The 57,671-nt window shown below is 61.2% G+C and carries 53 protein-coding genes (1 of these 53 running past the window's edge); 21 read left to right on the forward strand and 32 right to left on the reverse strand.

Features of this window, described 5'->3' with window-relative positions; all coding sequences use genetic code 11:
* The 3 genes from VGI36_00255 to VGI36_00265 all read right to left on the reverse strand — a co-directional run.
* Positions 1-560 (reverse strand): ATP-dependent Clp protease proteolytic subunit (locus VGI36_00255; GenBank protein HEY2483543.1); only part of this gene is annotated, 560 nt, incomplete at its 3' end.
* Between the two features lie 131 nt (positions 561-691).
* The gene (tig, locus tag VGI36_00260) at positions 692-1,984 is read right to left on the reverse strand and encodes a trigger factor (GenBank protein HEY2483544.1); all 1,293 of its coding nucleotides are present in this window, start codon (positions 1,982-1,984) and stop codon (positions 692-694) included.
* A 394-nt stretch (positions 1,985-2,378) separates the two neighbouring features.
* Complete coding sequence (locus tag VGI36_00265; protein HEY2483545.1) at positions 2,379-3,224, reverse strand: hypothetical protein; 846 nt, start codon at positions 3,222-3,224, stop codon at positions 2,379-2,381.
* Positions 3,225-3,310: 86 nt separating this feature from the next.
* Between VGI36_00265 and VGI36_00270 the strand changes: the two genes are divergently transcribed.
* From VGI36_00270 to VGI36_00285, 4 genes are all read left to right on the forward strand, one after another.
* Entirely contained in the window at positions 3,311-4,297 is a 987-nt protein-coding gene (locus VGI36_00270; protein HEY2483546.1) for a ketopantoate reductase family protein, read from the forward strand.
* Positions 4,294-4,764, forward strand: coding sequence for a M67 family metallopeptidase (locus VGI36_00275; protein ID HEY2483547.1), 471 nt, complete (start codon positions 4,294-4,296; stop codon positions 4,762-4,764). The genes VGI36_00270 and VGI36_00275 overlap by 4 nt, the downstream gene beginning before the upstream one ends.
* Positions 4,765-4,776: 12 nt before the next feature.
* Positions 4,777-6,051 carry an MFS transporter gene (locus VGI36_00280; protein ID HEY2483548.1) on the forward strand — a complete coding sequence of 425 codons (1,275 nt, stop codon included), beginning with the start codon at positions 4,777-4,779 and terminating at the stop codon, positions 6,049-6,051.
* Positions 6,052-6,297: 246 nt separating this feature from the next.
* Positions 6,298-7,440, forward strand: coding sequence for an OpgC domain-containing protein (locus tag VGI36_00285; GenBank protein HEY2483549.1), 1,143 nt, complete (start codon positions 6,298-6,300; stop codon positions 7,438-7,440).
* A gap of 466 nt (positions 7,441-7,906) precedes the next feature.
* Here the strand turns inward: VGI36_00285 and VGI36_00290 are convergent, their stop codons facing one another.
* Both VGI36_00290 and VGI36_00295 read right to left on the reverse strand, forming a co-directional pair.
* The gene (locus VGI36_00290) at positions 7,907-9,232 is read right to left on the reverse strand and encodes an MFS transporter (GenBank protein ID HEY2483550.1); all 1,326 of its coding nucleotides are present in this window, start codon (positions 9,230-9,232) and stop codon (positions 7,907-7,909) included.
* A gap of 22 nt (positions 9,233-9,254) precedes the next feature.
* Entirely contained in the window at positions 9,255-9,701 is a 447-nt protein-coding gene (locus tag VGI36_00295; GenBank protein ID HEY2483551.1) for a nitroreductase/quinone reductase family protein, read from the reverse strand.
* 136 nt (positions 9,702-9,837) lie between these two features.
* On the opposite strand from VGI36_00295, the gene VGI36_00300 reads away from it, so the two are divergent.
* The 7 genes from VGI36_00300 to VGI36_00330 all read left to right on the forward strand — a co-directional run bounded on the left by VGI36_00300 (position 9,838) and on the right by VGI36_00330 (position 15,460).
* Entirely contained in the window at positions 9,838-10,497 is a 660-nt protein-coding gene (locus VGI36_00300; GenBank protein ID HEY2483552.1) for a TetR/AcrR family transcriptional regulator, read from the forward strand.
* 5 nt (positions 10,498-10,502) lie between these two features.
* Positions 10,503-11,120, forward strand: a complete 618-nt coding sequence (locus tag VGI36_00305) for a hypothetical protein (GenBank protein ID HEY2483553.1) — start codon at positions 10,503-10,505, stop codon at positions 11,118-11,120.
* Positions 11,120-11,488 carry a hypothetical protein gene (locus VGI36_00310; protein ID HEY2483554.1) on the forward strand — a complete coding sequence of 123 codons (369 nt, stop codon included), beginning with the start codon at positions 11,120-11,122 and terminating at the stop codon, positions 11,486-11,488. The genes VGI36_00305 and VGI36_00310 overlap by 1 nt, the downstream gene beginning before the upstream one ends.
* Positions 11,481-11,867 (forward strand): hypothetical protein, encoded by a 387-nt coding sequence (locus VGI36_00315; protein ID HEY2483555.1) that lies wholly within the window; start codon positions 11,481-11,483, stop codon positions 11,865-11,867. Before VGI36_00310 ends, VGI36_00315 begins: the two co-directional genes overlap by 8 nt.
* Before the next feature lie 13 nt (positions 11,868-11,880).
* Positions 11,881-12,681: a DUF455 family protein gene (locus tag VGI36_00320; GenBank protein HEY2483556.1), complete on the forward strand. Its 801-nt coding sequence runs from the start codon at positions 11,881-11,883 to the stop codon at positions 12,679-12,681.
* 20 nt (positions 12,682-12,701) lie between these two features.
* Complete coding sequence (locus VGI36_00325) at positions 12,702-13,472, forward strand: DUF455 family protein (GenBank protein HEY2483557.1); 771 nt, start codon at positions 12,702-12,704, stop codon at positions 13,470-13,472.
* 203 nt (positions 13,473-13,675) lie between these two features.
* Positions 13,676-15,460, forward strand: a complete 1,785-nt coding sequence (locus tag VGI36_00330; protein ID HEY2483558.1) for a phosphoenolpyruvate carboxykinase (GTP) — start codon at positions 13,676-13,678, stop codon at positions 15,458-15,460.
* Positions 15,461-15,657: 197 nt separating this feature from the next.
* Here the strand turns inward: VGI36_00330 and VGI36_00335 are convergent, their stop codons facing one another.
* The 15 genes from VGI36_00335 to mraZ form a co-directional block, all read right to left on the reverse strand.
* Complete coding sequence (locus VGI36_00335; protein HEY2483559.1) at positions 15,658-17,886, reverse strand: glycogen debranching N-terminal domain-containing protein; 2,229 nt, start codon at positions 17,884-17,886, stop codon at positions 15,658-15,660.
* Positions 17,887-18,145: 259 nt separating this feature from the next.
* Positions 18,146-19,429 carry a cell division protein FtsZ gene (ftsZ, locus tag VGI36_00340; GenBank protein HEY2483560.1) on the reverse strand — a complete coding sequence of 428 codons (1,284 nt, stop codon included), beginning with the start codon at positions 19,427-19,429 and terminating at the stop codon, positions 18,146-18,148.
* Between the two features lie 71 nt (positions 19,430-19,500).
* The gene (ftsA, locus tag VGI36_00345) at positions 19,501-20,715 is read right to left on the reverse strand and encodes a cell division protein FtsA (protein ID HEY2483561.1); all 1,215 of its coding nucleotides are present in this window, start codon (positions 20,713-20,715) and stop codon (positions 19,501-19,503) included.
* A 5-nt stretch (positions 20,716-20,720) separates the two neighbouring features.
* Entirely contained in the window at positions 20,721-21,473 is a 753-nt protein-coding gene (locus tag VGI36_00350; GenBank protein ID HEY2483562.1) for a cell division protein FtsQ/DivIB, read from the reverse strand.
* Positions 21,474-21,544: 71 nt separating this feature from the next.
* Positions 21,545-22,447, reverse strand: coding sequence for a UDP-N-acetylmuramate dehydrogenase (murB, locus tag VGI36_00355; protein ID HEY2483563.1), 903 nt, complete (start codon positions 22,445-22,447; stop codon positions 21,545-21,547).
* Positions 22,434-23,858 (reverse strand): UDP-N-acetylmuramate--L-alanine ligase, encoded by a 1,425-nt coding sequence (murC, locus tag VGI36_00360; protein HEY2483564.1) that lies wholly within the window; start codon positions 23,856-23,858, stop codon positions 22,434-22,436. The genes murB and murC overlap by 14 nt, the downstream gene beginning before the upstream one ends.
* Before the next feature lie 4 nt (positions 23,859-23,862).
* Entirely contained in the window at positions 23,863-24,936 is a 1,074-nt protein-coding gene (murG, locus tag VGI36_00365; GenBank protein HEY2483565.1) for an undecaprenyldiphospho-muramoylpentapeptide beta-N-acetylglucosaminyltransferase, read from the reverse strand.
* Positions 24,937-24,938: 2 nt separating this feature from the next.
* Positions 24,939-26,087 (reverse strand): putative lipid II flippase FtsW, encoded by a 1,149-nt coding sequence (gene ftsW, locus VGI36_00370; protein HEY2483566.1) that lies wholly within the window; start codon positions 26,085-26,087, stop codon positions 24,939-24,941.
* Positions 26,041-27,363: a UDP-N-acetylmuramoyl-L-alanine--D-glutamate ligase gene (gene murD, locus VGI36_00375; GenBank protein ID HEY2483567.1), complete on the reverse strand. Its 1,323-nt coding sequence runs from the start codon at positions 27,361-27,363 to the stop codon at positions 26,041-26,043. The genes ftsW and murD overlap by 47 nt, the downstream gene beginning before the upstream one ends.
* A 1-nt stretch (position 27,364) precedes the next feature.
* The gene (gene mraY / locus VGI36_00380; GenBank protein ID HEY2483568.1) at positions 27,365-28,444 is read right to left on the reverse strand and encodes a phospho-N-acetylmuramoyl-pentapeptide-transferase; all 1,080 of its coding nucleotides are present in this window, start codon (positions 28,442-28,444) and stop codon (positions 27,365-27,367) included.
* 28 nt (positions 28,445-28,472) lie between these two features.
* On the reverse strand, positions 28,473-29,993 hold the full coding sequence (locus VGI36_00385) for a UDP-N-acetylmuramoyl-L-alanyl-D-glutamate--2,6-diaminopimelate ligase (GenBank protein ID HEY2483569.1): 1,521 nt from the start codon (positions 29,991-29,993) through the stop codon (positions 28,473-28,475).
* On the reverse strand, positions 29,990-32,038 hold the full coding sequence (locus VGI36_00390; protein ID HEY2483570.1) for a penicillin-binding protein: 2,049 nt from the start codon (positions 32,036-32,038) through the stop codon (positions 29,990-29,992). Before VGI36_00390 ends, VGI36_00385 begins: the two co-directional genes overlap by 4 nt.
* The gene (locus VGI36_00395) at positions 32,035-32,322 is read right to left on the reverse strand and encodes a hypothetical protein (protein HEY2483571.1); all 288 of its coding nucleotides are present in this window, start codon (positions 32,320-32,322) and stop codon (positions 32,035-32,037) included. The genes VGI36_00390 and VGI36_00395 overlap by 4 nt, the downstream gene beginning before the upstream one ends.
* Positions 32,319-33,227, reverse strand: coding sequence for a 16S rRNA (cytosine(1402)-N(4))-methyltransferase RsmH (gene rsmH / locus VGI36_00400; GenBank protein HEY2483572.1), 909 nt, complete (start codon positions 33,225-33,227; stop codon positions 32,319-32,321). The genes VGI36_00395 and rsmH overlap by 4 nt, the downstream gene beginning before the upstream one ends.
* Positions 33,228-33,244: 17 nt before the next feature.
* Complete coding sequence (gene mraZ / locus VGI36_00405) at positions 33,245-33,694, reverse strand: division/cell wall cluster transcriptional repressor MraZ (GenBank protein HEY2483573.1); 450 nt, start codon at positions 33,692-33,694, stop codon at positions 33,245-33,247.
* A gap of 374 nt (positions 33,695-34,068) precedes the next feature.
* On the opposite strand from mraZ, the gene VGI36_00410 reads away from it, so the two are divergent.
* Both VGI36_00410 and VGI36_00415 read left to right on the forward strand, forming a co-directional pair.
* Positions 34,069-34,875 (forward strand): family 16 glycoside hydrolase, encoded by an 807-nt coding sequence (locus VGI36_00410; protein HEY2483574.1) that lies wholly within the window; start codon positions 34,069-34,071, stop codon positions 34,873-34,875.
* Positions 34,876-34,943: 68 nt separating this feature from the next.
* Complete coding sequence (locus tag VGI36_00415) at positions 34,944-35,192, forward strand: hypothetical protein (GenBank protein ID HEY2483575.1); 249 nt, start codon at positions 34,944-34,946, stop codon at positions 35,190-35,192.
* Positions 35,193-35,415: 223 nt separating this feature from the next.
* Here VGI36_00415 and VGI36_00420 read toward each other — a convergent pair whose 3' ends face one another.
* Positions 35,416-36,186 carry an enoyl-CoA hydratase/isomerase family protein gene (locus VGI36_00420; protein ID HEY2483576.1) on the reverse strand — a complete coding sequence of 257 codons (771 nt, stop codon included), beginning with the start codon at positions 36,184-36,186 and terminating at the stop codon, positions 35,416-35,418.
* Positions 36,187-36,314: 128 nt separating this feature from the next.
* The gene (gene leuS / locus VGI36_00425) at positions 36,315-38,753 is read right to left on the reverse strand and encodes a leucine--tRNA ligase (GenBank protein HEY2483577.1); all 2,439 of its coding nucleotides are present in this window, start codon (positions 38,751-38,753) and stop codon (positions 36,315-36,317) included.
* Between the two features lie 177 nt (positions 38,754-38,930).
* Here leuS and VGI36_00430 point away from each other — a divergent pair, with 177 nt between their 5' ends.
* The 4 genes from VGI36_00430 (at position 38,931) to VGI36_00445 (ending at position 42,733) form a co-directional block, all read left to right on the forward strand.
* A complete protein-coding gene (locus VGI36_00430) occupies positions 38,931-39,794 on the forward strand; it encodes a DegV family protein (GenBank protein ID HEY2483578.1) in 864 nt (287 codons plus the stop codon).
* A 19-nt stretch (positions 39,795-39,813) separates the two neighbouring features.
* Positions 39,814-40,941: an LLM class flavin-dependent oxidoreductase gene (locus tag VGI36_00435; protein HEY2483579.1), complete on the forward strand. Its 1,128-nt coding sequence runs from the start codon at positions 39,814-39,816 to the stop codon at positions 40,939-40,941.
* Between the two features lie 50 nt (positions 40,942-40,991).
* Complete coding sequence (locus VGI36_00440; protein ID HEY2483580.1) at positions 40,992-41,702, forward strand: acetoacetate decarboxylase family protein; 711 nt, start codon at positions 40,992-40,994, stop codon at positions 41,700-41,702.
* A gap of 95 nt (positions 41,703-41,797) precedes the next feature.
* Positions 41,798-42,733, forward strand: coding sequence for a Rieske 2Fe-2S domain-containing protein (locus tag VGI36_00445; protein HEY2483581.1), 936 nt, complete (start codon positions 41,798-41,800; stop codon positions 42,731-42,733).
* A gap of 18 nt (positions 42,734-42,751) precedes the next feature.
* Here the strand turns inward: VGI36_00445 and VGI36_00450 are convergent, their stop codons facing one another.
* The 5 genes from VGI36_00450 to VGI36_00470 form a co-directional block, all read right to left on the reverse strand.
* Positions 42,752-43,897, reverse strand: a complete 1,146-nt coding sequence (locus VGI36_00450) for an aromatic ring-hydroxylating dioxygenase subunit alpha (protein HEY2483582.1) — start codon at positions 43,895-43,897, stop codon at positions 42,752-42,754.
* 7 nt (positions 43,898-43,904) lie between these two features.
* Positions 43,905-44,567 carry a class I SAM-dependent methyltransferase gene (locus tag VGI36_00455; GenBank protein HEY2483583.1) on the reverse strand — a complete coding sequence of 221 codons (663 nt, stop codon included), beginning with the start codon at positions 44,565-44,567 and terminating at the stop codon, positions 43,905-43,907.
* A 127-nt stretch (positions 44,568-44,694) separates the two neighbouring features.
* A complete protein-coding gene (locus tag VGI36_00460) occupies positions 44,695-45,975 on the reverse strand; it encodes a hypothetical protein (protein HEY2483584.1) in 1,281 nt (426 codons plus the stop codon).
* A 202-nt stretch (positions 45,976-46,177) separates the two neighbouring features.
* Complete coding sequence (locus VGI36_00465) at positions 46,178-47,206, reverse strand: fatty acid desaturase (GenBank protein HEY2483585.1); 1,029 nt, start codon at positions 47,204-47,206, stop codon at positions 46,178-46,180.
* Positions 47,207-47,280: 74 nt separating this feature from the next.
* Positions 47,281-47,991, reverse strand: coding sequence for a hypothetical protein (locus VGI36_00470; protein HEY2483586.1), 711 nt, complete (start codon positions 47,989-47,991; stop codon positions 47,281-47,283).
* Positions 47,992-48,576: 585 nt separating this feature from the next.
* Between VGI36_00470 and VGI36_00475 the strand changes: the two genes are divergently transcribed.
* From VGI36_00475 to VGI36_00485, 3 genes are all read left to right on the forward strand, one after another.
* Complete coding sequence (locus VGI36_00475; protein HEY2483587.1) at positions 48,577-49,080, forward strand: hypothetical protein; 504 nt, start codon at positions 48,577-48,579, stop codon at positions 49,078-49,080.
* A 24-nt stretch (positions 49,081-49,104) separates the two neighbouring features.
* Positions 49,105-49,539 carry a helix-turn-helix transcriptional regulator gene (locus VGI36_00480; GenBank protein ID HEY2483588.1) on the forward strand — a complete coding sequence of 145 codons (435 nt, stop codon included), beginning with the start codon at positions 49,105-49,107 and terminating at the stop codon, positions 49,537-49,539.
* A 62-nt stretch (positions 49,540-49,601) separates the two neighbouring features.
* Entirely contained in the window at positions 49,602-50,222 is a 621-nt protein-coding gene (locus tag VGI36_00485) for an alpha/beta fold hydrolase (protein HEY2483589.1), read from the forward strand.
* Between the two features lie 12 nt (positions 50,223-50,234).
* Here the strand turns inward: VGI36_00485 and VGI36_00490 are convergent, their stop codons facing one another.
* The 5 genes from VGI36_00490 to VGI36_00510 form a co-directional block, all read right to left on the reverse strand.
* Positions 50,235-51,353, reverse strand: coding sequence for an aminopeptidase (locus tag VGI36_00490; GenBank protein HEY2483590.1), 1,119 nt, complete (start codon positions 51,351-51,353; stop codon positions 50,235-50,237).
* Positions 51,337-53,172: an ABC transporter ATP-binding protein gene (locus VGI36_00495; GenBank protein ID HEY2483591.1), complete on the reverse strand. Its 1,836-nt coding sequence runs from the start codon at positions 53,170-53,172 to the stop codon at positions 51,337-51,339. The genes VGI36_00490 and VGI36_00495 overlap by 17 nt, the downstream gene beginning before the upstream one ends.
* Before the next feature lie 2 nt (positions 53,173-53,174).
* Positions 53,175-54,971, reverse strand: coding sequence for an ABC transporter ATP-binding protein (locus VGI36_00500; GenBank protein HEY2483592.1), 1,797 nt, complete (start codon positions 54,969-54,971; stop codon positions 53,175-53,177).
* Between the two features lie 88 nt (positions 54,972-55,059).
* Positions 55,060-55,821: a glycosyltransferase family 2 protein gene (locus tag VGI36_00505; GenBank protein ID HEY2483593.1), complete on the reverse strand. Its 762-nt coding sequence runs from the start codon at positions 55,819-55,821 to the stop codon at positions 55,060-55,062.
* A gap of 163 nt (positions 55,822-55,984) precedes the next feature.
* Complete coding sequence (locus VGI36_00510) at positions 55,985-57,034, reverse strand: Mrp/NBP35 family ATP-binding protein (GenBank protein ID HEY2483594.1); 1,050 nt, start codon at positions 57,032-57,034, stop codon at positions 55,985-55,987.
* 318 nt (positions 57,035-57,352) lie between these two features.
* Between VGI36_00510 and VGI36_00515 the strand changes: the two genes are divergently transcribed.
* Positions 57,353-57,671, forward strand: part of the annotated coding region (locus tag VGI36_00515) for a hypothetical protein (protein HEY2483595.1) (this coding region is incomplete at its 3' end). 13 nt of the annotated region lie beyond the right edge of the window; 319 of its 332 annotated nt are in view.

Consider the following 57,671-nt stretch of genomic DNA (forward strand, 5'->3'; position numbering starts at 1 on the left):
ACAAAGCCGTAGGCCAACGCCTCCTCGGCGGTGAACCAGCGGTCCCGGTCGGCGTCCCGGGTAATGGTCTCCAGGCTTTGCCCGGTTTGCCGTGCGGTCAGCTCGGCCATTCGCGCCTTGGTCGCCTTGAACGCCTCTGCCTGAATGGCGATATCCGAGGCGACACCGCCGACTCCGGCCGAAGGCTGGTGCATCACGATCCGGGTGTTCGGCAGCAGATAACGTTTTCCCGGAGTTCCCGAAGAGAGCAGGAACTGGCCCATCGACGCGACGAAGCCCATTCCCCACGTGGCCACGTCCGGTTTGATCAGGCGCATGGTGTCGTAGATCGCCATTCCGGCGGTCACCGAACCGCCCGGCGAGTTGATGTAGAAGCTGATCTCTTTTTCGGGGTCCTCGGACTCCAGGAACAGGAATTGCGCCGTGATCAGGTTGGCTACCAAGTCGTTTACCTCGGTACCGAGGAAAACGATGCGGTCCTTCAGAAGGCGCGAATAGATGTCATACGCCCGTTCGCCACGGCCCGTTTGCTCGACTACGATCGGAACCAGGTTACTCATAACCCCGCGGCGCGTCGCAGCCACGGCGAGTTCTCGGGAGGATTGGCCGCTGACGCCATTAAATTGTATCGGCTCCGCAACAATCGGGCAACGACGGGACGCAATCAAACAGCGTCTCGCGACTTGACAAACTAGGAACTTGCGCTCTCATTTTCACGCTGCGCACGCTCGAGCAAAAGATCGAGCGTCTTTTCGCGCCGCATCGTTCCGCGCAGCATCTGGCGGTTTTCCTCGTGGCGATAAAACTCCGCCGCCCGATCGCGCGCCCGGCCCGCTTCGGTCACGAGCTTTGCGACGCGGTCACCTAGATCTTCGTCACTGACCTGGATCTTTTCCTGCTCCGCGAGCGCATCGAGGATGAGCGCGGTGCGTGCGCGCTTCTCAGCGCGCCGCTTCAGGTCCTCGCCCGCGTTCTTTACCTGCTCGGCAACCTGCTCCTGCGCCAGGCCTCCGGCGCGCAGCGTTGAGCGGAGCTCTTCTTCCATGGCCTGCGTCTCACGCTCCACGAGCGATTCCGGCACCTCGATCGCGTTGCGTTCGATGACCAGCTCGAGCAGTCCCTGGCGTACCCGCGCATCGGCCTGTGCCCGTGCATGACGCTCTAGGTCATCACGAACCTTCTTGCTCAGTTCGGCCAAGTCCGCAGTGCCGTTGTCCTTGGCGAATTCGTCATCGAGTACCGGCAGAACACGCTGGTAGATCTCCTTGATCTGCGCGCGCCACTCCACCGTCTTTCCCGCCAACTCCTTTTGCGAATAGTCGGCCTCGTAGGAACGGGTCGCGCGTACCGGCTGGCCGATTTCGGCGCCGATCAGAATTTCGTCGAGTCCGTGCGCCAAGGCGCGTTTGGAGACTTCGAGCAGACGATCCTCGGACTTGCCGGTGGAAAGCGGTTGGTCGTCGACGAACCCCTCGACGGTCGCGAGTACGTAGTCGCCATCGGTGACCTGTTTGCGGTCTTCAATCTTCTTCAGCGTGCCTTGCCGCTCACGCAGTGCGCCGAGCGCTTGCTCGATCTCCTCGTCTTTGACCTCGATTTTGGACTCGGGAACTTTAAGCCCTGCATAGTCCTTGACCGTAATTTCAGGACGCAGATCGAAAGTCGCGCTGAATCTGAGCGACTTGTTGAGATCGGTTTCCTCGGTCACGATCTCCGGAGAGACGATCGGCTTGAGGCTATTCTCTTCGAGCGCCTTTTCGGTGTATTCGCGCACCAGTTTCTGGATCACCTCGCCGCGTACCTGATCACCGAAAAATCGCTCCAACAAATTGCGCGGAGCATGCCCGGGGCGGAAACCCTTTAGCACGACGCCGCGCCGCAACTCGTTGTAGGCCTGGTCGAGCTCGCGCTTTATCTCATCCCGTTCGATTTCGATGGTGACTTTGCGCCGAAGCGCGCTGGGGGTCTCGATATTTACTTGCATGGCACTAGAACTAGAGAGCTAACCACACGCACGCTCAGCGATTCAACCGACCAAGGGCAGAGAAGGGATTCGCAAGGCAAGCCAACGACACCAAGTGGGCGAAGTTCCTTCAGCTTGGGTGCGCCGCGATTTTGGATCACGTGCGCGATTGCCCCGGCCCAGCTCCATGAGCACGAGATGATGAGTCTACCGGTGGGACTTAAGACGCGCGCCCTTCAACCCATCCGCTTCGACGCCTCATGTTTTCACGCGGGCACCGCGCGACAGCCCGGCCTTCAGGTGTATAGAGCCCGCGCAAACAGGTGTCGATAGCGCTGCAGCCTCATCGTTTTTGTTGACCGGAAAGGACCGAGGCTTCTCCTTGCCCGACCTTCAAATGTTCCCGCCTCAGATCTCACGCTTCGGTGAAGGTGAGCTCGCCGACTATCTCGCTGACCGAGCGCTTGGCATGCTCGCCCAGCAGCGCATCCAGTTCGCGATCAATCCGGCCGAGCGCGCCCGCCCCTTCTTTTATCAAGGCCGAGCCGACCTGCAGTCCCTTGGCGCCGCTGAGGTGAGCGACGTAAGCATCGCGACCGCTATTGATTCCCCCCACCGCCACGATATCGAGAAGATCCTCGCTCTCGAGGTACATCGCATGCGCGTGAGAAAGCGCGCGGACCTTACCCTTGACCGCGCCGGTGGCGAGGTCGATTTCGAGTTCTTTGGGCAGATCGTTCTGGCAAACCGCTATCGCGACCTGCATGGATTTGAGGAGTTCGGCCAGGGCTCGCGGCGCAAACGGGGACCGGGGGGGAAGCTTCACGGCCAGCACGCAGTTCACCGCGCCACGCACCCCGCCGATTAGCGCCTTGAGCCGTTCGAAGGATGCGAACGGCGCAACCGAGTTGCCCACAAACTCGTCGGCGAGATTAAGCTCGAGGATCGCGACGCCGGCCCGGTCGAGGGTGCGAGCCACCGCAATGAATTCGTCCTCGCTCGTGCCAACGATGCTGCCGATAATCGGCTTGCCACGCGCGACCAGTTCTCCAGCGATCGCCGCAAAGTATTCCACTCCACGATTCTTGAGATTCTCCGGGTCCTCGAGGCCCGCGAGGTTGCACGATTTGAACACTAGCGCGCCCGCATGCACGGCGGACAGTTCGTAGATTTCGCCGCGCTCGGCGGAGCGCGGCCCCGAGGCATTCATTATGGTGCTGTGCAGGTCGATACCGCCCAATCGAATCGACGTCCGTTCCATGCGCCGTTTCTACTCGCTCGCGCTCGCCACGGGCAAGCGCGCTGCCGGCGTTGTTTGCGCTTCTCGCGGCAGATAACTTCTCCACCGTGGATGAGGCGAAAATTCTTATCGCGGGCGCCGGCGCGATCGGCTCGGTGTTGGGCGCGATGCTCCATTCGGCCGGTCACCGCGTGACCTTGCTTGGGCGGCGCAAGCACATGGAGGCGATCGCGGGCGATGGACTCCGAATCACGGGGTTGTTGGGTACACACACGATTCGGGGCTTGAACCTCGCCGACCGACCTTCGCAGCTTGAGGGGCGATTCGAGCTGATTCTGTGCACGGTCAAACCCTACGACACCGCCGCGATTTCATATGATATTGCCGAACGTCTGTCGGAGCACGGGGTGATCGTCTCGATGCAAAACGGCCTCGGGAACATCGAGGCGCTTGCCAGTCGTTTTGGCTTAGGGCGCGTTCTGGGCGGACGTGTGATCTTCGGCTCCGAGCTGCAGCGCCCGGGAGCGGTGCATGTGACGGTGTTCGCGGACCCAGTCGCGATCGGCCCCGCGCCTGCGCTCCACGGGGAGCTATCGCGCGTTTTGGCGGTACGCGCCGCCGAGGTAGCTCGGCTCATTAACAGTGCGGGAGTGGCCGCGGTCGGGTGCGCGGACATCATGCCGCTCATTTGGAGCAAGCTGCTCTATAACGTGGCGTTGAATGCCCTCGGCGCTCTCTACGAACAGTCATACGGAGAGCTGGCCGGGGATCCGGACCTGCGCGCGATCATGGATGAGGCAATCGGCGAGGCGTTTGCAGTGGCGCGCACGCTTGAGGTGGCACTGCCTTTCGCAAGTGAGAGCGAGTACCTCGACACGTTTTATGGAAGACTCATTCCGGCCACCGAGACCCATCGTCCAACCATGCTCTACGATCTCAAGAATCGGGGGCGTACCGACATCGATTGGCTTAACGGTAAGATCGTGGAACTCGCTGTGCAGACCGGACTGACGGCCCCGGTCAACCAAATGCTGGTCCGCCAGGTTCACGCCGCGGAGCGCGCCGCACGCCTCCGGGGAGCCGAAGGCCGATGAGCTGCGTGACCATCCGGCGAGCGAGTCTTGACGCGATTGTCGCACAGGCGGAACGCGAATTCCCGAACGAATGTTGCGGGTTCATCATCGGAAACGACTCGTCCGAGGAGGTGCGTCCGATCGCGAACATCCAGAACCGCAAGCACGCGGACGACCCGAAGGCCTTTCCTCGCGATGCGCGTACCGCGTTCCTGATGGAACCGAAGGAGCACCTGGCCGTGCTCAACGAAATCGACCGCCGCAAACTCGGGCTCAAAATCGTTTATCATTCGCATCCCGATCATGATGCGTATTTCTCTCCGACCGATCGTGCCCAGGCCTGCTCCTTCGATCCCTCGCAGCCGGACTACCCGGACACCGCGTATGTCGTACTGTCGATCCGCGCGGCCCGGTTTAGCCGCGCCGCCGCCTTCGTGTGGGATCCCACCGCTGGGGAATTCGTCGAACACTCCCTCGAAGTTGAGTAAGCGGCGAACCGGATGAAGGCCGGTGCCGCGAAAGACCCTGTGGGCGCTTCCCACTTCGACGCAAAGCTGGTTGAAGGGTCCGAGCAACGCGACTTCCGCCAATATCTCGCTAGCACCTTCTTGGCGACCATCGCGATGATGATTCAGTCGGTGGCGGTCGCCTGGCAGGTCTACGACCTGGTTCGCGAGCCTCTCGCGCTCGGCTATGTCGGCCTGTTTCAGTTTCTGCCGCTTGCGCTTTTCGCCCTTCCCGCGGGAGCGCTCGCCGACCACGTGGATCGCCGTGCGATGTTAGCAGCGACCTATGTCCTTCAAACTCTAAGCTCACTCCTGTTCCTCGCGATGGCACTGGCACCGCCCGACAACATATGGCCCTTCTATGCAGTGCTGGCTTTGTTCGGCACCGCAAGAGCCTTCGCCGCGCCGGCCTCACAGTCGCTTCTGCCGAGGCTGGTAACCGAAGAGCGATTCCCGCGTGCAGTGGCGCTGACGTCGTCCACTCGCCAGACTGCGGTGATAGTAGGCCCGGCGCTGGGCGGCGCGATTTATCTGCTCGGTCCTGCGATCGCATATGGCACCTGCGTGGCCTGCTTCGTCGCAGTTGCCATACTTGTAGCGACGCTGCGCGTCCGAGGCGCTTCGATGCCGCGGGCCGCGGCATCCACAAGGCTCGGCCACTTGACGGCGGGCATCTCGTACATCTGGCGCAAGCCCGTTATCCTCGGAGCAATCTCGCTGGATCTGTTTGCCGTACTGCTTGGGGGTGCAACCGCCCTCTTGCCGATTTACGCCCGGGACATCCTGCACGTAGGTCCGATCGGGCTGGTATTGCTGCGCAGCGCTCCTGCTTTGGGCGCCGCAACGCTGGGCCTGATGCTTGCGCGCAGACCGCTTGGAGCGAAGGTCGGAATAACCATGTTCGCGTGCGTGGCTGGCTTTGGATGCGCGACGATAGTTTTCGGCCTTTCGCACAACTTTGTCCGCTCCCTGACGGCGCTGGTCTTTCTGGGGGCCTTCGACATGGTCAGCGTTTATGTTCGATTGTCGCTGGTGCAGCTCGCTACGCCGGATGCGATGCGCGGCAGGGTTTCCGCCGTGAACTATCTTTTTATCGGGGCTTCAAACGAGTTGGGCGAATTCGAATCGGGCGTGACTGCAGCGTGGTTCGGCACCGTGCCCTCGGTGGTTATCGGCGGGCTGGGCACCCTTGCGGTTGTCCTTCTTTGGATGCTGATGTTCCCGGACTTGCGCAAAGTAAACCGTCTTTCGGACGTGATTCCCGAGTGATGCGGTCAAAGTTACCTCCACCTTTTGGAATGATCGGTTTCGTCGGGCTAACCCTTTTGAAACCATTGTTGATGTCTGCGCGTCTATTTTGGAGGAAGTTGCATTAATTGCGCATCGGCACGGACATTGCTGCCGCTCGCTGTCAATCGAAATAGAGAGCGCGACGCTCAACTTTTGGGCAATCCTGAACTTGGATTTGTGCACTTGAAAAAATAACAGGCTTTTTATCATCCTTTGACGGCCGGCATGAACCAAACCCGCGAACGCGATTTCCGCCTCGACTTCTGTCGCGGCATCGCGCTGATCGTGATCTTTATCGATCATGTGCCAGGAAACCCACTGTCGTCATGGACTCTGAGAAACTTTTCTTTTTGCGATGCAGCCGAGGTCTTTGTTCTGATTTCGGGGATGGCAAGCTACCTGGCCTATGGCTCCCGCTTAAGCAAACTGGGGTTCACAGCGTGCGCTAAGGCCGTGGGGCGCAATTGCGCCAGAATCTATCTCGCTCACTTGCTCCTCATCGTAGGAATCGCCGGGTTGATGGTCTGGATAGGTGGGCGTTATTCGGGTGCCGATTACGTAGACTCTCTCAAACTGCAGTGGATCGCAGAGGACCCGCGTGGGGCGATCTTCGCTGCCGTTACGCTTTCCTACCTGCCGCGGCTTATGGACATCTTGCCGATGTACGTTCTACTACTGGCAGCCGCTCCCTTTTTGATCGTGATCATCAAGCGCGACTATCGAATCGCGCTGCTGATTTCAGCCGCCGTTTACCTGTTGGCGTGGAACTTCGGATGGAACCTGAGCGCGGACCGCTCGGGACGCGAATGGTATTTCAATCCCTTCACCTGGCAACTCCTCTATACGATCGGCCTGGTGGTTTCTCATTTGAGCAGAACCGAACCGGAAAAACTGCCATGGGGACAGCGGTGGTTGCGAGTCGCGATTGGATTCCTAGCGATCACCGTGCTCATTGCCTGGCCGCTCAATCAGTTCGGCCTCACGCAGATGGCGCCATTCTCCTACATCTGGCCGAGCGACAAGACTTATCTCTCCCCCCTCCGAATCATCAACGTTCTGGCCCTGCTCTACGTGTTTGCGTTTTACGTCCCGCCTAAAGCGGCGTGGCTCAAGAAGCGAGTGGCCGAACTGTGCATCTCGTGCGGACGCCATTCTCTGACGATCTACGGGCTGGGGTTGCTGCTTAGTTGCGTCGGATATGTCGTGATCCAGGAGAGTAGCGTGCGAGCCATCGCCAACCTCGAGGTCAATGTGGTGGGTATCTCCCTTCTGATTTTAACCGCCGTGATCCTCGAGCGTCGTGACGACGCGCGCCGAGCGGCGGCGCCGGCCCTGCGAATTCGTAGCGAAGGTAGTGCGGCTGCGTAACCATCCAATCGAGTCACGGGGCTGCGCCTCCAAGCGCGCGGCCATCGAGGTCGCCGGCTTCGGTGTCGCCGACATCCCACCCGCGCCAAGCACTGAGCTTCAAGCATGAAGTGACGAAAAAATTCGGACGGATTCCGAGTGAATGGACGCCTGCGGACCGGTACGCGACCGCGCGCCCCCTGGACCGCTGAGGTGCTCTGCAAATCGTCACGCGCGGGATTCTATGCGTATGACGCGATGGTCTTTGAAGCTCGGAATGCGCAAATTTCCCCGGTGGCGCTATCGATCTATGCGGTCGTCTCTGGGCGAGAGAACATCGAAACAAGGACCAGCGGGCGCACTACTGTAGCGCATCGCCAAACCCGACTGTCGACTCTCCAAAGCTGCTCGCGCTCGCTGGAGGCCTTTTCGGAGGCGAATCATCACTGAAATGGGCGGCGTACCCGCCCATCGGCTGTCCGGGGATTCAGCGATCGGCGTGGAATGCTGCCTCTTTGGCGGCGGCGTCGAGCGAGAGGCCGCGGGTTTCGTCGATTATCATGCCGAAGAGGATAGCGCCCGGGATTCCCAGCAGGCTGAGCCAGCCCGTCATCACCGAAATGCCGCCAGCTGCTGCCGCGAACGTCGCGATAGTCGCTTCGGCGCTCAGCGCGCCGAACGCGGTGGTGAGGGCGACCCAACCCATCATCGTGCCTCGCAATGCGGTCGGAAGAAGTTCAGTAACCGCGGCGAGCGACGCAACCGTGGTCGCATTGGTAGTTGCATTCATGAAAAGGAATGCGACACCGAGCCAAAGCGCCGGATGGGCGAAATTATTCGGTGGTCCCCAGTAGTAGGCAAGTGCGATTGCTGAGGTCGCGGTGCCGCAAGTCACGATCGTCGGAACGCGTCCAAATCGCTCTGCTGCCCACGCGCCGATAGGAAAACCGAGCATGCCGACACCGCCGCCGATGATTGTAAACGCGCTGGCGAAGTCGGCCGAAAGTCCGATGACCGAAACCGCGTGGAAATATGAATACGAATTAACCCCCTCTACAGAAAGGTACGCGAGCAAGGAACAGACAATTATGGTAATTGCACGCTTTCGATAGAGCGGCACAAAGATGTCGTAGAAGTGCGTGGGTCTCGACTCCACTTCGCGTGCTTCGCGCCGCCAGCGCATGCTTTCCGGAATAGAGCCCACTACCGCCGGTAAGATCACAATACCCGCAACTGGAATTGCGAGTAGCCAGCGCCACGACATACCGAGCCTGGGATATACGGGTGCGAGAAAGACGCAGAGTCCTCCACCAACGGCGGTGGCCAGTCCGGCCCAGCTCTGCCCATCGGCCCGCCGCGGGACCGGGAGTAGCTCTGCCAACATGACGACCGAGCAGGTTAGGGCTGCTCCAAGAAACGCTTCAACGACGATGACAAAAGCAACGAAAACGACCACTTCGTGAGCTGTCGCTGCACCAAGGGCCGCAATCGGCATCGCGATAGCCGACCACATTAGGACGCGTCTGCGACCGACGCGATCGACCATCCGAGCGAGCGCCAAGGCACCAAAAGAGGAGAGCGCAAACCCGGCAAAGACCTTGGCCATGGCTGGATCGCTCAGATGAAAGTCCTTGCTGAACCAGGGTGCGGCAATGGTGGGGATGGCCGCGGCGTAACCTTGAAAACCGAGAACGACCAGCAGCATGGCCACCACGCGCCACGGAATCACCCCACCGTACGCCGCCGTAATCGTATCTTCGGCGACATCGACATCGCCGGTCAGGGAGCCTAAAACCTGGGACTCATTCTCCATCAGGCGGAAATCTGTCTAATCGTCATTCCTGAAGTTCAAACACTGGGGCGCGTGACGCCATCTCGCGAAATGATTCGACCGGCGCGCCTTTCGGGACCGGATAGAAACGCTGAACTTGGGCCGCGTAACGATCTAGAAATTCCTTGAGAATCGGAGCTCGCGCACTGACTTCGACCTCCCGGACTCTGAACTCCATTCGTCGGTTCGCCTTTTTTAGTAAGATCGATCCAGCCGCGCGAGCGTTACGCACCCATCCCGTTTCTCCACGAACTGCCACAAGGTACCTGTGTCGCTCCATTTCGAGAAGGTTGACCGGCGTGGTGTAAACCCGCCCGGTCCTTCTGCCCCGAGTCTCGAGCAGGTAGTTGTAGCGCGCGCCGATTCCAACCCGGAGCAAAAGGCCAAACAACCGGTTGAAGATCCGGTCGGCGGTACTTTCCTTAAGAAAATATGGCTTCTCTGTGGCCACTTTACCCTCCGCCCGCCAAGTATGGGCGAACAAAAAATACTGAGACAAAGACTCGGCATCAATCGACGCTCAAATCTTGACAAATGAACGTTCATTCAATATACCTCTACCAAATTGACCGCGTCTCTTGCCGCAGATGCCAAGCGCAGCACTCAGAACTTCGCCTCACGACGAGGCCCTCGCCATTCAGCGCCGCCGGCAGATTTTTCTGGCCGCATGCCGAGTCCTGGAACACAAATCGTTTCATGAAGCCTCGGTCAAAGAACTTGCGCTCGAAGCGGGGCTCGCTGCGGGATCGATCTACGTTTACCTGGAGAGCAAGGACGAGATCCTGGTCCTGATCGCGGAATCGATGGTTGCCGAGCTAGTAGATCAACTGCCGGCCATTAATGAACGTGCGGGCGCCGACCCACGCCTTGAGCTTGCGGCTGTAATGCACGAGATCCTCAATATCATAGATCGATACCGAGAGGCGTTCGCCGTACTGCATCACGAAGCCCGCTACCTCGCGCAACGGACGCAATACAAGGCAGCAATGAATAAGATCGGCGATCGCTACCTGTCGGCGGTCGCCGAAGTCATCGAACGAGGGCGCAAGGCCGGCGTTATCCAGGTGGATGACGTGCCCTCCGCCGTACATGCCATTCACATGCTGTGTGCAGGATGGGCGATGGGCGGTCATGGGCTGCGCCATTCGGACAAAGAATCTTACTGGCGCGAGATATCGCGGTTGGTCGAAGGCCGCTTTCTCGCGCGGCGGGTCGAATCTAAGACCAACGGCTGCGAGGAGTTATAGAGACGATGGCGTTCTACGATCGACGTACGCTCGATGGCGTGTACAGCGTCCGCCAGAGCGTTAGTCACATCATGAACTACCGATTCGCCGAAGAGCGAATGATGCGCATGATGGCGGGATGGATCGCGCTAACCCCGGAAATTCCGGTTAAGCTTGAAATGGCCAAACAGGTCTATGAAGACGCCTTGCACGCGGATGCACTGGGCAAGCGACTGCCGGAGTTGCGCGCGCAAGCGCAAGTCTCCAAGCCTGCAAACGAAAACTTCGCCTCGTTTATCCAGGAGATCGAAGACAAGGAAGAGTGGGAAGATACCATCGAGCGGCTGGCGGGAATCTACCGGGTGCTGAAGCCTCACCTGATCATGCACTACAGCGCGCACGTAACGGCCGCCAATCCGGTCTATGAACCGCCCACCATTCGGATTCTCGCCAAGATGCTCGAGGAAGAAAAAGCGCATGTCGAAAAGGGGTTGGTGCTGCTCGGGGATCTGCTCGATTCACCCGAAAAGAGCCGACGTGCGGCTCAGTGGCAGGGGCATCTCGAAGAACTGCTGGCCACGTCGGGCGGGGTGACCGGTTTCCCCACCGAGCAGGAGGTGCCGCGCAAAGTCGGCCGTAGCTGATGAAGGTTCCGGAACTCGACGAGCGAATCGCTGAGCACGCGCGCGTTCTGATTGCGAGCGACGACCGCGCGGCCGAAGCCATGGTGACAGCGGCTGGGCTTGCGACCTGGCGCGCGGTCGCGGCGGCAATAGGTGCGCGCCGGCCGCTGGATCGTTACGAGCTGCTGGCGTGCGCGAAGATTGGAATGCAGTTCATGGCGAAGACCAGGTTTTCAGCTACGGGCGGCGCACTCACCTTGCTGATACGGTGGAAGCAGGCGGACGGCAAATGGATGATCGCGGAAGTCGAAGATATCAGCGCCAAACGTTCGCCGTGGAGCGATCTTCAGCACTACAGCCGGGAACCGGGAGGCGCGACTAATGCCTGACCTGGGAAACCGCGCCAACGTGATGGGCCCTCAGCCCATTGGACCAATAAAGCAGCCCCCGCCCGAGATGTTGGCGGCGATCGACCGGTTTCTGGCTGTCTTGATGGCCGGAAACCCCGCCGAAGCGCTGGCAATGACGGAGGAGCGGGCGCGTGACCGGGTCGCTCAGATCGCGGGTGCCATCAAGCCAGGGGTCTATAAACAAATGCACATCCTTGGCAAGGCGCGCGTCGTGGAACACTATTTCGTCAAAGCACGTCTGTCCGGACCAAAAGGCGAGTCACTGACTTTGCAATTCCGAATCGGCCCGGAAGGCGGCAGGTGGACCGTCAGAGAAGCTGGGGACCTTACCAACATTAGGTCGGCCTGGACCAAATAGAGAAGGACACGCGATGGATAAGATGATTCCGGTCGACCGGCTGGCGCGCCCTGAAGATCACATTCTGGTCCCGCTGGACAAGATTCGCGAGGCGCGCTTGGACCAGGGGCTGACTCCGTTCAACGCCATGCCGTTTGAAGAAGACTTCCTCAAGGCGCGGCTGCATGGAATCTGCGCCGGAGAATTCCAGGCGATGGAAGCGGCGGGTCGCACCTTGTTCGACTTTCCGGACGCGCCGTGGGAATTTCAGCTTGATATGGCGCGCCAGGTCTGGGACGAATCGCGCCATAGCGAGATCTATATGAAGCTGCTCGAGTATGTCGGATCCTATCTTGGCGAATTCCCCGAAAGCGAGGTGCTGTGGTCATGCACGCAGATCGACGACCCGGCGTGTCGCGTGGCGGGCATCAACCGCGGCCTCGAAGGACTGGCTTGCGATGTATTTGAGCAGCTGATTCGAATGGCGCAGAAGATGGGCGATCCGATAATCGAGCGTGCGGTCGACTACGTGTTGGCTGACGAGATCACCCATGTGCGGATGGGCTCAAAATGGATGCGCAAGCTCACCGAGGGGGATGCGGAGCGGCTGCGGAAAGCGCAGGCCTTCCAGGACAACATCGACAACCTGTTTAATTTCGGTGGCGGCCGCACCACGCAGGAAGGCGCCGCACAGATCAAGCAGCGCCTGGGCGACAGGGAAGTGGAAATCGACGCTACCCTCACCATTGCGCGCGAGGCGCGTCTGCTGGCGGGATTCACCGACGAGGAAATCGAGCGGCTCATCAAGGGGATGGGCAAGAGCGCGGCCTACTAACCACGGCCGGGAGAGCGGCGATGGAACGATGCATACCAGTTGATCGATTGGCGCGACCCGAGAATTTCGTGCTGATGCGTGGCAAACAGGTCCGTGAAATCCGCGAGGAACAGGGAATGGAACGCAACAATGCCCTGCCCTTCGATGAAGAAACGCTGCGCGCGCGGCTGCATGGAATCTACACGGGCGAACTGCAGGCTATGGAGGCGGCCGGGCGGACCCTGTTCGATTTTCCCGACGCCCCGTGGGAGTTCCAGCTCGATATGGCGCGCCAAGTGTGGGACGAATCGCGTCACAGCGAAATTTTCCAGCGGCTGGTCGAATACATGGGAGCCAAGCCGGGCGACTACGTTGAAACCGAAATTCTCTGGCGCTGCACTCAGGCGGAAGACCCGGCCGCCCGGGTCGCCGGAATCAACCGGGGGTTGGAAGGACTCGCATGCGACGTGTTCGATCAACTCATCCGGATTGCGCAGCGCAATGGCGATGAAGTGATCGAACGCTCTATCGACTACGTGCTGGCCGACGAGATTACCCACGTCCGGATGGGCTCCAAGTGGATGCGCAAGCTCACCGAGGGCGACCCCGAGCGGTTGGCGCGCGCACAGGCCTTTCAGGAGACGGTGGATGAGGTCTTCAACTTCCGCGGTGGTCGTCGGCTGGCCGATGATCTGCAGAAGGACGACGGAATGACCCTAACCATCGCGCGCGAGGCGCGGTTGCTCGCCGGATTTACCGAAGAGGAAATTCAGCGCCTGATCGAATCGACTCGCAAAAGCGCCGCCTATTGAGCGCCACCTCTGCGAGCGCGCCGGGTCGCCGACCCGTCCGCTTTTGCCTTAAAAATTAAGGCGGTTGAAGCCGAGCTAATGTATCTGGCTTTGACCGTCGTGATTAGCTAATCTAAATACATACGGCGTCTGACTGGCCGCGTTGAATTTAGCGAGCAATATCGCAGCGGTCGCGACGGACCGAACTGGACGGAGTTGAGCCTGTGACCCTGAACGAAGAGCGACACGAGAAGAAAAACCGAGCACTCAGCGAGTGGGTTGCGGAAATCGCCCGTCTGACCACGCCCGATCAAATCGTCTGGTGCGACGGTTCGGAGGCGGAAAGAGATCGTCTCACCGCGCTGGCCGTCAAGTCTGGAACCTTGATCCCGCTCAGCGTCCAGAAGAAGCCCGGCTCGTTCTTACACCGCTCTGATCCCAATGACGTCGCACGTACTGAGCACCTGACCTTCGTCTGCACCCCCAACCAACGGGACGCAGGGCCGACCAACAACTGGTCGCCGCCCGACGAGACCTACGCGAAGCTGCGCGGATGGCTCAAGGGTTCCATGCGCGCGCGCACCATGTACGTGGTTCCCTACGTGATGGGACCACTGGGCTCCCCATTCTCCAAGGTCGGAGTGGAGATTACCGACAGCGTTTACGTGGTTCTCAACATGAGGATCATGACGCGAATGGGCGCGCCGGCGTTGGCGATGCTGGGCGAGCGCGAAGACTTCTGCCGCGGTGTTCATTGCACCCTGGACCTGAATCCGGACCGCCGGCTTATCTGTCACTTTCCACAAGACAACGCGATCTGGTCGGTTGGCTCGGGCTATGGCGGTAACGCGCTGCTGAGCAAGAAATGCTTCGCGCTGAGGATCGCGAGCTGGCAAGGTCGCCGAGAAGGGTGGCTGGCGGAGCACATGCTCATCCTGGGCATTCAGAGCCCCGCGGGCGACACCAGGTATGTCGCGGCAGCCTTCCCCAGCGCGTGCGGCAAAACCAATCTTGCGATGCTCACGCCACCCGCGGAATTCGCCGGGTGGAAGGTATTCACGGTCGGCGATGACATCGCGTGGCTGCGGGTCGGAGAGGATGGCCGCTTGTGGGCCGTGAATCCGGAAAATGGGTATTTCGGGGTGGCTCCGGGGACCAACTCCCATTCCAATCCCAACGCGATGAAGATGGTCGGTCACGATTCCATCTTTACCAATGTTGCAATGACCGCGGACGGCGACGTGTGGTGGGAAGGCATGGAAACTGCCCCACCGGAAAAGCTGATTGACTGGCGAGGCCGCCCCTGGAATCCGAACGCCGGCGAAAAGGCCGCGCACCCCAACAGTCGCTTCACCACTCCGATGGCCAACAATCCCGCGCTCTCACCCCACGCCAACGATCCTCAAGGGGTTCCGATCTCCGCGATCGTATTTGGCGGACGGCGCGCGACGACCATGCCCCTGGTGCTCGAGTCCGAAAACTGGACTCATGGTGTGTACCTGGGTGCGACCATGGGTTCCGAGACAACCGCGGCGGCGGCCGGCGCGGTGGGAGTGGTTCGGCGCGACCCGATGGCGATGCTGCCGTTCTGCGGCTACAACATGGGCGACTATTTCGGGCACTGGCTCAAAATGGAGGGTGCCATCAAGAATCCGCCGCGCATCTTCATGGTTAACTGGTTTCGCAAGAGCCGCGATGGAAAATTCCTGTGGCCGGGCTTTGGCGAGAACCTCCGCGTGCTCAAGTGGATGCTCGATCGGATTGACGGACGCGCGACCGCTACCGATACGCCGGTGGGAAGAATACCGCGGGTTGAAGATCTCAACCTTCACGGTCTTGACGCGGCCGGGGACCGGATGCGCGAAGACCTAGCGGTCAAGAACGACGAATGGTCCGCCGAGGTCGCATCGACCGCCGAGTTTTTCGACAAACTCGGCCCGGCCATGCCGCCGGCGCTGCGCGATCAACATCGCGGTCTGGCCAATTCCCTAAACGGCACTCGTCCGTAGGCGAACGCAACCTTGCAACTTCGCTGACTCGGGCCGTCTGGGTTGCTCGCGAATCGGTTCAGTCATTCGCGGTGATGGCCCTCTCCGATGGCACCTGAAGTCGTTCGGGACGACTGAGAACCTTGGGAGGTTTTATCAGCCCGCAGCCTCGGTGGGACGGTTTCGTTACTCGGCCACGGGGATAGAAGGCAGGCGCCCTACTTGATCTCGACGGCGACTGGCCCGCGGGTTTCCAAAATTTCCACTTTCGGTGCTTTCGGGGTGCGGCGCAGCAGGAGAGAAACAGCGCCCTCGCCGACGCGCAGATTTTCGATCTTAAGCCACTCCAGCCACTCGGGCATCGCCGGCGTATCGATCACCAAGCGGTGGTCGAACCCCTCCACTGCAATTCCTAGCATCGCCTGAACTATCATGAAGATGCTCGCCGCCGACCAGGCCTGCGGATGACAGGCAACCGGGTAAGGGATCGGACCCGACCGCTCGTCGCGGGGAAATCCGCAGAACAGTTCTGGGAGACTGCCGGTCTTCAAATGGGCCGCCGCGTGCGTCAGCCCTTCGAGAATTCTCAGGACACCGCCGTGGTGCGAAATCCGCCGCAAGCCGGCCGCGGCGATGGCATTGTCGTGCGGCCACACGGAACCGTTGTGATAGCTCATAGGGTTGTAGCGTCGCTCGTTGCAGGCGAGGGTGCGCATACCCCATCCGCTGAACATCTCGGGACTGAGCAGCCGATCGGCCAGCGCCTCCGCCTGTTCACCATTGAGTAAGCCCGCAGCCAGGCAGTGAGCCGCGTTGGAAGCCATCACCCGGCAAGGCAGCTTGTCGCGATCAAGTGCCAGCGCAACCGTCCGCTCATCCTCAAGCCAGAAGTCGCGCGCAAAGCGTTGCTTCAGGTCAGCCGCACGAGCAGTCAGACCGGCAGCGAGCTGCACGCGTCCCAGGCGCCGCGCCACCTCGGCGATCAGGCAATAGGCGGCATAGACGTAGGCCTGCACCTCACACGGCGCGATCGGGGGGCGCGCCAGAGTTCCATCGGCGTGGGAGATCGAATCGAACGAGTCCTTCCACCCCTGGTTTGCAAGCCCCTTGGGCGTTTCGCGCAGGTATTCGACGTAGCCATCGCCGTCGCGATCGCCCCATCGTTGTATCCATGCGAGCGCGCGCTCGACATTGCTCCACAACTCCGCAGGCAACTTGAGATCGCCGGTGACGGCCACATACGCTCCGAGCAAGCACAGAAAGAGCGGGGTTGAGTCGGTGCTGCCATAATAGCGAGCGAACGGCACCTCACCGGTCGCAGCAAGTTCACCGCCCCGAATTTCGTGGACGATCTTTCCGGGTTCCTCGTCGCGAGCGTGGTTTAGTTCGGAGCCCTGCCAGCGCGCGAGCGTCTTGAGTGTTCCAACCGCCACCGCGGGATTAAACACCAACACCGAAAGTGCAGTGAGGATGCTGTCGCGCCCGAACAGAGTCGCAAACCAGGGGATGCCCGCCATTATGAAGGTGCCGTCGGCGGTGTCCTGCATGATGGAGGTGAGGTCGGCCGTGGATCGGCTGAGAAGATTGTTCAGCGGCTCGCTGCTCGCGGTGATGCTGCTCCAGCCAGGGTGGTAGCTGGCAATCTCCAAGCGCCGCTTCGCCAGCACCCGTGCAAATTTAACCGGCCTCTCGGCCCGCGCTGCGGATTCCTCGCACCCACCGGTGACCTGAATTTCCATCGCGCGTTGCTCGTCTGGCTTCAGCGTGACCCGGAACGACGCGCGGCCGTGCTGCAGCTCGGCCGGTTCGGGATCGAACGCGACGCAGGTAAACCGCTTCTTGCCGTCGAGTCCCTGATACTTGAATCGGACCCGATCGCGCGCGACTTCGGGCTGGTAGAAGTATCCGCGCCGCGAGCGCCTGACGCCACGGACCTCGAAGAGATCAGCGAAGTCCGCGTCAAACAGGAAATCGAGCGGAATCTCGACCGCAAGGCGCGCAAAGTTTCTGACCACCACCTGGTGGCACAGCTCAGATCCGGAGATCACCCAATTTCTTTCGATTTGGATCGAATTGATCGGAAGCGAGGAATCGTCTCCGTCGATGCGGAGATCGGGATTGCTCAGGTTGACGTGCAGCTGTGCGTTCTCGCGCGTGATGTGAGAGTCGAGATAGTACGGCGTCTCGCCCGCCACCTTCAACTCAAAGCGGCTCAGATGTCGGGTATCGCGATGGAAAAAACCCAGCGGCTCGTGCGGAGTCTCGAGCACATCGCCGCCGGCTTCGAAGACCGCAAAGCTGTCACCATTCACCAGTGAGCGCGTGGTGCGCCGCGAGATCATCGACGAGGCGTGGACATAAAGGTCGGAGCCGACCTTAATGATGGTTTTCGATTCCGGCTTCACGGGGCGACCTTTCAGGGTCAGGGTGTCAACGTTGGGTTCCATCGTCGCGCACCGCCACCCCGTTCCTCGGTTCCACTGCCGATCATCACGTCCGCGCACAACGGGAACTACTATCGGATCGTATTGATCTTATGGGTTCGCCCTGACGCGCCGCCACCGGTACTGGGTCAAAAATTATTCGCGATAGTTCTCGTCCTCGTTACTTTTGGAAAGCTGCGGGGTGATTCACTGCGATGCGGCCCGCACGGCAATCCACCGCACCGCTCTTTTCTGTTTATTTCGCTTCTCGCGCGCAAACTGGTCAATTGGGGTGCTTGCGCAAGAAGGTCGGGATGTCGAGCTTGTCGTCGCCGTCCAGCAGCGTATTGGGCTCGAGTTTCTCCGCTCCGTAGTCAGCGTCCTCGGCGCGTCGTCGAAACGCCGGAATATCCAGCACGCTCTCGTCATCTATGCGGCCCATCTTGCGCACCGGTTTGCCGCCCGGAAACGTACGCAGCTGCGCGGACGGCGCGACGGGCCGCGGCGTTGGTGGTTCCGAATCCAGCGGATCGACCGGACGAGTAACCGCGGCCTGGATCGGTGTGGTCAGCGGCGCACCCGCCGAGGAATATTTGCCGTGGAGCGCCTCGAAGTCGCCGAATCCAGTCGCGATGACCGTCACCCGAATTTCGTCCTTCAGTTTGTCATCGATAACCGCGCCGAAGATGATATTGGCGTCTTCGTGCGCTTCTTCCTGGATCAGGCTGGCCGCTTCGTTCACTTCGTAGAGCGCCATGTCGGTGCCGCCCGTCACGTTGATAAGCAGACCGCGCGCGCCCTTGATCGAAACATCTTCGAGCAACGGGCTTGAAATAGCGCGCTGGGCGGCCTCGACCGCGCGATTCTCGCCGGCCACGGTCGCGGCGCCCATCATGGCCATTCCCATTTCCGCCATGATGGTACGCACGTCGGCGAAATCGAGGTTGATGAGGCCGGGGACCGTGACCAGTTCGGAAATGCCGCGTACCGCCTGCAGCAGAACGTCATCCGCCTTCTGAAAAGCTTCTTTCAGGGGAGTGTTGCGGCTGGCGACCGAAAGCAGGCGCTGATTCGGAATCGTGATGAGGGTATCGACCGCGTTCTTCAACTCCCGCAATCCCTCTTCGGCCTGGGCCATACGCTTGCGGCCCTCGAACTGGAAGGGCTTGGTAACCACACCGACGGTCAGCGCGCCGATTTCGCGCGCGATCCGCGCGATGACGGGGGCGGAACCGGTTCCGGTGCCGCCGCCCATACCCGCGGTGACAAACACCATTTCCGCATCGACCAGCAATTCGCGGATGCGGTCCTCGTCTTCGAGCACCGCTTTGCGTCCCACTTCGGGATTGCCGCCGGCTCCGCGACCGCGCGTCAGCGTCTGCCCAATCGGCAGGCGCACGGGGGCGTGATTGTTCTCCAGCGCCTGCGCATCGGTATTGACCGCGACAAAGTCCACGTTGCGGACGCCGAGCGCAATCATGTGGTTCACGGCATTGCCGCCGCAACCACCCGCACCGATCACTTTGATGCGCGCACCCGGCTCGGGATTGTTTACCAACTCAATCATCTCACTTCCTCCTCCACCACCCACCGGCAAAATTCGCTGATCGGCGTTGTGCTTATGCCGGCGGCGCCGTTTCAAAAGAAATCTCTCACCCAGTCGCCAAAGCGGGAACGCAACCGGCCGAATTTGCCGTGTCGCACTCCATTGTGATTCGCACCGCGGTCGCCTTGATGAAGAATCAGGCCGGCCGCGGTTGTGTACATCGGCTTCATCAGTTCCTCGGGCATACCCTTCAGATTGACCGGCAACCCTCGGCGCACCGGCACCCCGAAAATTCTCTCTGCCAGCTCCTGCGTTCCTTCCAGCAGCGAAGTGCCGCCGACCAGCACCACGCCCGAGGCGAGGTTGTCGGCCACTCCGGAACGCATGATTTCGCGCAGCGCCATCGCGAAAATCTCTTCCATCCGGGGTTCGATGATGTCGGCGAGCAGTTTGCGCGCGATTGCCTTCGGGTCGCGTCCACCTACTCCCGCCACCTGCACCATCTGGTCGCGCCGCACCACCTGGCCGGTCGCGGCACCCCAGGCCACCTTGAGCTTTTCGGCTTCGGTGGCCGGAGTACGGATTCCCGCCGCGATGTCGTTGGTCAGATGATTGCCTCCGAGCGGCAGCACGGCGGTATGCATCACCGCGCCCGAGTGGAAGACGATGATGTCGGTGGTGCCACCGCCGACATCGATGAGCGCCACGCCCAGTTCTCGTTCCTCCGGAAACAGGGCCGCGTTCGCAGAAGCGAGCGGCTCGAACAACAATTCCGTCGGCGTCACCCCCGCGCGCTCGCAGCATTTGCTCAGATTCTGCCCGTAGCTCTGCGCGGCGGTCACAATATGGATACGCGCCTCGAGCCTGACGCCCGCCATCCCGACCGGTTGGCGCACGCCCTCCTGGTCATCGACGGCAAATTGCTGCGGGAGGATGTGGAGTACCTGGCGATCGAGGGGAATTGCGACCGCGCGCGCCGCATCGATCACCCGCTCGACATCGCGCGGGCCGACCTCGCCGCCCCGAACCGCGACGATCCCATGACTGTTCAGCCCGCGGATGTGCGGTCCCGCTACACCCGCAACTACCGAACCAACCCGGGCGCCGGAGGTCTTTTCAGCCTCGTCCAGCGCAGCGCGAATTGCTTCCACGGTCGCTTCGATATTGACGACCACACCCTTGCGAAGTCCGGTGCACGGCGCAACGCCGTGACCCAAAAGAGCGATCTCGCCTTCGGGGCTCGCGTCGGCGACCAAGGCGCACACCTTGCTGGTCCCAACATCCAATCCAGTGAGCAGGTTCCTCATGGTGTTCACGGACTCCTGGGCTTGGTCGTCGAAGCAGCCGCTGCTGCCGCGGACGGGTGACCAGACCGCTTGCTCACCGCCGCGTGGGAGCCGGAGATCGCAGCGGCCTCGGTCATACGCACGACCGCCTCCCCGGGCGTGGTCATGTCGATCGCGGCGATCATTTGCTGACGGTCATGCCAGCGGCCGAGAATTTCTGCGGCACGCCCCATCTCCAGTGGCACCGCATCGAGGTCGAAAATCACGCTGGTACGCGCATGATCCAGGTACAGCGATGCGGTTCCGTCATCATCGACGCTCATTTCCGAGACCAGATGCGAGAGCTGCGCCTCGGCTCGGACCATCACCGCGGCAAACTCGACCAGCTCGCCGCCACGGGCGTTTTCCATACCCGGGCCACTCAGAATCGGCAGGTCGTCAGTGCTGGTGGGCGAAACTGGACCGCGCAGTTCGCCATCCGCGAACAGCCAGTAGAAGCCGTCGCGGCGCTCCACGATGGCTATCGGGTCGCCGGTCGGGCGAGTGTACACGCGTCGGCGCCAGAGTGCGGAGAACCTTACGCCCAAACCGAGCTCGGCCCGACCAGCCTGTCGATCAAGCCATCCCTCGATTGACTCTGACGAAACCGCCGGACGAGGGAGCCTGCCGGTCAGGGAGTAAAAGAAGCCAGAGACCCGGACTGCGAGCGCGCGCCCCACGACGCTGAAGCCGGTGATCACGCCGAGCACGAAAAACGCGCACAGAACCAGCCCGAGCATCCGGGGGTTCCACCCTGCCGCCGCCTTATTTCCACTCCGCCTCGCCACCCCGCATCAACCCCGCTTCCGGCTTACCAGTCACCCACCAGCTTGACCTCGGGCTCAAGCCAGACGCCGCTTTGCTCCTTGACCCGGCTACGTGCAATCTCGATCAGCGTGCGGACTTCCTCGGCGCGCGCACCACCCAGGTTTACGATGAAGTTGGCGTGTTGATCCGAAAACGCCGCTCCGCCGACGCGAGTGCCCTTCAACCCGGCGCCTTCGAGGAGCCGCCCCGCAAAACCACCGGGCGGATTCTTGAAAATCGACCCGGCGTTGGGCACGCCACGGGGCTGGCGCGCCATGCGCTGCGCGTGGACCTCGGCCACGCGCGCCCGCAACTGCGCGCGATCGCCGCTGGTGAGATCGAATTCGACCCGGGTGATTATGAATCCCAGCGCCAGCGACGTGCGCCGATACGCAAAGCCGACCTGGTCCTTGGTCAACGACTCGGCCAGGCCGTCCCGGCTTACGCCATGAACCAAGGTCACGACCTTGGCGATTTCGCCGCCGAATGCGCCCGCGTTCATCACCAGTCCGCCCCCGACACTGCCGGGAATTCCTTCGCCGAACTCCAAGCCGGCCATTCCCTGCTCCACTACCGTTTCTACCAGCACGCCAAAGTCCACCGCCGCACCCGCGACCACGTGCCAACCCGCGATGGTGATTTTTCGAAAGCTCTCCCCCAGACGAATCACCAACCCGCGCACACCGCGATCGCTCACCAGCAGATTGGTTCCGGCTCCCAGACAGAAGGCCGCAATGCCCTCGCGATGTGCCGCCCTCATCGCTTCCTGCAATTCGGTTTCGCTCTCGACCGAGACGAAGAGGTCGGCCGGACCTCCGATGCGGAACGAGGTCAAATCGGCGAGCGGGCGCCGCGCCGCGAAGCGCGCGCCGAACCGTGCTTCGAGCTGTTGCTCAAGCGCGCTCATGGAGATTCGCCTCGTCGCCGAGCGCGTCAAGAATTTCAGGGCCGAGCCTGTAGACGTCGCCCGCTCCCAGAGTCACGATCAGATCGCCCGGACGCGATGCCTTTGCGACTTCGCGTGCGAGCGATCTCTCGCCCTCGAGGTAATGCGCCTCGAGATGCCCGCGCGCACGCAAGGCCTCGTAGAGCCGCCGCGACGAAACCCCTTGAATCGGATCCTCGCCGGCGGGGTAGATATCCAGCAGGAACAGCGCGCCGGCTTCATCGAAGGCCCCAAGGAATTCCTCGAACAGATCGCGAACCCGGGTGAAGCGATGGGGTTGGAAAACCGCAACAATGCGGCGCTTGAATGCGGCCCGGGCCGCGCCCAGGGTAGCGCGAACTTCCGCGGGATGGTGCGCATAGTCATCGAGCACCAGACGTCCGGCCTTCTCGCCCCTGATCTCGAAGCGGCGCTGGATCCCGCCAAACTTTGCCAAGGCCCGCGCCGCGAGAGCAAAATCAATTCCCAGCTCGAGCGCTACGCCAATCGCGGCCAGCGAGTTCAGCGCGACGTGCACGCCCGGCGCAGGTATCGCGACCGTGCCGAGTGGCTGACCGTCGCCAATCACCTCAAAGCGCGTGGAAAGTCCGTCGATCACTATCTTCTCGGCGCGAAGATTGGCGTCCGCGGAGAGACCGTAGGTTATCAATGGCTTGCGGAGTTGTGGCAGCAGACCGCGCACATTGACGCTGTCAATGCACAGCACCGCAACGCCGTAAAACGGGACGCGATTAACGAAATTGGTGTAGGCTTCGCGCACCCGCTCCATCGTTCCATAGTGATCGAGATGCTCCGGGTCGATATTGGTCACGATGGCGATGGTGGGAAGCAGCAGAAGAAACGAGGCATCGCTTTCGTCGGCTTCGGCGACCATGAAGTCGCCGTGGCCGAGCCGCACGTTGGTGCCGATGTTGCGGATGTTTCCCCCCACCGCGACCGTGGGATCAAGGCCCGCCTCCTCAAGTATCAGCGCAACCAGGGCGGTCGTGGTGGTTTTGCCGTGTGTGCCTGCAACCGCGATTCCCAGCTTCGACATCCGCAGCAACTCGCCCAGCATTTCGGCGCGCGCGATCACTGGAATCTTCAGGTCGCGCGCCCGGGTCACTTCCGAATTCGAAAACTTGATCGCGGATGAGATCACGAGCGCATCGAGCGCGGCGGACAGATGCGACGGGTGGTGGCCGAATTCGATCTGTGCGCCGAGCGAGGTCAGTCGCCTGGTGGCCGCACTCTCGTGCTGATCACATCCGCTTACCGCGAACCCGAGTTGCAAGCTCAATTCGGCAATGCCACTCATGCCCGCACCGCCGATACCGACGAAATGGAGGCGGCGCTGGCGAGCGAGCAAACTCGATGCGCGTGCCTGAGCCACTTCGCTAGTTCTCCATCTGCGTGACGTCAAAGCAGACACGTGCCACGCGCGCGGCTGCGTCCGGAAACACGCTGCTTCGCGCGCGCTGCCCCATTGCGGCAAGGCGCCCGAGATCCTCGAACAGCGATTTCACTTCGCGGGCAAGATTTTCCGCCAGCCCATCGTCATCGTTTACGACGAGCGCGCCACCGGCTTTCTGGATGACCATGGCGTTGTGCAGTTGCTGCATGTCGCGGTGAAAGGGATACGGAACGTAAACCGCCGCGCGCCCAGCCAGCGCGATATCGGTAACCGTACCACCACCGGCGCGTGCGATTACCAGACTTGCGCGGGCAAGTGCGGCGGGCACGTCCGCGATGAACGGGGCCACTTCTGCCCGCACTCCGGTTTTCTGGTACTCGACCCTCAACCGCTCCACATCCGTCTCCCCACACTGATGGAGGATCGTCCAGTTTATAACACTTTTTCCCCAGATTTTGAAAGCCCCAATTACTCCAAGGTTGAGCCGATGCGCGCCAGTCGAGCCACCTAAAACGAGGATTTGTTTTTGTGCGAAGTCTGGAGGAGCTGGTTCCACCGCTGCCTGGTAGCGAACCGGGTTACCGGTTAGCACTACCTTGTCGCGGCGAAAGTAGCGTGCGCTGTCGGCAAAGCTCACGCAGATTTTTCGCGCGAAACGCCACAGCACTCGGTTGGACAGCCCCGGCTTGGTGTTCTGCTCCAGCATCACGATAGACACCCGCGCCAGGATTGCGGCCAACGCGACGGGCGCCGAAGCGTACCCGCCTACGCTCACGATGAGGTCGGGATGAAAGCGCGCGACCAGCGCGCGCGCCCGGCTCACGGCGCGAACAAACTCGGCGATGGCGCGCGCCCGGCCGCCGAGGCTGCGGCCACGAATGCCATGCACCTCGAACAGCTCGTATTGGTAGCCGCGCTGCGGGAGCCACTTGGCCTCGAATCCGTTGGTGGTCCCGGCATACAGAACCTGAGAGTCAGGACGGCGGCGCACAATCTCTTCGCCCAGCGCGATCGCCGGAAACAAATGACCTCCCGTGCCTCCTCCTGCGATTATCACCCTCATCTCACCGCAGGCCGCCTTCCGAGCGCGAGCAAGGCGCCCAGCGCGGCCATCGCCATTACGATCGCACTGCCGCCGTAGCTCAAGAAGGGGAGCGGCAGTCCCTTGGTGGGTATCATTCCGATTACGACCGACATGTTTATGAGCGCCTGTAGCGACAACAGTGAGGTAAGTCCCACTGCCAGCAGGCTGGCAAATCCGTCGGGCTCTTCATGCGCGATACGCATGCCGCGGAACAGAATGATGCAGAAGAGCACCATCACCACGGCCGCCCCCGCGATTCCAAATTCCTCGCCGACCACGGCAAAAATGAAGTCGCTGTGCGATTGCGGCAGGTAGAACATCTTCTGCCGACCCGCACCGAGACCGACGCCCCAACCTCCCCCCGCGCCCAGCGCAATAAACGACTGCACCAGCTGAAAACCGGCGCCGCGCGCGACGATCCATGGGTCCAGAAAGGTGGTCATTCGCTTCATGCGGTAAGACTTCGCGAACGCCTGGAACCCCAACACGCAGAGCGCGCCCGCACCCGCGACGCCGAGATGCTTCAGCTCGGCGCCCGCCGTATAGAGCATCACGAACAGAATGACCGAGATCATCACGGTCGATCCGAAGTCGGGCTGCTTGAGCAGGACCAGTGCGATGGGCCCAACAATGAGGAACGCCGGGAGCGCGCCGTGGGCAAACGACCGCATCCGTTCAGCGCGCCGGGAGAAGAAATCGGCCAGCAGGAAAACTAATGCCAGCTTCACGAACTCCGACGGTTCCAGAATCAGGGGACCGAGCCGCAGCCAGCGGCGTGCGCCGCCGCGCACCAACCCCAGTCCCGGCACGTACACCATCACCAGCATCACCAGCGATATGACTGTCAGTGGGACGACAAGCCGGCGCAGACCGGTGAGGGAAAACTGAGACAACAGCAGCATGAAGAAAAGGCCGACGATGATGCGCGCAAGATGCTGCTTGAAAAAGTGGAATGGATCGCCGGTCTTCTCGAGGCCCAGGAAATAGGTCGTGTTGAGCACCATCAACAGGCCCAGCAGCAGCAGCGCCGCTGCTGGCAGCCACAGCCACGCATCCGGGCGCCGATACCGTACCGCTTCAAAGCGCCCGAACCAGCTCTTTAAATACCCTACCGCGCTCCGCATAGTCCCTGAACTGGTCGAAACTCGAACACGCCGGCGACAGCAACACCGTGTCGCCGCGCCGCCCGATCCGCGCCGCCCGTTCGACCGCCTCCCCCAGAGTTGCAAACAGTTCCACCTCAACTGCGCCGCTCACCGCAGCCGCAATCCGCTGGCGCGCCGCCCCGATAAGAATCGCGCGCCGCGCCTTGCGGCGCAGCGGCTCGATCAGCGGCGCGTAGTCTCCGCCCTTGTCGACTCCGCCCGCGATCAAGATGACCGGCGCGGGTACTGCATCAAGCGCCTCGACCACCGCGCCGACGTTGGTGCCTTTGGAATCATCGATCCAGGTGATCCCGCCCTGCTCGCACACGAATTCAATTCGATGCGCCAACGGCTGGAAATCCGCCAGCGCCCGTTCGACAGCCTGGGGGTTGCAACCCATCGCAAGTGCGGCGGCCGCCGCCGCCATCGCGTTGACAAGGTTGTGTCGGCCCGGCAGCCTGAAATGCGCGAGGCTGATTCGTCCGGCAAAGTCGTTGATTGCGAACTCGAGCGCGCGTTCGCTGACCCAGATTGCCGATTTGCTTGCGGGGCGGGCAAGTCCAAACGCGATGACCCGCGCGCGGACCTCTCCGGCGAGCTTCCAGACATTGGGATCGTCGCGATTGAGAATGGCCCAGTCGTCGGACTCCTGATTTTCGAACAGGCGCGCTTTCGCGCGTCCGTATTCTTCCAGATCGCGGTAACGGTCGAAGTGATCGTCAGTCAAATTCAGATGCACGCCGACGTGGGGTCGAAAGGTTTCGATCCACTCGAGTTGAAAGCTCGAGATCTCGGCGTCGATCGCATCGTAGGCACCCTGCGCCGCTTCGATCAGCGGGGTGCCCAGGTTGCCGCCGACAAAAACCCTGCGCCCGTCGCCCTTGAGCATCTCGCCAAGCATGACCGTAACCGTGCTCTTGCCATTGGTCCCGGTCACCGCCGCGAGCGGGGCGCTGATGAAACGCGCCGCCAGTTCCACTTCACCGATGACGGTGAGTCCGCGCGCCACCGCTTCGCGCAGAAGAAGCGCATCGCGGGGCACGCCCGGACTGGTGACCACGAGTCCGACTCCAGCCAGCCACGCGGGATTGTCCTCGCCCAGGCAAACTTCTCCGGGCGGCAGCGATTTGCGATCGAGATCGCTCCTGCGATCGGTCAGGACGAGTTTGGCGCCACGCGCTGCGAGGAATCGCGCGGCGGCGATTCCGCTCGCGCCGAGCCCCACGACCATCGCGGTAACGCCCGCCAGCTTCATCTCACCTGAGCTTGAGCGTGGACAGCGCGACCAGCGCGCAGACTATCGAGATGATCCAGAAACGCACCACCACGATGGTTTCCGGCCAACCCTTGAGTTCGTAGTGGTGATGCAGCGGTGCCATCCGAAAAACTCGGCGGTGCGTCAGCTTAAAGTAGTAGCGCTGGATGATTACCGAGATCGCCTCGATTACAAAGACTCCGCCCGCGATCACCAGCGCAAGTTCCTGCTTGGCCAGAATCGCGACCATACCGAGCGCCCCACCCAGCGACAACGCGCCCACATCTCCCATAATCATCGAGGCGGGATAGGCGTTGTACCAAAGAAACCCGAGCGACGAGGCGATCAGCGACGCGCAAAATATCGCGACCTCGCCGACCCCGACCACGTGCGGAATCTGGAGATAGCTCGCGAACTTAAGGTTGCCGGCGACATAGCTGAACACCCAATAGGTGAACGACGTCGTCATGACGGGGCCGATTGCGAGCCCGTCAAGACCGTCGGTCAGATTGACCGCGTTCGAGCATCCCACGAGAACCACCATCGCGAGCGGAACGTAACCCCACCACCTGAGGTCGGGGTGGGCATTCTTGAAGAACGGAACGGTAAGGTGGGTGTCGAAGTTCAGACCCAGGAACAGGTAAGCAGATACGATGAACGCCAGTCCGAACAACAGCACCAGTTTGGCCGGCCCGCTCAGACCCAGACCCTTGCCGCGGCGCAGCTTCAGATAGTCGTCGGCGAAACCGACCGCGCCAAAGGTGACCGTGACCGCGATTGCGAGCCAAACATAGGGGTTGGCGAGATTTGCCAGCAGCAGGGTGGCGGACAGGGTCGCGGCGAGAATCAGCAAGCCGCCCATCGTGGGCGTGCCGGCCTTCTTCTGATGTGCCTGCGGGACCTCCTCACGGATGGTCTGCCCGATGCGCGCAGATCGAAAGCGCTCGATGAGCAGAGGACCCAGTGCGAGTGACAGCGCCAAAGCCGCCAGACCGGCCACCACTGAGCGGAAGGTTTCGTAGCGCAGTACGTTGAAGCCCGGATGGACCTTATGAAGCTGGTAGAGAAGCAGGTACAGCATCGTTCAACGCACGCGGTATGAGCCGCGGTCATTTTGCTTGGGCGGAGAGTTCCGCTGCAATTTCGCGCACCACTTCGCGATCATCGAAGTGAATTACTCTGGAACCGAGCAGCTGATAGTTCTCGTGCCCTTTCCCGGCGACCACCACGGTGTCGCCCGCGCTTGCGATCTCCATGCCTCGTTTGATCGCCGCACGCCGATCGGGTTCCACCAAATAGCCGCCGCCGGAGGCAGATTCTTTCACGCGCGTGCGCCCGCCGTTCTCGAGGCCAGTTTCGATCTCGGCGATTATCGCCAGTGGCTGCTCGCTACGCGGATTGTCCGAAGTTACGATCGGGACGTCAGCCAGGCGCGCCGCGATAGCGCCCATCAGCGGGCGTTTGCCGCGATCGCGATCCCCGCCGCATCCGAAGACGCAGATGATTTTGCCGGGCGTCAGCTTGCGCACGGTGCGAAGCACCGCCTCCAGTGCGTCGGGCTTGTGCGCATAGTCGACCAGCACGTTCACCCCGGGTCGCGTCTTAATGGCCTCCATCCTGCCGGGGGCCCCCAGGCATCGCCGCGCTCCCTCCTCCACCGCACCAGGTTCGATGCCCAGGGCCACCGACAGAGCGGAGGCCCCCAACATGTTCAAAAGATTCGGTTCGCCCAGCAACGGCGACGAGATCGCTACCCTGTGGCCCAACGCCGAAACAGTCGCCCGGATTCCCGAGAGGTCAGCCGCAAAATCGATGGGATGCACATCGCACGCGGGGGTAAGACCGAAGCTCACCGTGCGTCCCGCGACCATATCGAGAATGCGTCGCCCGTGTGGATCGTCGCCGCACGCGACGGTCACGGTATCGGTGCGGCGGCTGTGCGGGAGGATCTCCGTAAACAGACGCAGCTTGGCGGCGAAGTAACTTTCGATACTTCCGTGATAGTCGAGATGGTCGCGTCCGAGATTGGTGAACAAGCAGGCGCGAAAGTTAAGGCAGTCCACGCGGCCCTCGGCAATTCCGATCGAGGATACTTCGGCCACCGCGATACGCACGCCCTCGCGTTCCATCTCGGCGAGTGAAGATTCCAAGTCCACCGACTCGGGTGTAGTCAGTCCGCTCTGCAGCTTGCGCTCCCCGATGAAGATCCCAATGGTTCCGATGATGCCGGTGGGACGGCCGGCGGCCTCGAAAATCGATTGCAGCAGGTAGGTGGTCGTAGTCTTGCCGCTGGTGCCGGTGATACCGACCAGGTCAATTCGTTCGCTGGGCGTCTTGAAGAACCGCGAGGCGGCCGCGCCCATCAGTCGGCGCGGCCGCTCACTTCGCACTATGGTCGCCGCAGCGCGGGCGGTTCCACCATCACCACCCCTCACCACCACCGCCCTGACGCCGCGGTTTAATGCGTCGCCTAGATGCGCACGCCGCGCTTGCGGATCCCGCGCCAGCGAGAAAAACAGGTCGCCCGGAGCGGACCTACGTGAATCGTAACTGAGACCGCCAACCTCAACCTCCGCATCACCCTTGATTTCCTCGTAGTCCAGCCCGGCCAGCAGACTTCCGAGCTTCACCTCCTACTACTCCTTGCCGGTTGTGCGGGTCGCGTAGCCGCAGCTGCCGGCCGCGCGGCGTCTGCGAGGACGGATCCCAGCGTTAGTTTGATCGAGCCGCGACTGAGTGGCGCTCCGGCCGCGGGTCGCTGAGCCATTACGTAACCGTCGCCTTTGACCTCGAGCATCATGCCGAGCCCTCGCGCGACCTGCAGTGCCGCGCGCAGACTCAGGCCAATGAAATTTGGCGTGGTCGGAGATTTCGATCCAGTAAGCGCCGGAATGGAATCGCCCGGATCGGGAGCGTTCACCGGCGCGAGCTGATGGCGGCCGCCCTTGGCGGCGGGCAGCGGAAATAGGCTGGCGATGTCGTAGTCGGGCGCAGCGGTCGGCGTGATGTTGAGGTCGCGCGCCGCGCCGGCCGCAATCTGGCTGAACACTGGAGCCGCGTAGAGGCCGCCGAAATGACCGTGACCGACGTCGTATAGCACCACGAGTATTAGCAGCCGCGGATCGTCAGCTGGCAAGAACCCGACGAAGGAGCACACGTGCCGGTTCTGAAAATACCCGCCATTGGGATTCACCATTTGCGCGGTGCCGGTTTTGCCCGCGACCACGAACCCGTCGACCTTGGCACGATGTGCGGTCCCGTTCGCGCCATTCACCGGATTGCGCAGAAGCTGGTTCATCTCATGCGCGATGTCCGGCGGGATGGCGCGGCGCATGACCTGCGGCGTATGGCGCAAGATCACATTGCCCTGGACATCGTATGCCGCCTTGACCACGTAGGGACGCACAATAAGTCCGCCGTTGGCGATCGCGGCATACGCAACTGCGAGCTGCATCGGCGTAACGCCTACGCCCTGTCCGAAACCGTGGTTGGCGAGATCGATCTCGCGCCAGCTCGACGGCTTCATGATAAGACCCGCCGCTTCGCCGGGCAGATCGATGCCGGTGCGAAAACCGAGGCCGAAGGCGTGCATACCGTTGTAGAAGCGGTCGGCGCCGAGGGTCAGCGCAATCTTGGCGGCGCAGATATTGGATGAGACCTCGATGATTCCACCGAGGTCGAGGACGCCGTGCCTGGCGTCATCGTGGATGGTGCGATGATCGATGGTCCACTTGCCATTCTCGCAATAGAACTGCTTATGCGGCGTAATCGCTCGGTCGGCGAGCGCGATCGAAGCGAGAATCCCTTTCATCGTGGAACCCGGCTCGAAGGCATCCTGCACCGCGGGATTGTGAAGCCGGTCGTGGAGCTCGGAAGGATCGGCGCTCACGTTGGCGAGGGCGAGTACTTCGCCGGTGAACGGGTCGAGCACGATGGCGGCGCCGCGTTTGGCACCGCTCTGCTCGACTTGGGTGGCCAGCTGAGTCTCGGCAAGCGACTGGATCGATGCGTCGATCGTCAGCTCGAGCTGGGCGCCAGGCTCGGGCGATTTGAGCGCGAGGGGACTGTCCAGAATCGGGTGCCCGAGCGCATCGTGATAGAAATTCAAGGTGACCGGCTCGCCGCGCACCAGTCTGTCGTATTCAAGTTCAAGGCCGGAGAGCCCCTGACCGTCCATCCCCGCCAGCCCAACCACCGCCGCGGCCAGGTTGCTCTCCGGGTAGAAGCGCCGGTATTCACTCACCGCGCCGACGCCATCGATGCCGAGGGCTTCGGCGGCTTGTGCCTTATCCACGTCAATCCGCCGCTCCAGCCACACGAACGGCGAAGGCTTTCTGAGCCTGGTCTCGAGGTCCGCCGGGGTCATGGCAAGCACAGCGGCAAGCCTGGCGCGGTCGCGCGCGGTTGAAGAATCGAAGACCCGATGGGGATGCGCGTAAACCGAGCGGGTCTCTGCCGACAGCGCCAGCGGCTCGCCCTGGCGATCGACCAGCGGGCCTCGCACCGCCGCCAGTTGCATAGCTGCCGTGTGCTCGTTGCGCGCGAGCGAGTTGAGGCGCGGCCCGTCGAAGGTGACCAGTACAATCAGGCGAAGTACCGCAACCACGAAAAGTGCCGCCAACGCCAGGGTAAGCCATCCGACACGCGCACGCCGCTGTTTGAAAGCGAGGTTCACGGCACCAGCACAACCTGTCCGGGCGCGGGCGGCGCGAGATGATAGCCCGCAGCGCGCGAGCGCAAGCGTTGGTGGGAAGACAACTCGGCGACCTTGAGCCGCAGCGAGCGATTCTGATCTTCGAGGTGCGCAATCTCGTCGTTAAGCACCGAAAGCCGGTAGCCTTCGCGTGTGGCCTCGAGACGTGTCATCAGAGTGGTAAAGCCAAGAATCGCGATGCCGATCAGCAGGATGGCGGGTACGAGCTTTGAAGGCGCTTTGCTCGGTCGTATTCGCTGATTCATCGCGCCACCCTTTCAAGACCTCGCAGCCGCGCGCTGCGCGCGCGCGGGTTGGAAGCTACTTCGGAGTCTGCGGGCTTCATCACCTTGCGAGTTGTCAACGCGAAACTTTCGCCGCGTGCGAGCGCCCGCATGCGTTCCTTGACCGCGCGGTCTTCCAGCGAATGGTATGCGATAACCGCCATTCGTCCGCCGGCGGAGAGCAACGCGGGTGCTGATTCGAGGAACGCCGCCAGGCTCTCCAGCTCGCGGTTCACCGCGATCCGGAGCGCCTGGAAGGTGCGGGTCGCGGGATGGACGCCGCCAGCGCGGCGCGAGCCCAGCACGCGCTCCACGATTGCGCGCAATTCGGCGGTCGTCTCGATGGGCCGGCGTCGGCGTGCGTCGATTATCGAACGCGCAATTCGACGAGCGGCGCGCTCCTCGCCCCAGTGATGAAGGAGATTGGCGAGGTCGGCTTCCGTCTCTTCGTTCACGAGATCATAGGCACGCAGCGGCTGGGAACGATCCATCCGCATATCGAGCGGGCCGTCGAAGCGGAAGCTGAATCCGCGCGCGGGATCATCGAGTGCAAAACTCGACATGCCGAGATCCGCGACAATCGCGTCGACCGCTTCGACCCCACATTCCTGCACAACCGCCGCCAAGTCGCTGAAATCGGCGTGCCGGAGCCTCACGCGAGTCCCGAACGATTCCAGCCGATCGCGTGCGAGCGCAAGCGCATCGAGGTCGCGATCGATTCCGATCAACTGCGCATCGGTCGCCGCCAGCAGCGCGGCCGCGTGCCCCCCGGTACCCACCGTGGCATCGACGACGACGCGCGGTCCGTGCGCACACAGCAAATCGCGCACCTCTCCCACCATCACCGGCACATGCATCCGGGCCGTCGCGCCGTCGTCGTGTTTCACAGCCAAATTCATCGCGTCTAGAGGTTGAGCTTTTCGAAAAACGCCGGATCTTGAACTTCCTCTTCCGTAGCGCGCAGTACTCGCTCGAGGACCTGCCTGTCCCACAGTTGAAAATGATCGCGGCGCGCCGAGAAAGTCACGTCGCGACCGATCCGGGCCCATTCGCGCAACTTGGAGGGGATAAGAATGCGGCCCTGGCGATCGACCGGAACTTCCTGCGCCCCGGAGATAAAGAAGGTCTCAAATTTTTGCACGCCCGGATCGAACTGCCCGCGGGTCGCGAACTTCGCGACCACTGCGTCCCATTCACGCGGTGGATACAGCTCAAGACAGCGTTCGCGAGTGAAAAAGAAGTTGGTGATAAACAAGCGCTCATGGCCTTCACGCTGGAGGACCTCACGGAAGCGCGCGGGAATGCTGACGCGCCCTTTTTCGTCGATCGCGTGGTCAAATCGACCGCTGAACACCGCAGGCCTCCCTAGAGACCCACAATATCCCACCGTCTACCACCAAGGTCAAGTAAGACTGTGATGGCTAGCGAAAAACAGACTACCGACACCACCACGTGCTATGGCGAATGAAAAGCGAAGCTCAGCGCGCCGCGAACGAAGCTCTCAATCGATGAGAAGTGCCGAGACATCTCAAGCGCTGGTTTTTGCGAGCCTTCTCCAAGTTGTCGGGGCTTCAAGAATTTCGGTTCCCTGCGGCGTCCCCAACTGCCAGTTTGCTGCAGCGTAAGAACATCTTTCTTGACAGGGCGCTGTCTCATTAGGGAAACTCGCGCGGGCTTCCGTTGTTATAGCCGAGTTTCTGGGACCGAGAGCGGAGAGGGGATCAAATAATGACTGGACGAGCTTGGTTGCGTACCGCGATTGTGATCGCGGCTGGAGCGGTGCTTGCGGTGGGGCTGACCAGTCCGGCCGCCTATTCGCGGGCCAAGAAGAAGGAGCCCACTCCCACCGAAACCCCAACGCCAACCGCCACGCCAACGCCCGAAGCCAAGGTCTGGAATTTCGACCAGGACAAGGCCCATGCGATAGCGGAAGGCTGGACCGCCGTGGAAGGAGAGTGGGAGGTCATCCCGGATCCCACTGCCCCAAGCCAGCCCAATACTTATGGCCTGCCGGCTGGCCGCACCATGAGCTCTTTACTGCACGCATTGAATTACAATCTGTTGACCGTCCTGACCGACAAGACCGAATACGACGACTTCACGCTGGAGGCGTCGTTCAAGTCGGCGGGCGGACGGTTCGACTGCTCGGGTGGACTGATTTTCCGGTACGTGGACGCACAGAATTTCTACGTGCTATCGGCGGGCTGCCCCAGTGATTATTTCGCACTTTCGCGCATGACCGCTGGCAAGCTTGAAAATCTCAAACAGCAGGTGGTGCCGACGGACAAGGACACCTGGTACAAGCTTAAGGTCTGGGCGCAAGGCAGTCACCTTACATGCTACGACGACAACAAAATGATCTTTGATGTGGACGACGCGAAGATCGCCAAGGGACGGATCGGGTTGTGGGCGAGTGATGACTCGCAAGCGCGTTTTGATGATGTGACGCTGACGCTGCCGTTGGCCAGCACTTCGGCCGCCGCCGCACCACCCCCTCCTCCCCCGCTGCCCCCGCTACCTTCGCCGCCGCATTGACAAATCTGTTCAGCGACGCGGGCGGGACGCCTTGAATCAAGGCGTCCCGCCACCTAACCTCACTGTAGATGGCAACAACCGAAGAAACCCGCCCCGCTGCACCGCTTGAAATTGAGCAGCTTTCGACGCTGAGCTACGTGAGTGAATTTTTCCAGGGGATGGGGATTATGCTCGGCATGGGCATTCTCTGGGGGCTCGAGATCGTGCGCAACGCATACTTTCGACTGCTCGACCGGCTCAATCTAAAATCGCGCCGCCGACGCGCCAGCGCATTCCCGCCCGGCCGTCCCAGGAAGCATCGTCAACTGCGCGTCTAGCGGAATCCACCAGACTCCACTTGGGCGCACGCCGCCTGGCGAATTTTGTCCGGGTGCCCGGCTCTTGGAGGGAACCTGTGCGGTTGTAGGGGAGCATCCCGAAAGCGGCCGCGCGGCGTCGGTGCCGGTGGACCGCGCAGCTTCCTGTCCAGGGCCCAAAAGCAGACGGCTAGTTGCGTCGCTCTGCGCCCAGGCGGCCTCCGCGGACCGCCGGGCACGCTGCTTAGCGCGCCTGCCAGACCGGCTTGCGCTTCTCCAAAAAAGCGCGCACGCCCTCCTTGGCGTCCTCGCTTTGACGGACATCGCGCGCCATTTTGAGCATGTCGTCGTGCCACGCATCGAAAGATCCGCTCATGCAACGGCGCACGGTGGCCTTCATCGCCCGCAGCGATAGCGGAGCATTGCCCGCGACTTTCTCGGCCAACGCGGTTGCCACCTCTGCCAGTTTGGAGTCAGGGACGACTTCATGAACCATATTCATGTCGCGCCCGCGTGGTGCTTCGATCAACTCGGCGGTGTAGAGAATCCACGCGGTATTCGCCGAACCGCACACCTCGATGAGCTTACGGGTGAAGTCGTAGGGAACCATCAATCCGACGCGACCCAGAGTCATACCTAATCGTGCACCCTCGCCCGCGATACGGAGATCACAATGCAGCGCGAGTTCCAGCCCTCCGGCGAGCGCAGCGCCCTGCACCGCGGCGATGGTCGGCACCGGGAAACGTTCCAGCCGACCGAAGACTGATTCCAGCGAAATGGGGTTGTGGCCGCCGGTGGATTCGTCGACTTCCTTGAGATCGATCCCCGCGCAGAAGCTCGCGCCCTCGCCGCGCAACACCAGTGCGCGAACCTCGCGATCGTTTTCGAGTTGCGCGAGCGCCTGGTTCAAGGCTTCGATCAGAGGTTGATTGAGTGCGTTGCGTTTTTCCGGACGATTGAGCGCAAGCACCACGTAGTTGGGATGGCGCGTTATCTTGAGCACGTCCTCGGCCATTGCGGTTGCTCCTTGAATCTATTTGGCGAGTACCGATGAATGAGTCGGCGCCAGCATCGCACGGATATTTTAGGTGTTCAAGGAGAGCCGTGGGCAGCTAAAGCACCAAGCTCAGAAGGAGCGCAATCTCAAACTACGATGCTCAACATCCGATTGGGTACGAAGATGAACTTCTTCGGCTGCTTGCCGCCCACGTGACGCGCCACCGCCTCGCTCTTCAATGCAAGCTCGCGAACCTCTGCTTCCGAAGCTCCCACTGCAACCTGCAGCCGATCACGAACCTTGCCGTTCACCTGCACCACCACGGTTGCGGTGTCCTCGCGCGTCATCGACTCGTCGAATTTTGGCCACGACTCAAGATGCACCGATGCTGAATGACCCAAAGCGCGCCAGAGTTCCTCGCCCAGATGGGGGGCCATCGCGGCGAGCATCACCACGTACGACTCGACCACGAAGCGGTTCAGTTCCGTCGGCTTCAGCCTCGCGATGTGGTTGAGATGGTCCATCATCGTTGCCAGTCCCGTGTTGAAGCGCATCTTCTCGATGTGCTCGCTTACGGTTCTGATTGTTTTGTGGGCTTTGCGCAGGGTCTCCTCCGACGCAGAGCCATCGGGACCTCCAGCGTCAACGTACCGGCGAAGCATCGTCCACACGCGCGTGATGAACCTCTCGGTGGCGGCCACCCCGCTTTCGTTCCAATTAGTGTCTTCGTCATAAGGGCCCATAAATAGTTCCCACAGACGAAGGGCATCGGCGCCATACTTTTCGATCATCGCGTCCGGTGTGACGACGTTGCCTTTGCTTTTGGACATTCGCCGTCCGTCCGGTGCCCAGAGGACCCCCTGGTTGCGCAGGACGGGGAATGGTTCTTGGAAGCTGATAAGACCGGCGTCGTACATTACCTTGGTCCACATCCGCGCGTACAGCAGGTGCATTACCGCATGCTCCGCGCCGCCGACGTAGAGATCGACCGGCAGCCAACGGTCGACCGCCTTTCGATCAAACGGTGCTCGGTCTTCGTGCGGCGAGGCAAAGCGCAGAAAGTACCACGAAGAACACGCAAACCCGTCCATGGTGTCCGTTTCGCGCTCGGCCGGGCCGCCGCATTTGGGGCAAGTCGTGTTGACGAATTCAGGGACATTCGCCAAAGGCGAGCGGCCCGTCCCCGCTGGCTGATACTCCTTCATCGTCGGTAGGAGCACCGGGAGCTGATCGTCGGGCACCGCAACAACCCCGCACGATCTTTTGCAATAGACCACCGGGATAGGACATCCCCAGTAGCGCTGTCGCGAGATGAGCCAATCGCGCATCCGGTAGCTGATGGTCGGCCGGCCAATCTCGTGGTCTTGCGCATATTGACAGACCGCCCGAATCGCCGCGGCGGTCGGCATCCCATCCAGAAATCCCGAATTAACCGTGACTCCCTGCTCGGTGAAGGCACGACCAGTCGGGACCGGATTGTCATCGGCGGGTGCAGTAACCAGCGGAATCTCCAGGCCGTACTCCGAGGCGAATTCGTAATCGCGCTGATCCTCACCCGGCGCGCCCATGATCGCGCCGGTGCCGTAACCCATCAGCACATAGTCTGCTATCCAGATTGGAACGTCCTTTGCGGAAAAAGGGTTACGGGCGTATGCGCCGGTGAAAACCCCGGTTTTTTCTCTGACGGTGGACAGACGTTCGATTTCGCTCTGCCGGCGGGCGTCTTTCACGTAGGCGGTGACCGACCCAAGCTGGGCCTTGGTGGTGATTTCAGCGACCAGTGGATGCTCCGGCGCCAGGACCATGAAGGAAACCCCGAACACCGTGTCGGGACGAGTCGTGAAGAAACGGACTTCCTTGCCGGGATGACCGCTGACCGGAAAGGCAAGCTCAGCCCCTTCACTCCTGCCGATCCAGTTGCGTTGCATCAGCTTGATTGGCTCCGGCCAATCGATGTCTTCGAGATCGTCAAGCAGCCGATCCGCGTACTGGGTAATCTTGATGTGCCACTGTTCGAGGTCCTTTTTGCTGACCGGATTGTCGGGGTGACGCCAGCAGCAACCATTCACAACCTGCTCGTTGGCCAACACCGTTCCGCACAAGTCACACCACCATTGCGACCCGGTCGCGCGATAGGCCAGACCCCGCTTGAGGAGCAACAGGAACAGCCACTGGGTCCATCGATAGTATTCCGGAGAGGACGAATTGATCTCACGCGTCCAGTCGTAGGCACATCCCGAGATAGTCAGTTGTCGCTTGAAATTCGCGGCGTAACGCGGAACCGTCTCTGTAGGATGAGCCTGGCGGAGGAGGGCCTCGTTCTCGGCCGGCAGGCCGAACGCATCCCAGCCCATGGGATGGAGGACATTGAAGCCCTTCATGCGTTTGTAGCGGCCCACGACGTCGCACGGGACATAGTTGCGCAGATGTCCCACCGACAGCCCATTGCCGGAAGGATATGGGAACATCTCGAGAACGTAGAACTTGGGACGCCCGGGGTCCTCGCGGGTGAGATAAATCTGGCTGCGCTCCCATTCCTCCTGCCAGTAGGGCTCGATCTTCTTGGCGTCGTAGCGTTCGTCCATCGCAGCTGCGCACCTTACAGGGTTTGAAGTTTACCGTGTAGCAGATCAGCGTGAAACGGTGGGTTCGTCCACTCGTGGCCTTGCGTCGCCGGGCAACCCCAAGCTTAGTAGCCTTGCCTTGACAGCCCGCGACTGCGCACGTTATTCGCATGGCAGTCTTGAACGGGTGGTATGGAAATGACCCAGGCGCTATCGATCGTCACCGATTCCAGCGTGGATTTGCCGGCCAACGAGGTCCGCAGAATCGGGATCGAAGTCGCGCCCATCCAGGTAGCTTTTTCGACCGAGTTCTTTCGCGATGATGGGCTGGCGCGCTCCGAATTTTACCGGCGCCTCCCCGACGAGCCGCGCCTGCCGGTGATCGCCGCCGCGATGCCGGCCGATTTCCTTGCCGCATACCGACGGGCGCACGAGCGCGGTCCCGACGTACTGTGCCTAATCAATCCCTTCGAATCATGCTCGACCTACACGGCCGCATATTCGGCCGCGGTGGTCGCGAAGCGTGATCATCAGATCTCCGTGGAAGTCCTCAACACCGGGCGGGCGTTGACCGCACTTGGGGCAGTTTGTATCGAGGCAGGCGAGATGGCGGCGCGAGGCGCGACCCTCCAGGAAGTTGTGAAGGCATTGGAGGAAGCTACCGCGCAGATCGATACCTATCTCGCGCCCGTTACCACCGCATACCTGGAGCGCGACGGGAGAATCTCGATCTACGAGATGACGGTTGGGTCTCTGCGCGGAATGTTGCCGCTGGTCCGCGTGTGGGGGAGGGTCGCGGTGGTAGACAAGTCCAAGACCCAGGCCGAGAATATTGAAAAGATGCTCGGACGGGCACAACAGGAGCTGGCGGGGTCCGAAGCTACGGTAATCGTAACTCATGCAGCGAATTCGCGCGGCGCCGGGGAGCTCGGCGCTGCTGCGCAGCGACGCTTGAAGGTCAAACGACTGATCACGAATGAGCTTGGACCGTCGGCCGGTGGATATTGCGGACCGGGCACGCTGGGGCTTGGATGGTGTCCGAGCCTGATTAAACTGAACTGAGGCGGGCAAGGAGCTACCAATGAAATTTGGAATCTTCTACGAACATTCAGTAGAGAAGCCCTGGAGCCGCGAGTCGGAACTGCGTGCCTATCACCAAGCGCTCGAGCAGATCGAACTCGCCGATGAGCTGGGATTCGACCAAGTTTGGGAAGTCGAGCATCACTTTCTCGAGGAGTATTCGCACTCTTCCGCACCCGAGGTCTTTTTGGCCGCCGCGGCGGCCCGCACCAAACGAATCCACATCGGGCAGGGCATCGCGGTCGCGCTCCCGCAGATGAACCATCCGGCCCGAATCGCGGAGCGTGCGGCAGCCCTCGATCTAATTTCCAACGGTCGCCTCGAGTTCGGCACCGGCCGCGCCGCGACTTGGACCGAGGTCGGCGCGTTCGGAATCGACCCCGACCACACCAAAGAGATGTGGGATGAAGTCATCCGTGCGATCCCCCGGATGTGGACGGAAGAGGAATTCGAGTGGAATGGCAAGTATTTCAAAATGCCGCCACGCAACGTGCTCCCCAAGCCGATTCAGGATCCGCATCCTCCCATGTGGGTTGCGGTGTCGTCCCCGGAAACGGCGGTGCAGGCGGCCGAGCGCGGGATCGGCATGCTCGGAGTAACCCTTGGCACGCCCGCCGACTACCGCCGCCTGGTCGCCGACTATCGCCGAATCATCAAGCACTGCGACCCGGTCGGCAAATTCGTGAACAACCAGGTGAATGCCGCCAGCTGGCTCTATTGCGGGGAGGATGAGAACGAGGCGCGCGCGGTTGGCGGCGCGGCCGCTTTCAATTTCTTCCGCACCGCGGCGCATCTGGTCGGGCTCGGCGGCATCTACCCGTCGCATGCGTATACCGCGCTGGCGAACGCTACCGCGCTGCTCAGCCAGGCGGAAATCTTCTCACTGCGCGAGGGATTTCCGGTTGGAACCCCCGAGCAGATTGTGCAGAACCTCCGCTACTGGGAAGAAGTCGGGGTCGAGCGGGTCGTCTGCCTCATCAACTTCGACCAGCAAATTCCGCAAAGGAAGGTCCTTGCAAGTCTTGAGCGTTTTGCGAAATACGTGATGCCCGAATTCGCGGAGGACAAAGCGTCGCGTCCGACCGGGCCATCGAAGAGCGGCCCCGAAGCGCCACCGATGCCCACTTGATCCAACCACGGGAGAAGGCGTCATCGAAATCAGTGGAGGAGTGACTTCCAGTGCCCGACCCAGGACGTTCGCGTCACGAAGACTACCTGATGGATCTACCCAAGGAACGGCCGGCCTATCCGCCGCTGCCGTGGGTTTGCCCGAACTCCACCATGATCAACGTCTATTTTGAGGTCCTCAAAGCGCCGCTGCTGGACCGGTTGCCCCCCGAGTTTTGCCGTACGTCGCCCCCCTATTGCCGGCTCTCAATCTTCGATCATCCGGAATCCCCGGTCGGGCCCTTTCGCGACGCGACCCTGGCGCTCGGATGCCGCTTGAACATGATGCCGGCCGCTTTCGTTGCGGCTTCGATCACCAACAGCGAGAAGGCCTTGGCGGCAGGAATCTTCGAACGGGGCTTTCCCAACATGTTGGGCAAAATCGAGTTCGCCAGCGGCGTCGGCAACGCGCGAGCCGTGGTGGGCGACGGGACAGGTCCGCTGCTTGAAGTCGAGTTGCCCCTCCTGCAGACCATCGAGCCGAGCCGTCTTGCCTTCGACCACGCAGACGCTTTACGGACCACCGCCGATGGTAAAACCGCATTGACCATCACGCGTCCGGATATCACGATTCACCGCGCTGCGATTTGCAAGAACGCACGCATCGAATATCAGGGCGAACGTCGGGAAACGCCCTGGCACAGACTGGACTGCCGCAACGTCGTGAGTGCCCAACTGGTGCACGGCGATCGGACGTTCGACGCGGGACACGCGCCCGGGTGACCGCGGTGGCGGGCCACGACATTTATTGACCCGCGGGCCACCACGCGGTACGAACTTTAGGCAAGAATTTCCCAAGCGGTCGAGGGAGGTAGCTGATGCGCTACGGCGGATGGTACCAGATTGCATTCGAGCGTGACCTTCAGGCGGATGTCAGCTCGGTTCCGGTGGGTGACCGCCGCCTACTGATCGTACGCAGCGGCGGCGAGATCAACGTTTATGACGCCACTTGCCCGCATCGCGGCGCGGACCTGGGCGTGGGCGGGAAATTGGTCGATCCCCGGGTGCTCACCTGTCCATACCATGGGCATCGCATCGCCCTTGGAGGCGAAGGCGGGGGTCCATACTGTGTGGCAAAGTATCCTTCACTAGTAAGGAGCGGCCTCATTTTCGCCCTGGTAGGTAATTTCGCAATCGGCAAGCTCCCCGACATGCTGGACTACCTCGAGCGAACTCACAAAATCTTCGCCGGCTTCACCAAGACCATCAAGGTCCCGCCCGAGATGGTTATCGAAAACGCTTTCGACTGGGCACATTTTCCCCCCGTACACGACGTGCTGAAGGTCGAATACGGGGAGCCTACGGTGGAAGACGGGGTCTTCACCGCTACCACCAAGCTGCGCGTAGGCCCCTCGATGTGGCAAGGGGGCGGGGACGGTTCGCACCATGATGATGGTACGACGTTCATCGAGGTGCCGCTGCTCGCGCGCGCATATAGTCCGAACCTGACCATCACCCAGGTCGCGGTCGGCGGTGGCGATCATCCGCATTTCGTAATTGCTTCGGCGGTGCCGATGCTCGATGGCACTTCCACCATTCGTCTTTCAGTGGCAATGCCGGTCATCGAAGGATTCGATCCGCCGCAAGAACTCGCCGACCTGATCATGCAGTTTGAGAGTATGGGCCTGGAGCAAGACCGCCCGGTCTGGGAGAACCTCGCGCTCAACGCGACCCCGAAGTACACCGCCGAAGACGATAACGTTCTAAAATATCGGAAATTCTGCGAGCGCTTCACTCTGAACGGCCGCGTCTGAGAAACCGTCCGGTCTTCCTCAGCCGGCGGCGCCGCCGCGGCTCGCGTCGCGTAGTATCGGTACCCGTCTCTCTTCGTCCGTCAATTCCCTCGCATGCACGGGTTCAATCGGCACCCCGCATTGTGCGAGCACCTTCCTGAGTTCGAGCAAGACCGGTGATACTTCCGCGTTCCGGTCACTACCCTGTTCGTCCCACGCGCGCTGTTCGGCTTCCACTGCCATACGGTCCTGCTCGAAAACCGAACGGGCGAAATATCCGATGACCGGCCACGCTAGGCTGAGGACCAGCGGCGTTTTAGGGCGCCGCACCATCAGGATGCCGAAGCTCTTATTGGTTCGCTGCTCCTGGTCGAGCGGCACGTAGGACGCCCACAGGCGAATCGCGGGAATCTCGGAATGCGCTCGGAAGACGGTGAGCTCCTGGTGCGGATAGACGGTGCGAATCGTCATCAACTCGTAGTCACGATCGACCCCGGACTCCGAGCCCTTCCCGCCCATTACCAGCAGATCCGCCCCGACATGCTGCTTGCCGCCTTCGAAGCGGTACTGCGCTTCGGTCCAATTAGTACCTGTCCGGTAGTCGAGCATTACCGGCTGGATACTTCCCATCAGGCTGCGGTGAAGGAACTGATGGTTCATGTCCATCAGGTTTTCGTGCATGAAAGTGTAGTGGCAGCTGAGCGTCCGTTCGAAATACATCGTTCGATATTGCGGCGTACCCCATTCCGGGATGCTGGGAAGTTCCGAAACCTGCGCCAGTTCGGGTTCGCCCGGAAACACGAAAATAAGTCCGTACGCTTCGCGGCATGGATAACTGCGGACACCACGCGCCGCGGCTGGCATCTTTCCGCCATCGGCCAGGTAAGGGATCCGTGCCAGACGCCCGCTCGCACCGTAGCACCACCCATGATAGGCGCACTGGAGCTGCTCCCCGCGAACGACCCCGAGATGGAGCGGGAGCTGACGATGCGCACATCTATCCTCCAGCGCAAATAGCGAGCCGGATTCGCTGCGCGCCAGTACCATCGGGTCGCCGGCGAACGTGACCGCCAGTGCGCGCCCTCGTTTAAGACTGCTGGAGCGCGCGACCGGATACCAGAAACCCGGGTGAATGCCGACCCGCCGGAGGTCGGGGACGCCTGAATGTGTGCCGGACCCCTGCATGCTGACCTCAGCGCTTGCGCGCAATTGTAAGACCGTCCGCGATCGGGAGCATCACCGCTTCGACCCGTTCATCATGGGTCACGAAATCGTTAATCGCGCGGATGGCCCTGGTGTCTTCGCTCTGGTCATTCTGATTGAGTACCGCGCCGCTCCACAAGACGTTGTCGAGCAGAATCAGACCGTTCTGACGAAGCCGTTTAAGGATCTCCTCATAGTAATCGCGATAGTTAGTCTTATCCGCGTCGATAAAAGCGATGTCGAAGGAGTTCCGCTCCGGGAGCGCGCGCAGGGTTTCGAGGGCAGGGCCGATTTTGAGGGTGATCTTGTGCGCGACTCCTGCTTTTTCCCAGTAGCGCTTTGCAATTGCCGTCCATTCCTGGTTCACATCGCAACACAGAAGCTCGCCGTTGGCGGGCAGCGCCCGCGCCACACACAGCGAGCTGTAGCCAGTAAAGGTTCCCACCTCGACGGCGGATCGCGCGCCGATCGCAGCCGCAAGGATACCCATGAAAGTGCCCTGCTCCGAGGCAATCTCCATGACGCTGATGGGGCCGAGCTTGGCGGTTTCCTGAGAGAGCTCCTGCAGAAGCGGATCGCTATTGTTGCCGTGCGCGACCACGTAGTCATAGAGCTCGGGAGAAAGCTTGATGAATTTGCTCAGACTGGCCATACCGAAAAGAATCGCATCTTCGCATGAGACAGGAAAGCCATTGCGGACAGGGGACGAAGCCAAGGGTCGCACGCGACAGCCCAAAAGCGGCGCGCGCGAGTTTCCAGAGCGAAGGGCGGAGGGTCGCTTATTTGCCGCCCAGGTAGGCGAAGTCTCCCCGCTCGTTGACCGTCAGGGTGCCGGTGAAAATCGCGTGATGATGTGAACCCATCGCGATCTTATAGATCATTTCCGGCTCGCCGACTTCGAAGAAGGAGTCGTCCCCGCTGAGCACGTAGAGCTTTTCGTTGCCGTCACTATCGGTGGCGCCGATGTACATCGATCCGGTCGCGGTCAGCACCGGATCCCCGAGCGACTCGAGCTCGGTCCCAAACGGCGTCAGTTGGCCGCGCTGCAGACGGAGGTCGAGTTTCTGGCGCGCGAGGCGAAAGATCACCGGCAACCGCGCGCATCCCGCCAGGACCGCGGTCGTGCCATCGGCCATAAGGCCAGGTCGTCCCGGCGACAGATAGGTCACGGGGCCTATCGGGGTGGTCGTCCCAGTCGGGAGAATTCGCGACATCTGTCCATTGCGGTAAAGGAACACCGCCGAACCTGAACCAGTCTTGGCGGTAAACGCAATCAGAGTACCTTCCGCCGAGGCCATCGCGGCCGGAAGTCCAAACGGGCGAGCATAGCGGCTGCGGTTGGGTCCGTATTCCCCCTCAACCGCGAGTTCCGTGATTCCGCTCCGCAGCGAACCTATCAGCAGCGCCTGTCGATGGCCCTGCGGTGTGTCTTTGTCGGTCTTGTCCTGCGGATAGATGAGCCACGCGTTAAACACTACCTGACCGTTGTCACCCATCGCCGGGCTGCCGAAGCTCAGCACTGCCATCTCGTGACCTTCGTTGGTCTTGGCGTTAGACCGCGCGAGGCAGTTCAGAGCTCCTTTCGAGTAGTAGACCAGAGCATCGTGTTTGTCCGGCAGGTGTGAGATGAACGCGATGTTGCCTTTCGCATCTGCCACCGGATATGGGTCCCCGTTCAGAAGCGGAGCACAATCCTTGGCTGGCGGCATCGGATCGATCGCGCGAACCACCCGATAAGGCGGCGAAACGTTGGGATCTCCAATATAGATGTTCCAGTTGAGTTTTCGCTTCTGGTTGGTGGTTTCACCGCCGAACAGGACCCGCCCGTCCGGCATCATCGAAGGCACGCCGAGTTCCGAGAAGTTTCCGCCATCGGGCGCGGGCAGGCCGATCGCGGTAATCAGCGCGGGCTCGCCATCGCTATCGCTGGCATAGAGGACGCTGGAATTTGAGTTTTCGAGGTCGGCGCTCTCGCCCTGCAAAGTCAGCGCTACCGCATGAGCACTTACCGCGTATCCGAGAAAAATCACGAGTGCCGGGCCGAGTGCCCTTATCTTCATCGCAGTGCTCCCCCGCCCAAATCGGCTTTGGCGATCTTTAGCTACGTAGTTCTTATAGTCGCCGGACGCGCGCAATCGCAATGGGGAAATAACAGCCGTCCTCGTGAGTCGCCGTTGTCCCTCCGGTGAAATTGCCCATTAGCCTAACTTAAACGGTGCCTTTCTATGCCTCGCCTCTCAAGAAAATGGCTCGGGTGCCGGGTCAGCCAGGTCCGGCAACCGTGCTCGCCTGCAGGACCAAGTCGAGGTGCTTGGGCCGTGCTTCGCCGTTTGCGAGAGAGTCGGCGTCGGCAACACACTCGCGCAGCACGCCAACATACCCGCGCGTCATATGAGCCTTACGAAACTCCGGTTTGGTGCGGAGAAGCGCATGCAGCCTGGGCAATCGAAAGAACGGCACACTCGGATACATATGATGCTCGAGGTGATAGTTCACGTTGTTCGGAGCAAGAAAGATCCGCTCGAGGAACGAGGGCAAGGTTGTCCGAGTGCCCGCGTAGGGAGTCCGCGCCGCTCCCAGTGCCGAATGCTCCGCTATGCTCCTGATGCGGAAAATGCAGACCAGGCAAGTGAACAACGGGACAAACCAGTACAGGAACAGCAGATGGGCGGTCCCCGTCCAGAGGGCGATCGCCATAACCGCCGCGTAGTACAGATAGCGAGCCATCAGAAACCCTTTGGAAACGTCGGTGTCGCGCGAGGCGACGGTCCGCAGAAGTTTCACCAAGGCCACCGCGCCGAGGCCGGTCAAGTCGCCCAGCAGCAGGACCGCCATCTCACGCGGACGCTTCGGAAAAACCCAGTTCTGGTCACCTCTCCTGCGTACCCAATCGGGGTCGCGGTCGGTATTCAGGTAGCGGTGATGAGCGAAGTGGTTGGCGCGATATGAACGTGCCGAAATCAAGACGGGCCAGGCCAACACCAGTTCTGACACCCAATCGTTGATTTTTCGGTTCCGACAAAGGCGATAGTGGGTGCCTTCGTGCAGCATGATCATGAGCGAGTGTTGACGCGTCGCAATCACGACGATAGTTGCCAAGTAGAGCCATGGTTCCCAGAATCTTTCACAAGCCCGAATCGCAATCAGGATCAGCATCCACTCGATGATGATGTGTAGAGCGCTTCGTACGGTACTTATTTCCGACAGCTCCATCAGCTCGCGTTTGGTTAGCATGGCCCTTTGTTCTTCCGGCTCCGGGAAGCTCTCCGTGATGGGCAATTCCAAATTCATATTGGTACCTTCCCTTTGACATATCGTGGCCATCTCGCGTGCGGCCACTCTCCATTCTGGAGCAGCGCCGACTTCTATGCGCACGCTTGCATCCCTTGAGATTCACCGTACGCAATCGGGGTCTGAACCTCCCATGCCACCTGCTGCGCGGACGGAACCACAAAGGGACGCAACCGTAGGCCCTTTTTAAAGCGCAGAGTCGCAAACTCATCGTCGGTCTCGACCGGCAGTTGAGACGAGGCTGCTACTAGTTTCTCGAGCGCTTCGTCTCGCAGGATTACCGGCTGCACCCACGGGAAACCCTCTGCAGTTTTGAGATAAATGAATTGGACGGGTCTTCCGAACGGTACAAAACCCATCGCGCGGTAGAACCCCCAATGGTCGGACATGCCCACCGCAAGATAGGCGAGAACCGCCCGCGGATTTCTGCGCGCGATCTGGATCGCGCCGCCGCACCACATCTTCATGCCAGCGCCCGGCGCGAGCGACCAGTGATCGCTACATTCAAAGACGGCACGCTCGGGCCAGTGTGAGAGATCCGGACCCGGGCAGGTTCGCGGAAACATTTCCAAGTCGTGGATTGCCATCCCAGCAATCATGCTTTCGGCCGGACTGCCGCTATCCGGGAAAAGCCCGTACAATTCCGAAGCCGCCAGGCGTGCGCGATTGTCGACCTGTCCATTGGTTACACCCGTGAAATGCGTCAGTTGTTCATCGCGGGCTTGTCGCAGACGCTCCTCAAAGATTCGGCGTTGATAACTTGTGCTCAGTAGCCTTACTTCCATCGACATCTCCTTTTGACAGCGATCCAGGACGTTAAAATTCTTTGACAGCGATCCAGAATGTTAAAATTCGATCCTAAAGAAGCCGATCGTAACGACGTAGCCTGTAAAAAGCACACAGATCCCTCGTATATTTCCCCAGTACTTACAGCGCTCACGATGCGAAGCGAATGCTCCCTTTAGGCTTACTGAGCGAAAGACGACATCGAAAGGTAAGGGCTGATCAAGTTGCCATCAGGCCGTGGTATGAATAAGCTTCGGTGTGTTATATCGTGTCTGGTGGCTACGATGACCGGTAAGAAAAGGGTTTCGAGCTTAGAAGGCTTGCTGAGTGCGATTCTTGCCTCGCCAGCACCACCCGCTGGAGTGCGGGCGCTCGGAATCGGGAATGGCGGCCTTGAGGTTCACTCGCTTACCACAAGAGAGTACGGGCCATCGGTACGCAAAATTTTCGGGCGCGGCGAACTTAAGGAATTGCTTTCCGAAGCGCGGCGTATGGTGTGGCCCCATCTAAACAAGCGCCCACTTCGGTTGGGTTCGGCGCGGGAATTCCGGGAAGCGTGGTCGCCTCTGGGAATAGACTTTAGAATGGCAAAACTGCGATCGCCCAGGGGGATGGCATTGCTGGGGTTCTATGTTGGCAGGAGTCCGGTGTCGAAGCGGCCGTTGATTTGTGTCAATACTGCTCACCATCGGGCCGCAATGAGCGGGGCCTTCGCGCATGAGATGGGGCATCACCTGACTGCCAGAATGTTTGGATTCCACCAGGAGGAAGAGCCGCATCACATGGGATATTCCGGGTATGGATTCCATTTGGATGACCCGCCCGAGCTGGCGGCTGACGTATTCGTGAGTCTCGGCATCTTTCCGCAAAGGGTCGCGCAACAGTGTTTCGAGAAAAGCCGTAGCCCGTCGATTGGAATTGGCGTAACGTCCTCGAACGGTATCGTCGGGGCAGTAGCATACGTGGCAAACAAATATGGGTTCAATGGTGATCCCAATTTGCCGCAGGAAAATCGAGTACAGTATCTAGCCGGAGTGCTTCACTACGCAAAGCTGCGCAAGGCACTGTTCGACGAGTTTCAAATCTAACCTACCTTGCTGAATAAGGATTACGTGAATACAGACAACAAGTTCGGACGAATGTTGAAAGAACAGCGCCAGGGCCATGGACTGACGCAGCGTGAATTGGCGGCGCGCATCGACGTCAAGGCCAGTCATGTGGCTTATCTAGAGACCGGGCAGCGCAAGCCTTCTCTGGCGCTTCTCGGACGGATTGCCGATACCCTGCGCCTCGATCGGCAGAAACTCTTCGTTATGGCTCACCCCGAGGCACGGGCGATGATGCCCCCCTCCAGGCCCCTACGCACCAAAACTCCGAAAGAGGCATGGCGCACGCTGCTCAACGATCGGGCGCTGCTCAACCGCTATCAGGTCACCAAGCGGGAACTTCAAGCGCTCAGGCAACTGAGCATGCTGGGCTACGCGATGACCCGCCGGGAATTCGTCGCGATCGTGACGCTTATCCGCCGCGATCCCGAAGACGAATAGGTGCGGAGTTTCTCCCTGCGCAAAGCGGCTTCCCCCAAGCGTACCGAACACAATCCTCTAGTATGAGCGAGAGCCGCATTACCTTTCCTTGCGGCGACCTGAAACTGGAGGGACTGCTCACGCTGCCGGAGCCTGAAGCTCCGGGCGCGGCGGTGGTGTGCCATCCACATCCGATGTACGGCGGTTCCATGCACAACAATGTAGTTGAAGCTGTACTCGAGGCGCTCTGGCGACGACAGCTTGCCACCCTGCGGTTCAACTTTCGCGGTGTTGGCGACAGCGAAGGGGAGTATGACGGCGGCGAGGGCGAGCTTGACGACGTGCGTGAGGCGGTTGCATTTCTTGCCGGCAAGGCCGGGGTCAAGTCCGTGTTGCTGGCTGGATACTCTTTTGGTGCTTCGGTGTCATTGCGGGCCGGCCTCACCGACCCTGCCGTAGATCGTCTGGTGCTAGTGGCGCTGCCGGTCGCAGGGATGACTGGCCCAGGTGATTCCATCTCCAAACCGGTCCTGCTGGTGTCAGGCGATCGTGACTCCTACTCGCCGCTCGAGCCTCTGCGGACACTCGCCGGTAAACTGGGCAGCCGCGCGCGCCTGGAAATCCTCGCAGGCGCGGACCATTTCTTCGGCGGTTACGAGGCTCGGCTCTCTGCACTCATCGGCGCGGCGCTTGCGGAGCGCTGAACGTCACGACCGTCAGGGTCGCGGAGCGTCTCGGGTCGCTTCCCAGATCGCATAGAACGGGTCGTCCGGGTTCGCTTGCGCCAAATCGATAATCTGCCGAATCGTGGCCTTGAGATCGCCGTGATTCAGTCGCGCAAGAGTCTCGAAATTGTCCAGGTCATGGAAGTAGATGAGGTAGTTGATCAGGACCGCATTGTTGAGCGGCTCCTTGTCGAGATCAAAGCGTTCCAGACCGTTCAGGCCGGGCGCGAGACGCGCATAGTCTGCTTGGATCTGCGCGAAAGCGGCTTCGCGTTGCTGAAGAATTTCTGCCTTGGGGCGGCCGCTCATATAAATCTTGAGCAGCCGCGCCTGCTCACCGAGTAGGAAGCGCGAGAACTTGAGATTGCTCTCCAGCATGGAGCGCGCCTCGGCCGCATCGCGCGAGTCGGCACCCTCAGTCGCTTCGAAGAACTCGACCGCACCCCTCGCGCCGACCCAGGTCGCGGCAGATTCGTCGAACATCACGTGCCCGGGCAGAAAATAGGTGCGGTGAAAGAGTTCGTGGATTATGACGCTAGCCAGTTCCACCCGATCGAGCCGCAAAAGGTTGGACAACAGCGGATCGTCGAAAAAGCCGAGGCTCGAAAATGCTACCGCCGATCGTACCATCGTGTCGTATCCCGCCGTTTCCATCTCGCGTGCTTGCGCCTGGGCTTGGGACTCTTCGAAATAACCGCGATAGGGGACCGAGCCGACCACCGGAAACCACCAGGTGTACGGCCTCAAGGAGTCGCGCGGCGCCGCCATGACCACGTGGACAATCGCTCCCTGATCGACCTGGGCCACCGTGAGGTACGCACCGCCAGTATTGAGTCCCAGTTTATCCGCGGCGAATTCGCGCACCCTGAGGACGGTCTCCAGCTTGGTGCGCAATTGCGGCGAGAGCGGTTGGTCCGAAGCCAGCTCCGCGCTAATCGGCCGTCGGTTCCACAACAGGCGTGCTTCCTCGTAAGCGCCCCGTCCGATATAGCCGATGCCGCATCCCGAAAACGTGAGACTGGCCGTCAGCGCGATAAGAAGGCTGGCTAACGAGCGTGGCCGCAAGCAAGTGGCACCCAAGCGTGCGAGGCGGTCAATCCACCGCTTCACGCGCCGCCTCGTTCGCGACCGCGTACTGCAACTCGAACAGACGATAGTAGAGGCCGCGCTGGGCCAGCAGCTCGAGATGGCTCCCGCTCTCACGCAATACGCCGTTGCTCAGGACCAGTATGCGGTCGGCGCGTTCGATGGTCGAAAGCCGATGCGCGATGACGACCGCGGTGCGTTCGGCAAGCAGCTCGTCGAGGGCGAGCTGAATCAGGCGCTCGGTTTCGCTGTCCACGCTGGAGGTCGCTTCGTCCATTACCAGGATGCGCGGGTTGTAGGCGAGGGCGCGCGCAAACGATAGCAGCTGCCGTTGTCCCACGGACAAGTTCGCACCGCGCTCACGGATGTGCTCGGCGAGTCCCGCCGGCAGGCGGTTCACGAATCGCAGTGCCTGCGCGCGGTCCAATGCCTCCCGGACACGATGCTCGCCGAGGTTGGTCAAACCGAGCCGGATGTTTTCCATCACATCACCGGCGAACAGGAACACATCCTGTTGCACCAGCCCGATCGAACGCCGCAGTCGGTGGAGGTCCCACTCGCGCACATCAACCCCATCGACCAGAATGCGCCCGCCGCTCACATCGTAAAAGCGGTTGAGCAGTTTGATGATTGTGGTCTTGCCCGATCCGGTCGGTCCCACGATTGCGATCTTCTGTCCTGGTTCGACCGCGAAGCTCAAGTCTCTGAGGACGGGCTCCCCCGGACGATATTCGAAATTCACGTGATCGAACACGATGCTGCCCTGCTGCGCGGCCGGGACCCTCGGGGTCGTTGGACTCGCGATGGTATGGGGCTCTTCCATGAGCGCTTCGATGCGCTCCGCCGCGGCCAGCGACGACTGCAGGACGGTGTACTTGTTGGACAGTTCACGGAGCGGCAGAAAGAACATCCGTGCATACTGCATGAAGCCGATCAGGGTCCCGAGGGTGATGGCGCGATGCAGCACTTGACCGCCGCCCGCCCACAAGACCAGGGCGATAGTTATGGAGCCGACCGTGTCCACCGCGGAGAAGAGACCGGTCTCATACACGTTGGCCTTCATCTGGACGTCGCGGCTGCGTACGTTGAGCACGTCGAATTCTGCCCGGCTCGCTCGCTCGTGCGTGAACAGTTGCACTACGGTCATGCCTGCCAACGCTTCCGACAGGTACGCGTTGACCGCCGCGAGCCGTTCGCGAATCTGCCGGTATACGACACGCGCGCGTACGCGAAACAGATTGATGAAGAGCAGCAGCGGAGGAATCGCGACCAGGGCCCACAGCGCCATCCGCGCGCTCTTGAACCACATGATCGCGACGATGCCGGACATCGTCATCAGGTCCATGAACATGGTCAGCGATCCAGCGCCGAACATTTCGTTGATCGCATCTATGTCGGTAGTCATCCGGCTCACCAGCCGTCCCACCGGGGTGCGGTCAAAGAACGACATCGGGAGCCGTTGGACGTGGTTGAAGAGCCCAAGGCGCAGGTCCGAGAGCGAATACTGCGCGACCATCATGGTGAGATAGAACTGGCCGTATGCAGACCCGAACTCTCCACAAACCAGGCAGAGATAAATCGCCGCCATCTTGAGGAGGCTCGGACCGGACGCGCCGAACAGCGCCGTCAGCCATGCCGGCGGCGGCACCCGCCGATGGGCCAGGAATAGATCGATGATCAGCTGAATTATATAAGGCTGCGCCAGCGCGAATGCGGAGTTGAGCGGCATCAGCAGAACCGACAGAAAAAACACTCCGCGATATGGGCGCACGTAGGTCCAGATGAACTTCACGAGCGCGACATCGCGCGGCCGGCGGCCGGTTTGTTCCTGCTTAAGCTGCATGCCTAGTAACTGGAGAGTTCCTCCTCGAGCAGCTGACGGCGGAACAACTCGGCGTAGATTCCATGCCGCGCCATCAGTTCCTGGTGAGTTCCGCGCTCGGCTATTTGGCCATCTTCCAGCACAACGATCTGGTCGGCGTCGCGCACCGTCGAGGCACGATGCGCGACCACGATACTGGTATGGTCGCGCACGCTGGCTTCCAGGTTTTCCAGTACCGCCCGCTCGGTCTCCGTGTCGACGCTGGAAAGGGCATCGTCCAAAACCACCACATTTGATCGATAGTTCAACAGACGCGCGATGGTGGCGCGCTGCTTCTGCCCGCCCGACAGCGCCATCCCGCGCTCGCCCACGATCGTGTCGAGGCCATGTGGAAGTGTGGCGATATCAGGTCCGAGTCCTGCGATGTTGGCGGCCCATTCGATGGCGTCCCTCTTCGCATCGGGCTCCCCGAAGGCGATATTTCGCGCGAGCGTGTCCGAGAACAGCATCGCCTCTTGCGGCACCACGCCAATCGTCTTGCGCAGCGAGTGTAGGGGCACTTCGCGAATGTCACGGCCGTCAAGGAGTATCCTGCCCTCGGTGGGCTCGATCAGGCGCGAGAGCAGCTTGACCATCGTGGATTTGCCCGAGCCGGTCCGACCGACGATCGCCAGCTTGCTACCCGCGGGCACTCGAACCTGGATGTCGCGCAGTGCGTACGGGCGATGGCCGTTCGAAGACGGATCTTCGCGCCCAAAGTAGCTGAAGGAGACGTGGTCCCATTCAATTGCGCCAGCTACCTCTAACCGCTCTTCCCCCTGATCGAGCGCCCCCGGTTGTGGCGGCGCCCAGAACACCTCATCGAGGCGTTTCATCGCGGCCCTGGCCCGCTGATAAATCGAGATCATCCATCCCAGCGAAGTGACGGGCCATGCCATGTAGCCCAGGTAGCCCATGAAGGAAACCAGGTCGCCGATGCGTAGGGTTCCCTGGGTTACCAGCAGTCCACCGTAGGTGAGCACGATCATCACGGCCGCCGCCGAGGTCCCGCGAATCATGGGGACCATGGCACCGCGCAATCGCGCGAGCGCCAATCCCAACTCGTTGTATTCGTCGTTGGCAATTCGAAAGAGTCCAGCCTCATGGTCCTCGAGCGAGTAGGCCTTCACGACGTGGATGCCAGCCAGTGCTTCCTGGACCTTGGCCTCGATCAAGCCCAGGCCCTCCTGGACCTTCAAATTGCGCTGCATCAGCGCTCGCGACAGGCGTTTGATTCCGTAAATCAGCAGAAGGTAAGGGGCCAGCGAGGCGGCAGTTAGTTTGGTGTTGACCCCGAGCATGAAGACGAGCGCGAACACGAAGGTACCCGGCGCATCGATGAACGTGATGAACCCCATGCCGACCAGCATGCGGATCGCGTTGAGGTCGTTGACCATGCGCGACATCAAATCGCCGACCTTATTGCGCTCATAGAAATCCGGCCCGAGCCGGGTCAGATGTTCAAAAAGGTCGTTGCGCAGGTCGTACTCGATGTCGCGGCCGGTGTTGAAGATGACGAAACGCGAAACCCATCGCGCGGTTCCTCCCACCAGTGCCACCGCGATCATCATCAACACGATGCGACCCAGCGTTTCTTCGGCCGGCAACCCCATGCGCGCGAGTGCGCCAAAGGTCTGCGGATGGTGAGCCTGGATGGTGTTGATGGCAGCACCACTTAGATATGAGACGCTCATGCCGCATGCGGAAGCGATCAGGGTGCTGACCATCCCGAACGCGTACCAATTCCAGTAGCGGCCGATGTAGCTGAACAAGCGTTTCATTCGCGTTTTGGAATCTAAATTAGCAGGAATGACCTGCCAGAGAAGTGGGCGCGCGGCGCCCCGGCGGTCAGTGGTCGCCCAGTCCGGGTCAACGCGGACGCTGCGTTTTCAGGCGCCGCTCGTACAACTTCGCGTATTTGAGAAAAACGTAAAACGCGGAGGTGGCCGCGGCATAGAAGCCGCGGATCCCATCGAGAAATCCGCGGCGCACAACATAGAAGACGAAGAATCGCGCTACCGGATTGACTACCATTTTGAGCGGCGTGAACCGAGTGGGTTCGTGTTCCGCTGCGGCGCGAGAACTGAAGCGGTTCATCGTGGTGACGTGGTCGGTGATGTCGCGATAGCTGAAATGCAGGATACGCCCGCGCAGTTTTGTGACCTTGCCGTCGACTACGACCTTGTCGTGAGGATCGCGGCCACCGATGTGCCCGCGCTCGCGGCGGAACAGGCGCACCGGGGTATCGGGTTCGATTCCGCGTAGGTCGTAGCCGCCGAGATGAAAGAGCATTCGCTGGATGCGATAGCCCTCCGCCGCCGACGCTGAGCCGGTTTCACGCAGAATCTCCGCGCCGAGATCGTGAGTTGCCTGCTCGTCCGCGTCCATCAGCAATACCCAGTCTCCAGTCGCGTGGTCGAGCGCCATCTGCTTCTGCATGACGTAGTTGGTAAACTCGTGTTGGAAGACCCGCGCGCCGCATTTTCGTGCTATCTCCACAGTCCGGTCGGTGGAGAAGGAATCCACGACGATCTTTTCCTCGCAGAACCAGGCGCTCTTGAGACACTGTCCGATTAGTTCTTCCTCATTCTTGGTGATTGTTATGAGGGAGATTTTCGGGCGCGCGTCCATCGATCGAGCTTGGAAAGACTTTAGCGTACCCGCTGCTGCGCTCGGCAATCACAGACATGGCAACGGCGCAGCTTCGCTGCGGAGCAGGACGGAAAAAGCCGCGACCTCGGCTGGGCTTGGAGCGCGTAGGACCCGGTTGGAGACCATCGCGGACCGGGACAGCTCACGGTGCGTGTTCCACCTCCTGCATCACCCGCGTGGCAATCGCGTCGAACGCGGCGCTTACCGGGTGACGCGGGTTGCTTGCAACCAGCGGGTTGGACCGGTCGCCTCCTTCGCGTAGCTCGCGGACAATCGGCAGTTCGCCGAGAAAAGGTACCCCCAACTCGGACGCGTAGCGCGCACCGCCACCGTGCGAGAAAATCTCGTGGCGATGCCCGCATTTCCGACACTGGTAGTAGCTCATGTTTTCGACCACGCCGAGGACCGGTACGTTAACCTCGCGGAACATCTCCACGCCCCGCTTCACATCGAGTAGCGCCAGGTCCTGAGGGGTGGTGACCACTACCCCGCCCGCGAGCGCCACGCGCTGGGTGATGGTTAACTGCGCGTCGCCGGTCCCAGGAGGAAGGTCGAGCACCAGGCAGTCGAGTTCCCCCCATTCGACATTAAAGAGAAACTCGGTCTCGAGCTTGGTTACCATCGGTCCGCGCCAGATCACGGCGGTCTCGTCGTTGATAAACAGCGCCATCGAAACGTAACGTATGCCGAATCGCTCGAGTGGGACGATCCTCCGCTCGGCGGTGAGCGCGGGCGGCTTGTCCACCCCCATCATCATCGCCACGCTGGGTCCGTATACGTCCGCGTCCATGAGCCCGATGCGCCATCCGCGTCCGTGCAGCGCCAGTGCCAGGTTTACCGCCACGGTGGATTTGCCGACTCCCCCCTTGCCGCTGGCGACCGCGATGATGTGCCTCACCCCGGGTATCTCGCGCTGCGCGGCGCCAGTCGCGGCGCGCGGTGCGGCTGCGGCGGGCTGCTCAATACGCACTTCCACGGCGGGCACATCGCGCATCGCGCCGACCGCAGTCTTCACGTCGGCGACGATTTTTTGGACCACCTCGGGCTTGGCGGATGCCACCGTCAGCATCACGGTCACGCCCGAGTGCGCGACCTCGATGTCTTTGATCATGCCGAACGACACGATGTCGCGGCTGAATCCCGGGTATTTGACTTTCTTGAGTTCCGATAGAATTTCGTTGGGACTTGGCATTCCGGTTCACGTACCTGAGGCACGACATCCAGCGCCGCGGCGCTATCAATGCCGTCCTGCCATGTTATCATTCCGGGAGTGCCGGAAAAATGACGCGTACGGCGTACTTCGTAGCCGGTCGGAAAGCGATCGCTCCGCAGCGCGCGCTTGCGGCCCAAGTCGGTGCGGGAGCGGCACAACGACACGAAGCCGGTGGCATGGGTGAGCGTCGCTTAAGACTTGCTGGCTGGCCTGGGGTTGTTCCTCCAGGCTTCGGCGAGCGGACCGCAACAACGCCATCGGCAGCGTCTTTTGCAGACCGTATTCTCTAAACCAGCGATGACCCGCGAAGCTAGCACCTCGGTCCCGCTTGCGATTCGGCATGGCCCGCCAGGGCCCCGCCAGGAAGTCGCAACGGCAGTCGCCGACCTGAGTCGAGGTCTCAGCCGCATGGTGGGCAGCAAGGTCGCGGTACAGGAAGACGCCCAAATCGACGGTCGTGAAATATGCCTCACTCTGGACGACGCGCAACCGCCCCATCAAAGTCACCCCGATTCTCTCGGCGGCGATTCATTCTCGATCTCCCGGCCGAGCGATCGGTCGGTCTCGATCCGGTCGGCAAGTGAGCGCGGCCTGATTCACGGCGCGGCCAGCCTGC

This window comes from Candidatus Binataceae bacterium (genome assembly GCA_036495685.1).
Classification (GTDB): Bacteria; Desulfobacterota; Binatia; order Binatales; family Binataceae; genus JAFAHS01.

Coding starts and splice junctions, on each gene's coding strand:
- tig (HEY2483544.1), bottom strand. CDS start 1,984: ATGCAAGTAAATATCGAGACCCCCAGCGCGCTTCGGCGCAAAGTCACC.
- VGI36_00265 (HEY2483545.1), bottom strand. CDS start 3,224: ATGGAACGGACGTCGATTCGATTGGGCGGTATCGACCTGCACAGCACC.
- VGI36_00275 (HEY2483547.1), top strand. CDS start 4,294: ATGAGCTGCGTGACCATCCGGCGAGCGAGTCTTGACGCGATTGTCGCA.
- VGI36_00280 (HEY2483548.1), top strand. CDS start 4,777: ATGAAGGCCGGTGCCGCGAAAGACCCTGTGGGCGCTTCCCACTTCGAC.
- VGI36_00285 (HEY2483549.1), top strand. CDS start 6,298: ATGAACCAAACCCGCGAACGCGATTTCCGCCTCGACTTCTGTCGCGGC.
- VGI36_00290 (HEY2483550.1), bottom strand. CDS start 9,232: ATGGAGAATGAGTCCCAGGTTTTAGGCTCCCTGACCGGCGATGTCGAT.
- VGI36_00300 (HEY2483552.1), top strand. CDS start 9,838: ATGCCAAGCGCAGCACTCAGAACTTCGCCTCACGACGAGGCCCTCGCC.
- VGI36_00305 (HEY2483553.1), top strand. CDS start 10,503: ATGGCGTTCTACGATCGACGTACGCTCGATGGCGTGTACAGCGTCCGC.
- VGI36_00310 (HEY2483554.1), top strand. CDS start 11,120: ATGAAGGTTCCGGAACTCGACGAGCGAATCGCTGAGCACGCGCGCGTT.
- VGI36_00315 (HEY2483555.1), top strand. CDS start 11,481: ATGCCTGACCTGGGAAACCGCGCCAACGTGATGGGCCCTCAGCCCATT.
- VGI36_00320 (HEY2483556.1), top strand. CDS start 11,881: ATGGATAAGATGATTCCGGTCGACCGGCTGGCGCGCCCTGAAGATCAC.
- VGI36_00325 (HEY2483557.1), top strand. CDS start 12,702: ATGGAACGATGCATACCAGTTGATCGATTGGCGCGACCCGAGAATTTC.
- VGI36_00335 (HEY2483559.1), bottom strand. CDS start 17,886: ATGGAACCCAACGTTGACACCCTGACCCTGAAAGGTCGCCCCGTGAAG.
- ftsZ (HEY2483560.1), bottom strand. CDS start 19,429: ATGATTGAGTTGGTAAACAATCCCGAGCCGGGTGCGCGCATCAAAGTG.
- ftsA (HEY2483561.1), bottom strand. CDS start 20,715: ATGAGGAACCTGCTCACTGGATTGGATGTTGGGACCAGCAAGGTGTGC.
- VGI36_00350 (HEY2483562.1), bottom strand. CDS start 21,473: ATGCTCGGGCTGGTTCTGTGCGCGTTTTTCGTGCTCGGCGTGATCACC.
- murB (HEY2483563.1), bottom strand. CDS start 22,447: ATGAGCGCGCTTGAGCAACAGCTCGAAGCACGGTTCGGCGCGCGCTTC.
- ftsW (HEY2483566.1), bottom strand. CDS start 26,087: ATGCGGAGCGCGGTAGGGTATTTAAAGAGCTGGTTCGGGCGCTTTGAA.
- murD (HEY2483567.1), bottom strand. CDS start 27,363: ATGAAGCTGGCGGGCGTTACCGCGATGGTCGTGGGGCTCGGCGCGAGC.
- mraY (HEY2483568.1), bottom strand. CDS start 28,444: ATGCTGTACCTGCTTCTCTACCAGCTTCATAAGGTCCATCCGGGCTTC.
- VGI36_00395 (HEY2483571.1), bottom strand. CDS start 32,322: ATGAATCAGCGAATACGACCGAGCAAAGCGCCTTCAAAGCTCGTACCC.
- VGI36_00410 (HEY2483574.1), top strand. CDS start 34,069: ATGACTGGACGAGCTTGGTTGCGTACCGCGATTGTGATCGCGGCTGGA.
- VGI36_00415 (HEY2483575.1), top strand. CDS start 34,944: ATGGCAACAACCGAAGAAACCCGCCCCGCTGCACCGCTTGAAATTGAG.
- VGI36_00420 (HEY2483576.1), bottom strand. CDS start 36,186: ATGGCCGAGGACGTGCTCAAGATAACGCGCCATCCCAACTACGTGGTG.
- leuS (HEY2483577.1), bottom strand. CDS start 38,753: ATGGACGAACGCTACGACGCCAAGAAGATCGAGCCCTACTGGCAGGAG.
- VGI36_00430 (HEY2483578.1), top strand. CDS start 38,931: ATGACCCAGGCGCTATCGATCGTCACCGATTCCAGCGTGGATTTGCCG.
- VGI36_00435 (HEY2483579.1), top strand. CDS start 39,814: ATGAAATTTGGAATCTTCTACGAACATTCAGTAGAGAAGCCCTGGAGC.
- VGI36_00445 (HEY2483581.1), top strand. CDS start 41,798: ATGCGCTACGGCGGATGGTACCAGATTGCATTCGAGCGTGACCTTCAG.
- VGI36_00450 (HEY2483582.1), bottom strand. CDS start 43,897: ATGCAGGGGTCCGGCACACATTCAGGCGTCCCCGACCTCCGGCGGGTC.
- VGI36_00455 (HEY2483583.1), bottom strand. CDS start 44,567: ATGGCCAGTCTGAGCAAATTCATCAAGCTTTCTCCCGAGCTCTATGAC.
- VGI36_00460 (HEY2483584.1), bottom strand. CDS start 45,975: ATGAAGATAAGGGCACTCGGCCCGGCACTCGTGATTTTTCTCGGATAC.
- VGI36_00465 (HEY2483585.1), bottom strand. CDS start 47,206: ATGAATTTGGAATTGCCCATCACGGAGAGCTTCCCGGAGCCGGAAGAA.
- VGI36_00470 (HEY2483586.1), bottom strand. CDS start 47,991: ATGGAAGTAAGGCTACTGAGCACAAGTTATCAACGCCGAATCTTTGAG.
- VGI36_00475 (HEY2483587.1), top strand. CDS start 48,577: ATGGCAAAACTGCGATCGCCCAGGGGGATGGCATTGCTGGGGTTCTAT.
- VGI36_00485 (HEY2483589.1), top strand. CDS start 49,602: ATGAGCGAGAGCCGCATTACCTTTCCTTGCGGCGACCTGAAACTGGAG.
- VGI36_00495 (HEY2483591.1), bottom strand. CDS start 53,172: ATGCAGCTTAAGCAGGAACAAACCGGCCGCCGGCCGCGCGATGTCGCG.
- VGI36_00500 (HEY2483592.1), bottom strand. CDS start 54,971: ATGAAACGCTTGTTCAGCTACATCGGCCGCTACTGGAATTGGTACGCG.
- VGI36_00505 (HEY2483593.1), bottom strand. CDS start 55,821: ATGGACGCGCGCCCGAAAATCTCCCTCATAACAATCACCAAGAATGAG.
- VGI36_00510 (HEY2483594.1), bottom strand. CDS start 57,034: ATGCCAAGTCCCAACGAAATTCTATCGGAACTCAAGAAAGTCAAATAC.